Source organism: Mucilaginibacter psychrotolerans (genome assembly GCF_004519315.1).
GTDB lineage: Bacteria > Bacteroidota > Bacteroidia > Sphingobacteriales > Sphingobacteriaceae > Mucilaginibacter > Mucilaginibacter psychrotolerans.
In genome coordinates, this window is the sequence record NZ_SOZE01000011.1 from 57,672 (window position 1) to 114,099 (window position 56,428).

61 protein-coding genes and 1 tRNA gene (2 of these 62 only partly in view) are annotated in these 56,428 nt (G+C 44.6%); 32 read left to right on the forward strand and 30 right to left on the reverse strand.

All coding sequences use genetic code 11. The annotated features are described in order from the left end of the window. A protein-coding gene (locus E2R66_RS12550; RefSeq protein ID WP_133231314.1) for a clostripain-related cysteine peptidase crosses the window boundary here: on the forward strand, positions 1-432 show its 3' end. Its footprint begins 1,359 nt before the window's first position; only the last 432 of its 1,791 coding nucleotides appear in the window; its start codon lies off the left edge, out of view; its stop codon occupies positions 430-432. Here the strand turns inward: E2R66_RS12550 and E2R66_RS12555 are convergent. Next, the gene (locus E2R66_RS12555; protein WP_133231312.1) at positions 429-827 is read right to left on the reverse strand and encodes a hypothetical protein; all 399 of its coding nucleotides are present in this window, start codon (positions 825-827) and stop codon (positions 429-431) included. The two genes, E2R66_RS12550 and E2R66_RS12555, sit on opposite strands and share 4 nt — an antisense overlap. Before the next feature lie 83 nt (positions 828-910). Then, on the reverse strand, positions 911-1,549 hold the full coding sequence (locus E2R66_RS12560; RefSeq protein WP_133231310.1) for a response regulator transcription factor: 639 nt from the start codon (positions 1,547-1,549) through the stop codon (positions 911-913). A 344-nt stretch (positions 1,550-1,893) separates the two neighbouring features. Here E2R66_RS12560 and E2R66_RS12565 point away from each other — a divergent pair, with 344 nt between their 5' ends. The 5 genes from E2R66_RS12565 (at position 1,894) to E2R66_RS12585 (ending at position 6,859) form a co-directional block, all read left to right on the forward strand. Further along, positions 1,894-3,450 carry a M36 family metallopeptidase gene (locus E2R66_RS12565; protein WP_133231308.1) on the forward strand — a complete coding sequence of 519 codons (1,557 nt, stop codon included), beginning with the start codon at positions 1,894-1,896 and terminating at the stop codon, positions 3,448-3,450. Positions 3,451-3,632: 182 nt separating this feature from the next. Beyond that, the gene (locus E2R66_RS12570) at positions 3,633-3,911 is read left to right on the forward strand and encodes a hypothetical protein (protein ID WP_133231306.1); all 279 of its coding nucleotides are present in this window, start codon (positions 3,633-3,635) and stop codon (positions 3,909-3,911) included. A gap of 20 nt (positions 3,912-3,931) precedes the next feature. Beyond that, a complete protein-coding gene (locus tag E2R66_RS12575; protein ID WP_133231304.1) occupies positions 3,932-5,362 on the forward strand; it encodes a hypothetical protein in 1,431 nt (476 codons plus the stop codon). A 44-nt stretch (positions 5,363-5,406) separates the two neighbouring features. Next, positions 5,407-6,504, forward strand: coding sequence for a YEATS-associated helix-containing protein (locus tag E2R66_RS12580; protein WP_133231302.1), 1,098 nt, complete (start codon positions 5,407-5,409; stop codon positions 6,502-6,504). Positions 6,505-6,589: 85 nt separating this feature from the next. Further along, positions 6,590-6,859 (forward strand): hypothetical protein, encoded by a 270-nt coding sequence (locus tag E2R66_RS12585; protein WP_133231300.1) that lies wholly within the window; start codon positions 6,590-6,592, stop codon positions 6,857-6,859. Positions 6,860-6,977: 118 nt separating this feature from the next. Here the strand turns inward: E2R66_RS12585 and E2R66_RS12590 are convergent, their stop codons facing one another. The 5 genes from E2R66_RS12590 to E2R66_RS12610 are packed head-to-tail and all read right to left on the reverse strand — an operon-like array spanning position 6,978 to position 8,905. Next, entirely contained in the window at positions 6,978-7,577 is a 600-nt protein-coding gene (locus tag E2R66_RS12590) for an IS3 family transposase (protein ID WP_240049313.1), read from the reverse strand. Between the two features lie 2 nt (positions 7,578-7,579). After that, a complete protein-coding gene (locus E2R66_RS12595; RefSeq protein WP_133231296.1) occupies positions 7,580-7,891 on the reverse strand; it encodes a transposase in 312 nt (103 codons plus the stop codon). 48 nt (positions 7,892-7,939) lie between these two features. After that, on the reverse strand, positions 7,940-8,425 hold the full coding sequence (locus E2R66_RS12600; protein ID WP_133231294.1) for a hypothetical protein: 486 nt from the start codon (positions 8,423-8,425) through the stop codon (positions 7,940-7,942). Beyond that, positions 8,416-8,712, reverse strand: a complete 297-nt coding sequence (locus E2R66_RS12605; RefSeq protein WP_133231292.1) for a helix-turn-helix domain-containing protein — start codon at positions 8,710-8,712, stop codon at positions 8,416-8,418. Before E2R66_RS12605 ends, E2R66_RS12600 begins: the two co-directional genes overlap by 10 nt. After that, positions 8,702-8,905 (reverse strand): hypothetical protein, encoded by a 204-nt coding sequence (locus E2R66_RS12610; protein WP_133231290.1) that lies wholly within the window; start codon positions 8,903-8,905, stop codon positions 8,702-8,704. Before E2R66_RS12610 ends, E2R66_RS12605 begins: the two co-directional genes overlap by 11 nt. 72 nt (positions 8,906-8,977) lie before the next feature. Here E2R66_RS12610 and E2R66_RS12615 point away from each other — a divergent pair, with 72 nt between their 5' ends. The 3 genes from E2R66_RS12615 (at position 8,978) to E2R66_RS12625 (ending at position 10,585) form a co-directional block, all read left to right on the forward strand. Then, positions 8,978-9,325: a hypothetical protein gene (locus E2R66_RS12615; RefSeq protein WP_133231288.1), complete on the forward strand. Its 348-nt coding sequence runs from the start codon at positions 8,978-8,980 to the stop codon at positions 9,323-9,325. Positions 9,326-9,588: 263 nt separating this feature from the next. Then, entirely contained in the window at positions 9,589-9,990 is a 402-nt protein-coding gene (locus E2R66_RS12620; RefSeq protein ID WP_133231286.1) for a hypothetical protein, read from the forward strand. Beyond that, positions 9,977-10,585, forward strand: a complete 609-nt coding sequence (locus tag E2R66_RS12625) for a hypothetical protein (RefSeq protein ID WP_133231284.1) — start codon at positions 9,977-9,979, stop codon at positions 10,583-10,585. Before E2R66_RS12620 ends, E2R66_RS12625 begins: the two co-directional genes overlap by 14 nt. Before the next feature lie 429 nt (positions 10,586-11,014). On the opposite strand, the gene E2R66_RS12630 is transcribed toward E2R66_RS12625, so the two are convergent. After that, a tRNA-Ile gene (locus E2R66_RS12630) sits at positions 11,015-11,088 on the reverse strand. A gap of 342 nt (positions 11,089-11,430) precedes the next feature. Here E2R66_RS12630 and E2R66_RS12635 point away from each other — a divergent pair. Beyond that, positions 11,431-12,063 carry an HAD family hydrolase gene (locus E2R66_RS12635; protein ID WP_133231282.1) on the forward strand — a complete coding sequence of 211 codons (633 nt, stop codon included), beginning with the start codon at positions 11,431-11,433 and terminating at the stop codon, positions 12,061-12,063. A gap of 12 nt (positions 12,064-12,075) precedes the next feature. After that, entirely contained in the window at positions 12,076-12,552 is a 477-nt protein-coding gene (locus E2R66_RS12640; RefSeq protein ID WP_133231280.1) for a DinB family protein, read from the forward strand. A gap of 137 nt (positions 12,553-12,689) precedes the next feature. On the opposite strand, the gene E2R66_RS12645 is transcribed toward E2R66_RS12640, so the two are convergent. Beyond that, positions 12,690-13,859, reverse strand: a complete 1,170-nt coding sequence (locus tag E2R66_RS12645) for a proline dehydrogenase family protein (protein ID WP_133231278.1) — start codon at positions 13,857-13,859, stop codon at positions 12,690-12,692. A gap of 141 nt (positions 13,860-14,000) precedes the next feature. Here E2R66_RS12645 and E2R66_RS12650 point away from each other — a divergent pair, with 141 nt between their 5' ends. From E2R66_RS12650 to E2R66_RS12660, 3 genes are read left to right on the forward strand one after another with little or no spacing between them, the layout of a single operon-like run. Next, entirely contained in the window at positions 14,001-14,207 is a 207-nt protein-coding gene (locus E2R66_RS12650; RefSeq protein WP_133231276.1) for an RNA-binding S4 domain-containing protein, read from the forward strand. Between the two features lie 2 nt (positions 14,208-14,209). Further along, entirely contained in the window at positions 14,210-15,268 is a 1,059-nt protein-coding gene (gene aroB / locus E2R66_RS12655; protein ID WP_133231274.1) for a 3-dehydroquinate synthase, read from the forward strand. Between the two features lie 4 nt (positions 15,269-15,272). After that, on the forward strand, positions 15,273-16,166 hold the full coding sequence (locus E2R66_RS12660) for a sterol desaturase family protein (protein WP_133231273.1): 894 nt from the start codon (positions 15,273-15,275) through the stop codon (positions 16,164-16,166). Between the two features lie 3 nt (positions 16,167-16,169). Here E2R66_RS12660 and E2R66_RS28345 read toward each other — a convergent pair whose 3' ends face one another. Next, positions 16,170-16,325 carry a hypothetical protein gene (locus E2R66_RS28345; protein ID WP_158288405.1) on the reverse strand — a complete coding sequence of 52 codons (156 nt, stop codon included), beginning with the start codon at positions 16,323-16,325 and terminating at the stop codon, positions 16,170-16,172. A gap of 76 nt (positions 16,326-16,401) precedes the next feature. Between E2R66_RS28345 and E2R66_RS12665 the strand changes: the two genes are divergently transcribed. Beyond that, positions 16,402-16,680 carry a type II toxin-antitoxin system RelE/ParE family toxin gene (locus tag E2R66_RS12665; RefSeq protein ID WP_133231271.1) on the forward strand — a complete coding sequence of 93 codons (279 nt, stop codon included), beginning with the start codon at positions 16,402-16,404 and terminating at the stop codon, positions 16,678-16,680. Between the two features lie 13 nt (positions 16,681-16,693). Next, on the forward strand, positions 16,694-16,993 hold the full coding sequence (locus E2R66_RS12670; RefSeq protein ID WP_133231269.1) for a HigA family addiction module antitoxin: 300 nt from the start codon (positions 16,694-16,696) through the stop codon (positions 16,991-16,993). Positions 16,994-17,000: 7 nt separating this feature from the next. On the opposite strand, the gene E2R66_RS12675 is transcribed toward E2R66_RS12670, so the two are convergent. Beyond that, positions 17,001-17,393: a hypothetical protein gene (locus E2R66_RS12675; protein WP_133231267.1), complete on the reverse strand. Its 393-nt coding sequence runs from the start codon at positions 17,391-17,393 to the stop codon at positions 17,001-17,003. 599 nt (positions 17,394-17,992) lie between these two features. Here E2R66_RS12675 and E2R66_RS12680 point away from each other — a divergent pair. The 6 genes from E2R66_RS12680 to aroC all read left to right on the forward strand — a co-directional run bounded on the left by E2R66_RS12680 (position 17,993) and on the right by aroC (position 24,532). Continuing rightward, complete coding sequence (locus E2R66_RS12680) at positions 17,993-18,292, forward strand: hypothetical protein (RefSeq protein WP_133231265.1); 300 nt, start codon at positions 17,993-17,995, stop codon at positions 18,290-18,292. Positions 18,293-18,865: 573 nt separating this feature from the next. Beyond that, on the forward strand, positions 18,866-19,765 hold the full coding sequence (locus E2R66_RS12685; protein ID WP_133231263.1) for a prephenate dehydratase: 900 nt from the start codon (positions 18,866-18,868) through the stop codon (positions 19,763-19,765). Between the two features lie 136 nt (positions 19,766-19,901). Continuing rightward, positions 19,902-21,032 (forward strand): bifunctional 3-deoxy-7-phosphoheptulonate synthase/chorismate mutase type II, encoded by a 1,131-nt coding sequence (locus E2R66_RS12690; protein WP_133231261.1) that lies wholly within the window; start codon positions 19,902-19,904, stop codon positions 21,030-21,032. A 77-nt stretch (positions 21,033-21,109) separates the two neighbouring features. Next, positions 21,110-21,925 carry an ATP-grasp domain-containing protein gene (locus E2R66_RS12695; RefSeq protein ID WP_133231259.1) on the forward strand — a complete coding sequence of 272 codons (816 nt, stop codon included), beginning with the start codon at positions 21,110-21,112 and terminating at the stop codon, positions 21,923-21,925. Positions 21,926-21,929: 4 nt separating this feature from the next. Further along, entirely contained in the window at positions 21,930-23,297 is a 1,368-nt protein-coding gene (aroA, locus tag E2R66_RS12700) for a 3-phosphoshikimate 1-carboxyvinyltransferase (protein ID WP_133231257.1), read from the forward strand. A 143-nt stretch (positions 23,298-23,440) separates the two neighbouring features. Further along, positions 23,441-24,532: a chorismate synthase gene (gene aroC / locus E2R66_RS12705; RefSeq protein ID WP_133231255.1), complete on the forward strand. Its 1,092-nt coding sequence runs from the start codon at positions 23,441-23,443 to the stop codon at positions 24,530-24,532. A gap of 137 nt (positions 24,533-24,669) precedes the next feature. Here aroC and E2R66_RS12710 read toward each other — a convergent pair whose 3' ends face one another. Further along, positions 24,670-25,896, reverse strand: a complete 1,227-nt coding sequence (locus E2R66_RS12710; RefSeq protein ID WP_133231253.1) for a dicarboxylate/amino acid:cation symporter — start codon at positions 25,894-25,896, stop codon at positions 24,670-24,672. Between the two features lie 171 nt (positions 25,897-26,067). On the opposite strand from E2R66_RS12710, the gene E2R66_RS12715 reads away from it, so the two are divergent. After that, the gene (locus E2R66_RS12715) at positions 26,068-26,646 is read left to right on the forward strand and encodes a nitroreductase family protein (protein ID WP_133231251.1); all 579 of its coding nucleotides are present in this window, start codon (positions 26,068-26,070) and stop codon (positions 26,644-26,646) included. 177 nt (positions 26,647-26,823) lie between these two features. Then, positions 26,824-28,062 carry an MFS transporter gene (locus tag E2R66_RS12720; RefSeq protein WP_240049314.1) on the forward strand — a complete coding sequence of 413 codons (1,239 nt, stop codon included), beginning with the start codon at positions 26,824-26,826 and terminating at the stop codon, positions 28,060-28,062. Positions 28,063-28,067: 5 nt separating this feature from the next. Here the strand turns inward: E2R66_RS12720 and E2R66_RS28685 are convergent, their stop codons facing one another. Beyond that, positions 28,068-28,241, reverse strand: a complete 174-nt coding sequence (locus E2R66_RS28685; RefSeq protein ID WP_192901972.1) for a hypothetical protein — start codon at positions 28,239-28,241, stop codon at positions 28,068-28,070. Positions 28,242-28,379: 138 nt separating this feature from the next. Between E2R66_RS28685 and E2R66_RS12725 the strand changes: the two genes are divergently transcribed. Then, the gene (locus tag E2R66_RS12725; RefSeq protein WP_133231249.1) at positions 28,380-29,012 is read left to right on the forward strand and encodes an HAD family hydrolase; all 633 of its coding nucleotides are present in this window, start codon (positions 28,380-28,382) and stop codon (positions 29,010-29,012) included. Between the two features lie 130 nt (positions 29,013-29,142). On the opposite strand, the gene E2R66_RS12730 is transcribed toward E2R66_RS12725, so the two are convergent. Together E2R66_RS12730 and E2R66_RS12735 are read right to left on the reverse strand one after the other, a co-directional pair. Beyond that, a complete protein-coding gene (locus E2R66_RS12730; protein WP_133231247.1) occupies positions 29,143-29,652 on the reverse strand; it encodes a DinB family protein in 510 nt (169 codons plus the stop codon). 3 nt (positions 29,653-29,655) lie between these two features. Next, on the reverse strand, positions 29,656-30,672 hold the full coding sequence (locus E2R66_RS12735; RefSeq protein ID WP_134737926.1) for a glycosyl hydrolase: 1,017 nt from the start codon (positions 30,670-30,672) through the stop codon (positions 29,656-29,658). Between the two features lie 164 nt (positions 30,673-30,836). Here E2R66_RS12735 and E2R66_RS12740 point away from each other — a divergent pair, with 164 nt between their 5' ends. Further along, the gene (locus E2R66_RS12740) at positions 30,837-32,333 is read left to right on the forward strand and encodes a L,D-transpeptidase scaffold domain-containing protein (RefSeq protein WP_240049315.1); all 1,497 of its coding nucleotides are present in this window, start codon (positions 30,837-30,839) and stop codon (positions 32,331-32,333) included. Between the two features lie 182 nt (positions 32,334-32,515). Here the strand turns inward: E2R66_RS12740 and E2R66_RS12745 are convergent, their stop codons facing one another. The 4 genes from E2R66_RS12745 to E2R66_RS12760 all read right to left on the reverse strand — a co-directional run bounded on the left by E2R66_RS12745 (position 32,516) and on the right by E2R66_RS12760 (position 37,597). Beyond that, positions 32,516-33,319, reverse strand: a complete 804-nt coding sequence (locus E2R66_RS12745; protein ID WP_133231241.1) for a murein L,D-transpeptidase catalytic domain family protein — start codon at positions 33,317-33,319, stop codon at positions 32,516-32,518. 246 nt (positions 33,320-33,565) lie between these two features. After that, the gene (locus tag E2R66_RS12750; RefSeq protein WP_204985917.1) at positions 33,566-34,534 is read right to left on the reverse strand and encodes a glycoside hydrolase family 43 protein; all 969 of its coding nucleotides are present in this window, start codon (positions 34,532-34,534) and stop codon (positions 33,566-33,568) included. 302 nt (positions 34,535-34,836) lie between these two features. Then, positions 34,837-35,037, reverse strand: coding sequence for a DUF433 domain-containing protein (locus E2R66_RS12755; RefSeq protein WP_133231239.1), 201 nt, complete (start codon positions 35,035-35,037; stop codon positions 34,837-34,839). 124 nt (positions 35,038-35,161) lie between these two features. Next, positions 35,162-37,597, reverse strand: coding sequence for an alpha-ketoacid dehydrogenase subunit alpha/beta (locus E2R66_RS12760; protein WP_133231237.1), 2,436 nt, complete (start codon positions 37,595-37,597; stop codon positions 35,162-35,164). A gap of 137 nt (positions 37,598-37,734) precedes the next feature. On the opposite strand from E2R66_RS12760, the gene E2R66_RS12765 reads away from it, so the two are divergent. Further along, the gene (locus E2R66_RS12765; protein WP_133231235.1) at positions 37,735-38,145 is read left to right on the forward strand and encodes a DUF1573 domain-containing protein; all 411 of its coding nucleotides are present in this window, start codon (positions 37,735-37,737) and stop codon (positions 38,143-38,145) included. 191 nt (positions 38,146-38,336) lie between these two features. Further along, on the forward strand, positions 38,337-39,533 hold the full coding sequence (locus tag E2R66_RS12770) for a pyridoxal phosphate-dependent aminotransferase (protein ID WP_133231233.1): 1,197 nt from the start codon (positions 38,337-38,339) through the stop codon (positions 39,531-39,533). A 28-nt stretch (positions 39,534-39,561) separates the two neighbouring features. Here E2R66_RS12770 and E2R66_RS12775 read toward each other — a convergent pair whose 3' ends face one another. The 3 genes from E2R66_RS12775 to E2R66_RS12785 are packed head-to-tail and all read right to left on the reverse strand — an operon-like array spanning position 39,562 to position 42,157. Continuing rightward, positions 39,562-40,020, reverse strand: coding sequence for a DUF3592 domain-containing protein (locus E2R66_RS12775; RefSeq protein ID WP_133231231.1), 459 nt, complete (start codon positions 40,018-40,020; stop codon positions 39,562-39,564). A gap of 43 nt (positions 40,021-40,063) precedes the next feature. Further along, a complete protein-coding gene (locus tag E2R66_RS12780) occupies positions 40,064-40,525 on the reverse strand; it encodes a DUF3592 domain-containing protein (RefSeq protein WP_133231229.1) in 462 nt (153 codons plus the stop codon). Positions 40,526-40,528: 3 nt separating this feature from the next. Further along, positions 40,529-42,157 (reverse strand): acyl-CoA carboxylase subunit beta, encoded by a 1,629-nt coding sequence (locus tag E2R66_RS12785; RefSeq protein WP_133231227.1) that lies wholly within the window; start codon positions 42,155-42,157, stop codon positions 40,529-40,531. A 162-nt stretch (positions 42,158-42,319) separates the two neighbouring features. Here E2R66_RS12785 and E2R66_RS12790 point away from each other — a divergent pair, with 162 nt between their 5' ends. Further along, on the forward strand, positions 42,320-42,913 hold the full coding sequence (locus E2R66_RS12790) for a hypothetical protein (RefSeq protein ID WP_133231225.1): 594 nt from the start codon (positions 42,320-42,322) through the stop codon (positions 42,911-42,913). A gap of 77 nt (positions 42,914-42,990) precedes the next feature. Here the strand turns inward: E2R66_RS12790 and E2R66_RS12795 are convergent, their stop codons facing one another. Then, positions 42,991-43,575 carry an LOG family protein gene (locus tag E2R66_RS12795; RefSeq protein ID WP_133231223.1) on the reverse strand — a complete coding sequence of 195 codons (585 nt, stop codon included), beginning with the start codon at positions 43,573-43,575 and terminating at the stop codon, positions 42,991-42,993. A 102-nt stretch (positions 43,576-43,677) separates the two neighbouring features. Between E2R66_RS12795 and E2R66_RS12800 the strand changes: the two genes are divergently transcribed. Continuing rightward, positions 43,678-44,439 carry a hypothetical protein gene (locus E2R66_RS12800; RefSeq protein ID WP_133231221.1) on the forward strand — a complete coding sequence of 254 codons (762 nt, stop codon included), beginning with the start codon at positions 43,678-43,680 and terminating at the stop codon, positions 44,437-44,439. Positions 44,440-44,533: 94 nt separating this feature from the next. Here E2R66_RS12800 and guaB read toward each other — a convergent pair whose 3' ends face one another. Continuing rightward, positions 44,534-46,003, reverse strand: coding sequence for an IMP dehydrogenase (guaB, locus tag E2R66_RS12805; RefSeq protein WP_133231219.1), 1,470 nt, complete (start codon positions 46,001-46,003; stop codon positions 44,534-44,536). 162 nt (positions 46,004-46,165) lie between these two features. On the opposite strand from guaB, the gene E2R66_RS12810 reads away from it, so the two are divergent. Then, entirely contained in the window at positions 46,166-47,473 is a 1,308-nt protein-coding gene (locus E2R66_RS12810; protein WP_133231217.1) for a hypothetical protein, read from the forward strand. A 13-nt stretch (positions 47,474-47,486) separates the two neighbouring features. Here the strand turns inward: E2R66_RS12810 and E2R66_RS12815 are convergent, their stop codons facing one another. Together E2R66_RS12815 and E2R66_RS12820 are read right to left on the reverse strand one after the other, a co-directional pair. Then, positions 47,487-48,770, reverse strand: a complete 1,284-nt coding sequence (locus tag E2R66_RS12815) for a M16 family metallopeptidase (protein ID WP_133231215.1) — start codon at positions 48,768-48,770, stop codon at positions 47,487-47,489. Positions 48,771-48,840: 70 nt separating this feature from the next. Beyond that, a complete protein-coding gene (locus E2R66_RS12820) occupies positions 48,841-50,121 on the reverse strand; it encodes a M16 family metallopeptidase (RefSeq protein WP_133231213.1) in 1,281 nt (426 codons plus the stop codon). 419 nt (positions 50,122-50,540) lie between these two features. On the opposite strand from E2R66_RS12820, the gene E2R66_RS12825 reads away from it, so the two are divergent. After that, positions 50,541-51,101, forward strand: a complete 561-nt coding sequence (locus tag E2R66_RS12825) for a hypothetical protein (protein ID WP_133231211.1) — start codon at positions 50,541-50,543, stop codon at positions 51,099-51,101. Between the two features lie 116 nt (positions 51,102-51,217). Here E2R66_RS12825 and E2R66_RS12830 read toward each other — a convergent pair whose 3' ends face one another. From E2R66_RS12830 to E2R66_RS12845, 4 genes are all read right to left on the reverse strand, one after another. Then, positions 51,218-51,562 (reverse strand): phosphoribosylpyrophosphate synthetase, encoded by a 345-nt coding sequence (locus E2R66_RS12830; protein WP_133231209.1) that lies wholly within the window; start codon positions 51,560-51,562, stop codon positions 51,218-51,220. 201 nt (positions 51,563-51,763) lie between these two features. Further along, entirely contained in the window at positions 51,764-53,065 is a 1,302-nt protein-coding gene (locus tag E2R66_RS12835) for an HlyD family secretion protein (protein WP_133231207.1), read from the reverse strand. Positions 53,066-53,300: 235 nt separating this feature from the next. Beyond that, positions 53,301-55,478, reverse strand: coding sequence for a peptidase domain-containing ABC transporter (locus E2R66_RS12840; RefSeq protein ID WP_133231205.1), 2,178 nt, complete (start codon positions 55,476-55,478; stop codon positions 53,301-53,303). A gap of 81 nt (positions 55,479-55,559) precedes the next feature. Then, positions 55,560-56,428 carry the 3' portion of a TlpA family protein disulfide reductase gene (locus E2R66_RS12845; RefSeq protein WP_133231203.1) on the reverse strand. 301 nt of this gene lie beyond the right edge of the window, so only the last 869 of its 1,170 coding nucleotides appear in the window; its start codon lies beyond the right edge, outside the window — the gene reads right to left on this strand; its stop codon occupies positions 55,560-55,562.

Below are 56,428 nucleotides of genomic sequence, written 5' to 3' on the forward strand. Positions count from 1 at the left end.
TTAAAATACATCAGGGCTGTTTGTTTCGAATTCAGCGGGCGCACAACCATGATGATTGATATTGTAAACTGGGTGAAAAGCATCAATGACGCTACTTCTCAATACACCGGAAGGGAAAGTCGATTGACGGGTGTGTTCAGACCTCCAATTACTGATTTTCTGACCTCGGTTTCCGATGAAGATAAAACGTTGGTTTTAGCGTCAACAAGTGGAAAAAAAATATATGACATTGATGGTAGCTCAGAAATATCCTCTGTTATAGCCCTCCCCCCCACTGGCTATAGTATCTTTTTTCCAATTATTGACTGTAGCAATGTGGTAAACCTAAAAGACAACATATTATCAGATGATTTATTAAAAGATTTTCCAGACTGGAAAAAATTCTTAAATTTCATCAATCCTGAGATTTCCAATATTTTTGTTTCAAATTAAAGCATACTGTCCTCATCGGCGAGTTTTGCATTCTGACTTCCCTGACGGCCTTTGTCAGCCAAGGTGAGCAACTTAAAATCATTCTGCTCTGATTCTATAAAGACCTGATCGGAATCAGTTACTGTACTAAGTATAAGTGCCGATGCATTAGAGGCTTTATTAAAAGTGCCGGGCGAAGTTGTGTTAAACACACCTGAGTCGAATTTGATTTCCCCGGGCGTAGTCTTTAAATTACTGCCTGGATTTTCCAATGTGAAATTCATCGTTACGCTCACGGTTACTACCGCGGGACTAACTAGATTCATTGTTACTTTAGTGTCATTTGGGTCGAATATAAATTTAGCGCCTGACCGGACTGCAAACTCATTTGCGCCCAGATCTATTTTAAAAGCCATAATTTTAGGTATTAAAGGGTTAATATTTAAAAATTGTTTGTTGCTCCTTAGTCTCAGATGACCTCGGGTTTTATCTGTAAACGTTAAAAAGCTACCAAATTCTGCCTTATCGCTTCCAGCGCCATCCCTGTCCGGCTTTTAACATTTAATTTCTGAAACAACGATTCCCGGTAGCCATCAATCGTTTTTTCGGAAAGGAACATTTTTGACGCTATTTCTTTATAAGTGAAATCGCTGCAGGCCAGTTTTAAAAAAGTCTTTTCACGTTCCGTCAGTTTAATTTCGTCGTTTTCCTGCCTGCGTAATAACCGCCGGTAATTAACACCCGAAATATCGCTGTTATAGTAGCCTGTATTCCGTACCTCTATCAAGGCCCTTTCAAGCTCTCTTGGGTGTACATCTTTTAGCAAATAAGCCGAACACCCTGCTCTTAGCATGCTCAAAACCGAATGATCGTCCTCTTTCATCGACAGGGCAACTGTAGCCAATTCAGGGTGCTTCAGCGTAATTTCACGTACCGTTGTGGGCCCGTCCATAACCGGCATTTGCACATCGATTAATATAATATCAGGAAGCGTACTGAGCGCAGCAAGGTTTTTTAACAACTCCTGCCCGTTCAATGCTTCAACAACCACCTCAAAATCATTAAAAGAGCTTATTAAATTAGATAAAGACCGCAGGAACAATTGCTGATCGTCGGCAATACCAATTTTTATTTTCATCGAAGCGCAGGTGAATTTATCTGATAACGGTAAAGGATTATTGCTATCGATACATGAACCGATATGCCTTCTAATATCCAAATAAGTATCTGCAATTCAAAAAAATAAATAAGCTTATTAATTATCCTAAGCTGTTGCAAATTAAAGCATTAACATGCGGGCGCTATACCGGAAATTTCCGGTATTTTTTTCGGGATTATTCCTCTTTACGCGGGGCAGGCAAACGGAATAACTTTACATGTATTTGATACTGTTTTATGTGAGGAGCGCCTTCATAGGGCAAACCAGGCTTGAGCGCCCGGGGCGTTTCTAATTTATACTTACACAAAATTTAAATTTTTTTCATGAAAACATTAAAAGCAAAAATCGAAAAGCAAGTGATAAATGACGTGCCTCACCGTATTTACGACATTGAAGTTGAGGCAAGCGAAAAAGCGCCGAAAAATATTGCCGAAGATATGCTGCGGCAAATAGCACCCGACCTGGAGATAAGTCCTGATCTTTCCCAGTTGAAATTTGACCAGGTGAAAGATACAATACTGGGTTCCCATGTGTTATACCAACAACAGTTTCAGGGGAAACCAATATCGGGCGCCTGGATTAGAGTTGATATTGATCCTAAAGGAAAAGTATATAACATCCTCAACGACCTTGTACCGGAACCTGTGTTAAAAAAAACAGAGCGTATGCGGGCAAATAAGACGGTAAGCCAGCAAACAGCCGAAGCGCAGCTTACCGCCGATGATGTGCGGGCGCTTGCATTAAAGGCCGTTGAGCCATCATCGGCAACGGCTGAGCAAATCCTTTCTACAGAGCTGGTTTATTTTCCTAAAGACGGCATCCCGGTTTTGGCCTGGAAGGTTATTATAGATGTGAATAACCCCAAAGCCGAATGGAAAATATATTTCGACGCTGTTACCGGTGGCATAATTGATAAAATAAATATACTAGCATATGCTAACGGAGTAGGCAAAGTGTTTGACCCCAACCCGGTTGTTGCGCTGAATGATACCGGTTTAAAAGAAACCTCGGTTATTCCCGCTACGGCCTATAACGATATTGTCCTGAACGACATAGGTACTTCGGGGATGTTGGACGGGCCGTTTGTAAATACAAAAGCAACCAACGACCGAGTTAAAAGCCCCGCCCTTAAATTCAATTTTACCCGCAACGACCGCGCATTTAAAGAGGTGATGGTTTATTTTCACATAGACAGGGCACAACGTTATATACAGGCTCTGGGGTTTAATAACGTGCTGAATACTTCGATCAGTGTAAATATAGATGGCACTACTGATGACAACTCCTTTTATAGCCCGTCTTCAAAGTCGCTTACTTTCGGCACCGGGGGAGTGGATGATGCCGAAGACGCCGAAGTGATACTGCACGAATATGGGCATGCTATACAGGATAACCAGGTACCTGGCTTTGGAGCAAGCAAGGAGGCTAAAGCTATGGGCGAAGGATTTGGCGATTATATGTCTGCAAGTTTTTTTTCGGATAAAAAGTCCGCCGGCCTAAAACCAACCATAGCTAACTGGGATGCCGTGGCCTACAGTGGCGACGAGCCGCCATGCCTGCGCCGTATGGACAGCAATAAAAAATATCCAAGAGACATTGTAGGAGAAGAACACAGCGACGGCGAGATATGGTCGGCTTGCTTGTGGGAAATAAGGGCTGCAATTGGCCGGGCAGCTGCCGATAAACTGATCATCGCGCATCATTTCTTATTAAGCCCAAGGTCTGGCTTCCAGGATGCGGCAAACGCATTGATTACTACGGATGGTAACCTAAACCAAGGCCGAAATGAGCGTGTACTGCACGATATATTTATAAAAAGAGGGATTTTACCCAATCCTGGCAGGGGCAACAAGCGCGCCGGGGCAAGGTACAATGATTAAGCTTAATGGACTAAACCGGCCATTTGACGCACGCTTTGATCCGGGCAATTGAGATTCAGGCTTGTGCCATACCGGAAAATTCCGGTTTTATTATCAGGATTACTCCTCTTTACCTGCCCGCACCCGCCATCTAACTTTACATCGCAAAATTATTTATTTAATCACTTTTTAATTATTATAACATGGGAACTGTAAGATTTACCACTGCCTTTTCAGGAGGATTGGGCACACTGAAAATTCAAATCCCTGGACAGCCCGATATCGATTTCAGCGACGACGGCCACCAGGATGTAGACCTTCCCGAGGGGAATACGCAGTATGTCGCTTCAGGAGCTGCTGCGCCCGGCCCCGGGGGCGGGGTGGTACTGACCATTACCGGCGATGTAATTGCAGATTCCCCGCAGCAATACGGCCCCGGATTAATTCACCCCAACATCCATCCGTTGTTGGTAACCTTATAATATCTATTTGATTTTTTATCATGAAAAAAATATTAAGCCTAACATTAGGCATCGGGTTGCTGTTGGCAAACAGGACAATGGCGCAATCCGGGCAGGACACAATAACAGTAAACAGTGCAGTAAATAGTGCGATACAAGAGGGGCGAAAGGCAAGCACCGGAGCTTCGCAGGACGTACTTAGCAATTACCTCCAGGTGGTAGCTAAAAACCTTAAGTCAGACAACAGCAGTTTCCAATTAAAGTTAAACTGGTTTGCCTTGAACCCGATGGACTCAGCTTCAAAATACAAAAACGAGAACTTTCTTAAAACTGCCTGGCAACGCAATGGGGAATTTACCTTTTCAGGGGGATTAGATAAGAGCAATAAACTCAATTCATTTACGGCGGGGTTAACCTATAATTTTTTGAACCGCAGGGATGTGTCTATGCATCGTTATACCGCTGCTTACTACAGTTATTTTACCGAGGAGGGACTTATTTTGCCGGATGCCGTTGCTCATCTGCAACCCGTTGTAACAGAATTTATTGAACACAAAGTGGATTCGTTAATTTATACTATGTTTAGTGCCGGACAAAAAGTTAGTGAATTGAAAAAGGCAATTAACAACCGTTTGCCTGACGTTTTACGAGGCCTGTCGTCCGATGATGCCCAGGTGAAAAGATTGCAGGACCAGTTGAATGCGGATATTGCTGATAAAACATTAAGCCGGAGTTCCTTGAGTGCGTCCTTAACAACAAAGATTCATGAATTTTCGGTTTCTGAAGCCCAGGAAGCCATTGACGAGCCATTGAACGCCTACGTGGGCAGCCTTGGGAAAACGGCGCTAAACTTCCCCAAATTTATAACGCCAAAACAAACTGCCGACATCGTTAAATACATTGATGATAGAGTTAGAAATAGCAGCATACTACACGGAGGGTTAGGCGCCAATACGCTTATTGAAGTTAATACAAAGGTGCGCGATAAGTATGAGCAGCTGATAAAATATGTTTCCAGGCAGCCTTTGTTAACTTTCGGGTACCTCTATACTTATGGTACTGGTACGGCATTAAGCAGCCATGTTGGCGGGTTCACTTACTTGCAGGGTATAGGAAGCGTAGACGCAACAAAAACCGGCCAATTTAAGGCGTCGTTGACAGATACGTTGAGCGGCGACGATCTAACCGGTAAAACAAGAAATTTCGGCCGCAATATTGTAGCCTTTCAGGCAGGATACAACCAAGTGCTTGCTTTGCAAAAGAAAGTTTCGGTTATGGAGATAAATGTCGCCTTGGAAGAAGATTGGGCAACCAATGGCTATGTTGCTAAAACTGACAAAACCAAGTTCTATTTTAATGCTTATTTCCGAGCGCGGCTTCCGGCTACACCATGGATTAAACTTGATTTAAAATGGGCGCCGGGAGGCAATGTGCTTGGCCTTCTTGATTTTACCTATAACCTTGATAAATAATAAGGACAGTCTAAAAAATAACAGCGACCATTAAACCAATAAGCATGTCTCTTTACTTCATCCTCATCATTATGCTGTTTGCCGGCGTCATAGGCGGTTTGACAAACAGCGTATTATCGGCCAATATTAACCCGGATACCGGTAACCAGATACAAAGCACAGGGCGCTGCATCCTGATAGGAGTTGGCGCAACCATATTGGTTCCTCTGTTTCTGCAAATCGCTCAAAGTAATTTGCTCGATAATATACATGGTGACTGGCATGTGGCTGACACTCTGGCCCGCGTTGCTTCTAAAGCGCCTGTGGCTAAAGTTGCCAAACCGGAATCAGGAACTACAACTGATACCGTTAAAGATAGTAAAGGAAAGGATACATCCGGAAAGTCGGCGGTAGTTGATAAGCCAGACAGCAAAACCACTGTAACTATAAAAGACAACGGCCTGAAAGCCTACCTCATTTTTATGGGTTATTGTTTCCTTGCAGCCGCGGCAGGCCCAAGGTTTATCAACAACCTTATCGATGGTGTCATTAAAGACAAACAGATAGATAAATTAGCAAAAAAGAACGCCGAGGTAACAGCTCAAAAGGATCAGGTAGTTGCTGAAAAAGACAAAGTGGTAGAGCAAAAGAATGAAATAGAGAAAAAGCAGGAATTGCAAACAATTGAAAATCGGGTTCTTGCAGAAAGGGACGAGTCCTCGGCACTTCGTACTGTTTCACTTGAACCTGCAAGTAATAAAAACGCGGTAAAATATATAAAGCCACAGATTGGACCTGTTACAGTAAAAGAAGACCCTCAAAAAGGCAGGTTTGGGGGTAAAAGTGAAAACAATGGCAGAGCCTTAAAAGCCAGCGTTATAAAATCCAGTATACCCGAATTTTATAACGTTAGTATTTGGGTGGAAAGCACCGATGAAACCAGGCCGTTAGATACCGACGTGATGTTTTATTTGCACGATTCCTTCAGACCGGCAGTTTATACTATCAAGCCTAAGGAATTTAGAAATGATAAAGCAATGGACGCCGGTATATTATCTTACGGGGCCTTTACCGTAGGCGTGGTGACCGATAACGGCGAGACCTTGCTGGAGCTTGATCTGGCTGACGATGCGGGCTTCCCTCCAGAGTTCAGAAGGAGATAATAGTCCAACTGCAAACACAGTTTCCAATTAATCATTAAATCACCCCTCCATGCCCGACATAAAATGTATAACTCCCAATTGTGCAATGTGGATTTCGGACCCCTGCGTAAAAACAAGTGCGCTATTCCAAATCAGGGCCGACCTTATGGACCGGCTGGCAGAAGCACCTGCGGACAAGCAGATACCAGTCAGCATTAACCAGGTTGATTCGCTTATTGAAAGCGAATTAGGGATTCAGGATATTCCGGCCCGGCACCAGTTATTTAGAAAAACGACAGCCGTTTCAGGGGTATTCCACCTGTTTACCCTGGTTTGCGTGCTCGGTCATAAAAATCAATATAACTTAAAATGCTGAAGTCATGGCAATCAACGACACAAATGTAGTTTCGGATCCCTTTGGCTCAATATCGGGGCCGAGGAGGTTTATAATTCGGCACAAAACAGGAAGGATGCCGTTCAAAAATTGCAGGCTACTATTGTCCGCCACGGTCAGAATGAACGACTAGCCCAATAGAAGCATTACGATTGCTCCAAGACTTTTTAAACGCTTCCACGATCAGTCCTTCTTTCATGTGATTAAGTAATTGCCAGCCGGTTACCTTGCGGGAAAACAGGTCCATCCAAACTGCCAGAAAGCACCAGCCTCCACCTTTTAAAGGAATATAAGTGATGTCGCCAACCCACACCTGGTTGATTTTTACCGGGAACGCCTTTCCCTTTAACAGGTTGGGACTGATGGGATAAGGATGCCTGCTGTCGGTCGTACGGGGTACAAATGACTTCGGCTGGATAGCTTTCAAACCTTTCTCTCTCAATATCCGGCGCAGCTTGCACCGGCCTATCTTTAAGCCCTGATCCAATAGCTCCGGAACCAGCCTGCGGGTGCCATAACGACGTTTATGTAGCGTAAAAGCATCCACTACCTGCGCTTCGATCTTAGTGGCTACACGGTCTTCAACTACATCGCCCCTGTTGCGGAAAACGTAATAACAACTCCGGCTCACCGACAGAACATGGCACATCGTAATCACCGGAAAAATTAGTTCCTGGGATAAAATGAAAGCATACACCATCTTTAAATCCCCCGGCTGAAAATGCCCAATGCTTTTTTTAAAATATCTCTTTCCTGTTCTACTTCTCGCAGACGGGCTTTAACACGCTCATAATCCGCTCCCGATACATCCCCAATAGCTACATCCGGCAATGACTTTTTTGTTCCGCCAGCACCGGTTTGTTCGGCCTTCCATCTATGTACCATGTTCGAATTGATACCCAATGATTGCGACACATCCTGCACTGAACGGCCTGATGAAAGCATTTTAACTACATCGCGCTTAAATTCCTCATCGTATTTCCTACGGGGTGATTCTGTTTTTTTTCCTGACATTGATCTGCTAATTTAAGAGATTCCACTGTCCGGATAAACCGATCCATCTCACGGAGCATTCGTCCTTTCGTAATGGCCCAAGATGTGGCCATGTCCTTCCGCCAGCCGGTAACCGACATTAAATCCTTTCTGAAAATTTTGATCGTTCCTTAAATCCTTTTTTGGGGTTTTAGGCTCTTGTTTCATTTTCTCCTGTATGGACATCACCTGGTTTTCCTTACGCGCTGCTTCCAGACCTTTTTTATAGTCCTTGTGCAGTCCTTTACCCGTCAGCAGATTATCAATCATTTGAGGGCTGTGCTGTGCAAGTGTCCTGCCATTAAAAAATCCGTTTCTGAATTCTTTGCTCTGATCCTTGCGCGGCATATTCACATTAAAATGATGATAATCTCTGCCGACTCGCATCGCCAGGACAAAGTCATTATTCGGGTTGTTCCTGATGATCTGCTCTATAAGCCGAGGTTCATATATGCTAAGCATGTAACCTGCATTATAGCCTTTTACCATCCGCTTTTCTTCTTCTGTCAGCGCCATGATTTGAATGGTTTACGTGCGTGTTTCTCAATATACTCCTCGACAGATTCCCTGTCGTATAAAATCACCTTTTTAGACAGCTGGGAAATTCTGAAAGCTCCGGTATCGCGCAGCTTTTGTAATGTTGTAGGACTGCTGATGTTTAGCATGGACATTACAGATTCACCAGGAATCCACTTGTCTGGAGTCTCTCTGCCTTTCAGGCGTTCGTATAAGATGTCGATAAGCTCAAAAAATGCGGGCTCTTCCAAGCAATAGAACTGTGCGCCTACTTTATTATTTTCCATGCTCCTTTGGTTTGAAGTTTGATGTAGCGAATTTTAATTGCTGAATGAGGCTTATTAGAGTGACGCCAATTTTGTTAGCAATCTTTGAACTGTTCTTGCCCTGTAGCTTTTGTTCAAATATTTCGCCAGTTGCCATCAACCCATCAGTTAATGCAGCTGGCCCTCTGTCGATATTAATTTTTAAGCGTTCCATGTTTATTTTTCTTGACCGTACATACTATTTATGTTAATTAATTGCTTCCCCTAACGATTACTGAGCGTCCCCATGCCTCGACGACCTAAAGCCATTGAACAGCAAATAATCGACCCACCTGATTTTGAAGCGATTTTCAATCAATATGCGCAAGGACACGGTTCTGAAAACACTATTGCATTTCTCGATGGTGCCGTAACAATCTTCGGCATCATCGAAGAGATGCTTTACGCAAAGTTGAATGACGGCTCTCGATGGACGGAAGGGCGTGAAAAGGCATATTTTAAAATCAGTCATTTCATTAGAGAAAAAGGTGAATTATTTGATCGCATTGTTCCGGAGTTTGAAGAATTAAGGCAATCACTAAGCCTTCCTGGTCAAACGCCGTATACAAGTATCGTGGCAAAAAAGCCCAAATGATATCAGTTAAGATTTCTTAGAATTCTTATTTTTTATAAATCAGGAATTTTAAGAAGAGTTATCATATGCGCTTAAATGGATTGATATTCAGTCACTTTTATAATTTCGTTACTAACCATATCTACCGCAATGATCTGACAGAAGATCAGCGAAAAAAAATAACAGCTAATGGTTCAGAGATATGGAATGAACGTCAATTCAACAACGATCGTGGCCGATATATCTATGAGATATATCTTCCAAAAACAATCGGCAAGAAGTACATGACGAATAAAAAGAGCTCGCTTAAAAATGTAGACAAAGAAGAAAATGTAAACAACGCTTTGATCATACACATTCTTGAAAAAAAACTCGGCTATAAAATTCCAAAGAGCCTTTTAGAATACGATGGAATAAGCCTAATAAGGGCAAAAATTTTAATACAGTATTATTTAAAGAAAGAATATAGGAGTTACTACGATAAGAATATCTCCTATTATGAAGTATACGACGAGAATAATGATGTTATAATAAAAGAAAACTTGTATAGAAAGGAAAAAGAGAGGAGTATTAATGTAGATGTCTCTAAAAATGGAACAGGTGGTGAAAAATTTCTGTCTAAAGAGGCTAATAGAAAAAGTCCTGATACATCTTATAAAAATCAGTACAAATTTGCGAAGTTCTAAACTAGACGCTTTTTCAATCGAAGATAGGATAGCGAAAACTATCAACGTTTTTTTTGAAAATGTAGCTATTTCAAACTATAAAAAGGCAGAAAAATTACTTCACCTGAGTTTATCAAGAAAAGGCAGAAGTGAAGATGGGTTCATCTTTGAGAACTTTTACCCAACTCTAGCAATAAATGATATTAAGATTTTCGATTTGTTAGTGCAAACGAATTCAGCGGAATGTTATGTGTTTTTCAAAGAAACTGTTCGTTATAATGATTCTCAATTACTGGCGGAAATTAGAAAAGCGGATTTTAACCAATTAGAGCAATTCATTGAGAATTTAAGAATCTTTTACAACGAAAATATTAAAGACAGTAAGTATTTTGAAAAATCCATGAGAATAGGGTATCTGTTTGATATAGAATATTCTCAGGAAATTTCCCGATCAAGTAAATTCCTACGGTTTAGTGGTGACTTCCCTGAACGGAAAACTATGACTCTAAATCGCCTTTTTAAATTTAAATTAGTACATCAAAGTAACCGATGGTTGATAACGCTGTTTGAAAATGTTGATGTGCACTTTTGGCAGAAGTTGGGCAGAGTTTACTAGATGTCAATTTTCAATAGATGGTTCATAGAGCTATAATTTCTTATACTTTAGGATTCGGTTGTATCAAACTAGTCTAACGTCATCTATCTTAGTTAATGCGAAAATATTCTATATAAAAAGCGTTTGACAAACTTTGTAGCAACCCGAACGAACAGCTGATATTACTTTTCCCAATTGGTGTATTAACTAGCAGCAAAAAAAAACACAACGAGTTTTAACAAATTGTTTGATAAGGTGCACTCCGACAAAAATGTCCATTAGACAGCCACTATTAGGGGCGTTATGCAGTAAGTAATTGATTGCTTTTCGTTTTAATTACTGGTTCATACCATTAATCACCCTTACTTAAAACAATCCTCGTTTTTCGTACCTATTTCGTACCAAAACAAAAAAGCACTTAGATTTTCATCGTAAGTGCTTGATTTTCAGTGCGCCCACCTGGGCTCGAACCAGGGACCAAAAGATTATGAGTCTTCTACTCTAACCGACTGAGCTATAGGCGCGGTTATTTTCGAGGCTGCAAATATGGGGAAATGATGCGAAAATTGCAAAATTCATTTCCCTTTTTTAAAACGCACTTGTAACAGCCTGTTTTTTAGCAATTTTATTTTCCTAATACGGTCAAAGGAACCGGTTCAGGGCTTTCGTTATCCTCTTTAGGCGGTCGGCCATGCCACCCGTTTGATAGCGATGAACCCGATATATTCATCACCGGACCGAATATCACAGCTGCCCGGACCAATTTGCTCTTGTGCCGGGCATGTTATCAATTTTTAAATTTTAAGCCTTGCACAAAAGTATTTAATACCATTTGCACATATTTGCCATTAAATTACGCAATGTTTATGAAAAACATCAAAAACATCATATTCGATTACGGCAACGTTATCTTCCGTATCGATTTCCGCATAGCGCAGCAGGAATTTAAAAAGCTCGGCGTAGTTGATGCCGAAGGCTTCTTCGGCCACCGCCAGCAGGATCAGATATTCGACAAGTTCGACCGTGGCGAGGTCAGTGCCGATGAATTTCGGGCTTACGTAAAAGAAAAGATAGGAAACCCAGATATAACCGACCAGCAAATAACCAATGCATGGAACAGCCTGTTGTTAGGCATCGCGCCGGGCAACCATGATCTGCTTCTACAACTGAAAGATAAATACCGTACTTTTTTGCTCAGCAACATCAATGATATCCACTACAACTATATCATGAAGTACTTGAAAGATGAGTTCGGTTTTGATGATAATGAGCATCTCTTCGAGAAAACCTACTATTCGCACCTGGTGGGCAAGCGCAAGCCCGAACTGCATATTTTTGAACAAGTACTGCATGAGAACAACCTTATTGCAACCGAAACGTTATTTATAGATGATAGTCCTCAGCACCTGGAAGCCGCCAAAACGTTAGGCATACAAACGTTTTTGATGACTGCACCGGATACCCTGCAGGCCTTCGCCCAACGTGAACATTTAATTTAACCACTGCCAGTCATGCAACAGATCCTGCTTCAACAATATCGTTTAGTGCTTTCGGCCCGCAGCGCGCTTTTTGATTATTGCAAAACCCTTAAGCCTGAGGATTCGCTGAAGCCTTTGCCGGCATTCAATAACGAAAGCATACTAAGCCAGCTAATACACGTAGCCAATTGCTACTTGTTCTGGTTATCTAAAACAGCAATGCAGCAGCTACGGCCCTTTTTTAACAACGAAGAGCATCAGGATATACCTTCAGTAATACAAGTATTTGATAAGGTAGATATAATGATGCATGAATTTCTTCACTATTTTAGTGGGTCGTTGGAGCAGCAGCGGCTAATTACCCGTCCGGATGGAAGGCAGCTTACCCGCTCCCCTTTCGAAATTTTCACGCACGTCATCACCCACGAATTTCACCACAAGGGGCAGGTTGTTAGCATGAGCAGGCAACTGGGCTATACCCCGGTTGATACGGATGTGGTGAGGGAGTGAAATCCTAAAATCGAAAAGCTAAATTCTAAAGAAGAAATTCTAAAGTCTAATTATTAAACGCTAAAGCAAAATAAAGGCAAATCATCAAAAAAATCGCTCCCTTAATCTGCACATCTAAAATCTGCACATCCGCATATCTACCCCCTCCTCTTCTTCTCCTTAACAATCAAACTCAACTCCCGGCTCATTTGGCCGGCTATTGCTGTATTCTCCTGCGCACGGCGGAAAAGGTATGGCAGCACGGCCTTTATTGGCCCATAAGGCACGTACTTGGCTACGTTATACTTCGAATCGGCAAGATTGAAGCTCAGGTTATCGCTCATGCCCAGCAATTGCGAAAAATAAACGTGGGGGTTGTTATGGGCTATCTTCTTCTCGTCCAGCAGGTCGGCAAGCAGGCGGCAGCTATCTTCATTGTGGGTACCTGCAACAATGGCAATCTTATCTACATGGTCGGCGCAAAATACAAGGGCATCGTTGTAATCACGGTCGGTAGCGGCCTTATCCGGCTGTATGGGCGATGGGTAGCTGCGTTCTTCGGCGCGTTTGCGCTCTTTTTCCATATAAGCACCGCGTACTATTTTAGCTCCAAGGATAAACCCTTCATCTTCGGCCACGGTAAAATCAGTTATCAGCGATGCCAGTTTATCGTGGCGGTACATCTGATAAGTATTGTAAACAATGGCCTGCTCTTTGTTAAAAAAGCGCATCATGTTGATAGCGAGGTGGTCGATAGTTTTTTGGATCCAGCTTTCTTCGGCGTCAATCATTACCGGTATGCCTTCACTGTGCGCCATTTCGCATATCTCCAGCACGCGGTCCTGCACTTTTTGCCATTCTATCTGCTCGTCTATATTCAATTTCAGCCCTTCGTCCATCTTCTCTAATAGCGAGAGCCGGCCGACGCCGGTTACTTTGAACACGGTAAGCGGGATAGCTTTATCCTTAGATGCGCGCACCACGGTACGAATAATCTCGTCGCGCGTATTATCAAAAACAGTTTCGTCGTCCTCCCCTTCTATCGAATAATCCAGTATAGTACCCACGCCGCCATCGGCCAGGTTCTTGATGGTTTTGTCGCACTCGGAAATGGTTTCGCCGCCGCAAAAATGCTTAAATATGGTGGCCTTGATCAGGCTTTTAATCGGCATGCCTATCTTCATGAAAAAGTTGGTAACAGGCGGGCCAATCTTTACCAAAAAGTTCACGTTGATAACCCTGAACAGCCAATAGGCACGGTTAAGGTCGGTATTGCTGGAATGTTGAAAGGCGATCTGGGTATTTTCGAAAGATAGTTTTTCGTTCATGCTAGGATGTTCATAGTTCACGGTTGATAGTCACAGTAGCTGCGGGTGTTCCCATCAACTATAATCTATTAACTATGAACCAATGTGCAAAATTATAAAATGATAACCCATTATTGCACGAATAGTTTATTTTTGCCCTCCATGATCGAATTTAAAGTAATCGGCGATTTTATCCCCATGATACAACTGCTTAAAGCTGGGGGGCTGGTACAAACCGGCGGCGAAGCGCAAATAGCAGTACAATATGGCGAGGTAAGCTACAATGGCACCGTTGATTACCGCAAACGCCTCAAGGTAAAAGCAGGCGACCTGGTGGAATTCCGGGGCACGACCATCAAGGTTATTTAATTATGAACACGATACAAAGCGACGGTTACCAGATATTTTTTGAAGACAGCTTAAGCGAACTGGTTACGTTTATAAAGGAAGGCAAATACTCACGCAGTTTTGTTTTAACCGACGAGAACACGGCGGTACACTGCCTGCCCCTGTTACAGCAATACCTTGGCGAAGCGGATAATTTCGACGTTATCGAAATAAACGCCGGCGAGGAAAGCAAAAACCTCGATTTTTGCATCGGCGTGTGGAAAATGTTGATAGATTTTGGTGCCGACCGCAAAGCCCTGATGATAAATCTGGGCGGCGGCGTAGTTACCGATTTGGGCGGCTTTGTAGCCTCTACTTACAAACGCGGTATCGATTTCGTGCAGGTACCCACCACCCTGCTTTCGCAGGTAGATGCTTCTGTAGGCGGCAAAACCGGCGTAGATTTAGATAGCATCAAAAACATCATCGGCACCTTTACCCAGCCAAAGGCGGTATTTATGGTTGCAGAATTCTTCAAGACATTGCCCGAACGCCAAATCTTATCGGGCCTGGCCGAAATGCTGAAACATGGCCTCATTTGCGATGCAGCCTACTGGGACAAGCTAAAAACCAGCGATCTTAGTCTACCCGCCATAGAATTAGTACACCGTTCGGTAGAGATCAAAAACGAAGTGGTGATTGAGGATCCGCACGAAAAAGGCATCCGTAAGGCCCTTAACTTTGGCCACACTGTAGGCCATGCCGTTGAAACTTATTCCATGCTGAAGGATGCAAATCCTTTAACCCATGGCGAAGCGATTGCCGTTGGTATGGTATGCGAGGCATGGCTATCAAACAAAAAAATTGGCTTACCGGATGAACAGTTGCTTGAGGTCTCAGAAGTATTAACTAAACTTTACCCCAAACATTTTATAGCCGATGATTGTCATACTGCATTGTTTGAACTGATGCAGAAAGACAAGAAAAATCAAAACGGCCAAATAAATTGCACCTTGCTGACAAGCATCGGGCAGTTTAGTATTGATAATATCTGCACAGAGCAAGAACTTTGCGATAGTTTGAGATATTACGCTACCTTATAGAAAAATGCCCCCTTTAGATGCACGCCATGAAGCAGTAATGCTGCTGGTTGCTTTGCTGATAGGTTTAACCATCACCGAAATGTGGTTTAGCTATCGCGAAAACCGGCATTATTACGAAAAAAGAGATACACTTACTAATATCTACCTCACAGCGCTGGCTTTTTTGATGAACTTGCTGGTGAATGGCACCGGTTTCTTTCTATTGAACTTTGCCTACCAATACAGGTTTGTACAGCTAAGCAATCCATTTGTATACTGGTTCGTACTGGTGGTAGCGCAGGATTTTTTGTATTGGGTGCTACATTACACCGGGCATTATTGCCGCTTGTTTTGGGCCATGCATGTAACACACCATTCCAGCGAGCATTTTAACTTCAGCACGGGTTTCCGCTCTACGGTTTTTGAGCCCCTGTACCGCACCTTCTTTTACATGCCCTTAGCCCTGTTTGGCTTCAACGCGGTGGATATTTTATATGCCTACCTGCTTACGCAGCTTTATGGCAACCTGGTGCATACCCAGTTCCAAATACCGCTGCCCAAATGGTATGGCTTAATATTCGTAACGCCGGCGCACCACCGGGTGCACCATGCCAGCAATATCCCCTACCTGGATAAAAACATGGGCATGATGTTTATCCTGTGGGACCGGCTCTTCGGCACCTTCCACGATGAAGACCCCAACGAGCCCGTTAAATATGGCCTCACCCATCAACCCGAAAACATGGGCCCCGTAAACGTACTTTTCCATGAATGGAAAGATTTGCTGCGCGATGTAAAACGCGCGCCCGGCTTAAAAAATAAGTTGCTGTACTTCGTTAACCCTCCGGGTTGGAGCCATGATGGCAGTACGCAAACGGCAAGGGTGATGCAGCGGGAATATAGGAAGGATGCGGAGTAATCTCTAAATTTTGTCGACTTTCCGTGTTGAAATCCTTGCGTTTTTAAGTTCGATTATTAATTCATCGGCAGATTTCTCAGGGATGAAACCATCAAATACTTCTCTCAACGACTTCTTTTTTGGTTTTTGACCGCCTACGCGTTGCTTTAATTTTTTCACATCCTAAATTAGGATTAATCATTACAATCTTCAAAATCTATTTGTAACATGTATTACTACGTATTACATTTGTATTATGATTGAGACCATCCGTAGCAAAGCTTTAAAACTTTATTATGAAGATGGTAACGGCGCAAAGCTCCCACACGATCAGCTTTCTAAAATCGCGCGAATTTTAACCGCATTGGATGCCGTTACTTCTGACGATGATATTAAGCAACTTGGTTTAGGGATACATAAGTTAACCGGAAACATGAAAGATTTTTGGTCGATAAAGGTAAGCGCTAATTATCGCATCGTTTTCCGTTTTGAGGACGGTGATATATTCGACGTAGATTACGTGGACTATCATTAATAAAACCATTGCTATGCTAAAAAGAGGATTACCACCTACCCACCCGGGAGAAATATTAAAGGAAATGTTCATCACCGAGCGTGGCTTAACTATTACAGAAGTTGCTAAGGGTCTAAACATGGCAAGGGCAAACCTATCTTCCGTGATTAACGGGCATTTAGGTATTAGCCCTGAATTGGCTGTAAAACTATCTGAGGCTTTTGGGAATTCTACCCAATTCTGGATAAACCTACAAAACAACTACGAGGTGTGGCACGCCGAAAGGAAAATCAACAGGTCATCTATTCAACACTTCTATAAAGAGAGTGCCTAAATCAGCTCTACTTTTTCTTCCTGCTCGCTGACATTGCTACAATACTTATTGCGGCGCATTCGGCAAATAACTGCCCGGCAATATCCAGAGACATTTCCCTGGCATCGATAAAATTAATGCAGCCTTTCTGGAATTTGGCATCGGGCAGCAGCGGCGTATACTTGGCATGGAAAGCCGGGTTCATGTAGATGGGCATACAATGTATCGACATATAGTTCTTTACGCTCGCCAGGCCGTACTTCATGTAGGCACGCTCCTTGTATATAATCATCTCTTTACCCATCATCGGTTCTACAACCGGGGCTACCGTTTTGTCGTTGGCTAAGATAGCGTCGTGCAGGGCAGTCAGGATGGCTTGCCGTTCGGGCGCTTGCTGGCTGATGTATTCGGTTGGGGACATATGGGGTTTAAATTGATTTATGTAGCTTACAATATTCTGCCGTTAAAAACCTAAATTGGCTCTTAACTGTGTTTTTAAACATAGTCATCATGGCTTAGTTAAAATTAACAGACATTATTTTATATGGAAGTATGACTGACCGTTATAATTTACACCAATTTTACAGCCGCGAAGCGAGCAAGGTTAAATATATCCTTTTTGAAGAACCTACGCAGCACGTATATGATGCTGAACACCTAAGAATTGTCCGCCCTACAACGGCGATGCCTAAAAAAGCGCTCGAGAAAATTGAACGGGACTGGATAGAAACATTGCCAAAATTAAATAAGGCTAGGGGCCTATCTATCGTATCTCCCAAACAGGGTATTTTCGAGGCTGTTTGCTAGATGTCTCATCTGGAGAAGCTTTTTATCTCCAGTTCAAAAATCTACGACATATCAAATATTGTAAAGCTAAACAAGCTAAGGCGGTTACAATTCTCGAGCTGTACGCAATTAACTAATATTGAACCAATTACGTATTTAAATGACCTGGAGCTGCTGTCTTTCGAAAATTGTTTTAGGGTACTCAACTATGAGGTAATAGGTAAAATTTCTTCTTTGATAGGTTTAGAACTCTTCGGTGATGCCTTTGCACCTAAAAATCTTCAATTGACAAGCTTAAAGCCATTTACGGCTTTAAAAAAATTAACGCATCTGGATCTTGCAAGTGCATCAGTAATTGACAAATCGTACGAATACATTTTAGAGATGGAAAATTTAGAAAGGTTGGATCTTTTAGTAAAGATGCAGAAAGAACTAAGAGAACAAATCAAGTCGAATCATAAAAACCTCAGAGCTGGTTTTTTTATGGACTATGACTTTGAAAAAAATAAGTTTTTCGAGGGAAAAGAATGGTAAATAGACTCTCGATAGCTATTAAGTGCGTGACTCTTTAATCCTACAGCCATAACAATCCTATAAACTACATATCCACAAAATGAAATATTTACAATGTCCCAAAACCAAAGGCCAACTAACGCTGCCTTGTCTAAAGTTTTATAGCTACTCCATTTGTAATAGTCCGGCTCGGTGCCGTTATGCGAATCATCATATCCCATCAGCATTACACCTAACAAAGCATAAACCGTTAAGTCGACAACTACCGCTGCTGCGCTTAATACCCATAGTTTCCATGGTGTCATATATCTGTTGCAGTATTTAATAATGATTTAAATTGAAATTTGTCTTTTTTACCAAATAAAATTTTGTTCACCCACAAATATTCACAAAAAATAAAATTATCTCTTGACAAATTGTTTTTTACTTGTACATTTACGGCATAAGAACAAAAATGAACAACACACGTGCATATTTTTACGGTTTCTACTTTTACTTTAGCAGTAAAAGCCGGGACTGATATGTACTTAGAACACATACAAAACTGAAAAGTCCCGGCCCAAAAAGGCGGGACTTTTTGCTTTAACACGAATAATGAAAATCGAGAAACCAAGAGTTGCCATACAGGGGATACGCGCTTCCTTCCACGAGGAGGCCGCATTTAAATTTTTTGGCGAAAACATAATCACCGTAGAGTGCAACTCTTTTAAGCAAACCTTCGAGGCGCTAAAGAACGGCGAGGCCGATTACCTGGTAATGGCGATAGAAAACAGTATTGCCGGCAGCATATTGCCCAACTACTCGCTGCTGATGAGTTACAGTTTCCCGGTAGTGGGCGAGGTTTATGTGCCCATACAGCTGCATTTGATGGCGCTACCCGGCGTAAAGTTCGAGGATGTCAAATACGTCACCTCCCACCCCATCGCCATCCGTCAGTGCATTGATTTTTTTGACGAGTACCCGCACCTTCAAATGGTAGAGAGTAACGATACCGCCGCCTGTGCCAAACGCATCCGCGATGAGCAGCTAACTGATACCGTTGCCATTGCCAACGCCTTGGCCGCGCAGCTTTACGAGTTGGATGTGTTGGAACGCCGCATAGAATCGAACAAGAAGAATTTTACGCGCTTCCTCATCCTCACCACGCACGAAAACGCCAAAAAGAAACCCGGCAACAAAGCCTCGCTTTGTTTCCAGGTGAGCAACGAAGTGGGTTCGCTGGCCAAAGTGCTCAATATTTTTGCGCAGGAAAACGTAAACATGAGTAAGATACAAAGCATGCCGGTTTTGGGTAAGCGCAATGAATACAATTTTTATGTAGACATTGAATGGACGGAAACCAAGCACTACGATGCTTGCATCCGCCAGATACTCAAATACACCCACAACTTCAATATTTTGGGCGAGTACGAACGCTTTGAAGACGAAGTTGCACCACTGCTGCCAAAGGCGCAAAAACCAAAAAAGTATATCACGATCAAAAAAATAGAATAAAACTGCACCCTAACTTAATTTAAACAAACCCAAAAAAACAATCGGTGAAATCACTCTAAATCGGTGAAATCACAAAAACAAAAAAATCAACATTGAAATCACCTAAACAGGTGAAATCGAAAAATAAAACAAGACCATGAAACTGAATTTAAACATACAACCGCTAAATACCTGGATCAATAAAGCCGGTATCGAACCCCTATTAATTGCCGGCCCATGCAGCGCCGAAACAGAAGACCAATTAGTTGCCACCGCACACCTGTTAGCAAAAACCGGCAAGGTTAGCGCATTGCGTGCTGGTATTTGGAAACCACGTACCCGTCCGGGTGAATTTGAAGGTATTGGCAGCATTGGTTTAGAGTGGTTAAAACGTGCTAAGGCCGAAACAGGCTTGCCAACTGCAGTAGAAGTAGCTACCGGCAAACACGTAGAAGAAGCTTTGAAAGCAGGCGTAGACATCCTTTGGGTTGGCGCACGTTCTACTGTAAACCCTTTCACTGTACAGGAAATAGCTGACGCGTTGCGTGGCGTTGATATACCGGTGATGGTTAAAAACCCGGTTAACCCCGATCTTTCTCTATGGGTTGGCGCTTTAGAGCGTATAAACAATGCAGGCATCACCAAACTGGCGGCTATTCACCGTGGGTTCTCTTCATACGAAAAATCAGCTTTCCGCAACGAACCAATGTGGGATCTGGCTATCGGTCTTAAAACCCTTGCGCCGCACTTGCCTATCATTAACGATCCGAGCCACATCACCGGCAATCGCGATCTGATTGGCTACATCTCGCAGAAAGCGTTAGACCTGGATATGCAGGGCCTGATGATCGAATCGCACATTGACCCAAGCGTAGCCTGGACGGATGCCAAACAACAGGTTACCCCTGCTGCCCTTGCAGATATCATCAACAACCTGCACCTGCGTAAACCAGAAGTCCGCAACGCTGAGGTGAACGACAAACTGGCCGAACTGCGTAACCAGATCGACAAAATTGACGACCTGCTTATCCAGAAAATGGCTGAGCGTATGCAGATAGTGGAGAAAATTGGCAACTACAAAAAAGACAACGACATTACCATTTTGCAGGTAAACCGTTGGGACGAAATATTAAACAAACGTATAGGTTACGCCAAAGCGCTTAAGCTGAGCGGCGAGTTTACCGAGAAATTGCTGGAGCTGATGCACAGCGAATCTATCCGTAAGCAAACCGAGATCATGAACAAAAGCGAAGCAGGCCAGGCAGCAGAGAAATTAACGCACGCGTAAAGATTCTTAAATAAGTTTTTGCGCCAATTATTTACACGGCGCAAAAACAAAACATTTGCCCCGATACAAAGAAGGCAATGGAAAAGAAAAGAGTTTTAATAGTAGGATTAGAACCCGCAGATGTACAGTTGATTAGGCAAAGCGTTGGCTTTGATTACTTGATATTACATTATGATGTTTTGCCAAAAGTGCAGCTTGTTAGCGGGCAATTATTGGCAGAAAGCACAACAGTACCAGGTAAATTTTTACTGGTAGATGCAGTTATCTTCCACGGGATCTACGAAAACGACTTTGATTTGATCACCATGCTGGCTTTATGGAATGGGCCTTGTTTGCCCGGAGCCAGGGGGATGATGGATTTGCGGCAGCGGATACCAGGATTAGCAAGAGCTTTACAGGTCTCAAGGTTTACCGGTATCAAAAGAGGAATGGTTATCAATCAGGATAATTATTTCTCAGAAAAGGAAAGCGTTGCAAAATGGGGTGTATGGCATTGCGGGGAAGACAAAGCAAAGTTTACAGGCGATTGGGCGAGCAGTGAAACTTCTGTTATTGAAGAGTTTATAACAGGCGAAGCGGTGAGGATTATGATAATAGGCGATATCAGCTGGCAAATAAAACTCACCGGCGATACTTGGTTAAAGTCTATCCATAACGAAGGTTCGGGTCAAATGGATATCGATACGGAATTGCTGGCGGATGGGAAACGCATTGCCCGGCATTTTGGGCTGGAAATTGTGGGTATCGATTACATGGTAGGAAGCAACGGACAGAAGTATTTGCTGGAAGTGAACCATATCCCCAACGTAACGGTATTTAGCTTTGTAAACGAAGCGTTTATTGAATTTGCAAAAACATGGATAGCGGCAATTAAACTATCCGAGAACTATTAAGTAAATGAAGCATAACATCATACTTACCAAAACGGGCAAATCGGCCAGGGGCACTATACAGCTCACGGGTTCTAAAAGCGAGTGCAACCGCGCTTTGATCATAGAGGCGCTTAGCGGCGGTAAGGTAAAAGTTGAGAATATTTCTGATGCGGCAGATGCCGTGCTGTTGGCGGGTATTTTAAGGAAGTCGGCAGTTATCACTGAGCAGTTAGCAGTTGACAGCCCGAAGGTAGTTGTAGGGACGGATGAGGAACACGAAATTGAAGTAATAGATGAGCAGCTCGACACCCAGGAGCAACCACTCACCACTCCCCTTTCACCACTCACCAAAACCGTCAACATCGGTCCTGCCGGTACAGCAATGCGTTTTTTAACGGCGTATTATGCTATTGGTAACGAAGAAATAATATTAACAGGCAGTGAGCGGATGAAGCAGAGGCCGATTGGGATATTGGTTGATGCACTGCGGGAGTTGGGTGCCGAAATTGATTATGAAGAGCAAGAGGGGTATCCCCCTATCAAACTAAAAGGCAGCTTTGAGCAGCGAACTCGTAAGATCAGTATAAAAGGTAATATCAGCAGTCAGTATATCACTGCCCTATTACTCATCGCTGTCAAGCTGCCTTTTGGTTTGGAATTACATATCGAAGGCGAACTTACCTCGCGACCGTATGTTGAAATGACTTTAGCTATGCTTAAGGAAGCGAATATACTGCACACCTGGGAGGCGAATGTCATCTCTATACCAAATCAGGAGTTTGCAACTACATCGTTACACATAGAACCGGACTGGAGCGCAGCATCTTACTGGTATGCCATAGCCGCATTGAGCGACGAGGCGGAACTGTTCCTGCCCGGGCTGACATCATACAGTTTGCAGGGAGACAGCGTGATTACCGAGATCATGGCCAACTTCGGTATCACCTCACAGTTTAAGGATGGCGGCGTGCATTTAACCAAAGAGGTAAAGCCCATCTTCCGTAAGATATTCGACATGAAGGAATGTCCGGATCTGGCGCAAACCGTAATCGTAGTGTGTGCGGCCCTTGGCCACGAGGCAACCTTTACCGGGCTGGAAACTTTAAAAATTAAAGAGACAGATCGCGTACTGGCCCTGCAAAACGAACTGGCCAAAATTGGCGTTAAGCTGATTGAAAAAGGGCAGGTTTACAAACTAGACTGTAGCGAAAAACAATTACCGCAGCGCATGTATGTAAACACCTACGATGACCACCGCATGGCGATGGCTTTTGCACCGCTGGCGGTACTCATCCCCGAATTGGAAATTGAAGATGCCGACGTAGTAGAAAAATCGTACCCGGCGTTTTGGAAGGATTTGGCGAAGGTGGGGTTCGCGTATCGCAACGCTTAAATAAAACCACCGCGTCATTGCGAGGCACGAAGCAATCTCCCGATAAGCAGGGCGGATATGCAAAGCTTAGAGATTGGTTCGTTCCTCGCAATGACGTTGGGGAGAAAAAATCTAAAATCTAAAATCGTACATCTAAAATAAAAATGGCAGGTAACTCATTCGGGCAATTATTCAGAATAACAACATTTGGCGAATCGCATGGCGAGGCTATTGGCGTAATAGTAGACGGCTGCCCTGCCGGCTTAGCGGTAGATCTGGATTACATTCAGGGCGAACTGGATAAGCGCAAGCCCGGCCAAAGCAAAATAACCACACAGCGTAAAGAAGCGGATACCGTAAAGATCCTTTCGGGTACTTTCGAAGGTAAAACAACGGGGACGCCAATCGCTATGATCATCCCCAATGAAGATCAGCGTTCTAAGGATTACGGCCACAATGTGGATATTTTCCGCCCTTCACATGCCGACTACACTTACCAAACCAAATACGGCATCCGCGATCATCGCGGTGGAGGCAGATCATCGGCCCGCGAAACAGCTGCACGTGTAGCTGCCGGCGCGTTAGCAAAATTATTATTAAAAACACAAGGCATAGAAGTACTGGCACACGTAAGCAGCGTAGGCAAGATTGATGCGCCCAACGTGAGCATTACCAGCGCAGAAGAATTTTTAGCCGAAAGGGAGAAGAACATCGTCCGCTGTGCCGACCCCGCCACTGCCGAAGAAATGATTGAGTTTATCGACGGCATCCGCAAACAGGGCGATACTGTTGGTGGTAAAGTTAGCTGCCATATACAAAACTGCCCGGTTGGCCTTGGCGACCCGGTATTCGATAAGCTTCACGCGGACCTGGGCAAAGCGATGCTCAGCATCAACGCGGTACACGGTTTTGAATTTGGCTCGGGCTTTTCCGGCAGCGAGATGCGTGGATCTGAACATAACGATATTTTCATCACCAATGATGCCGGTAAGGTTAGCACCATCAGCAATTTCAGTGGCGGCATCCAGGGTGGTATCAGCAATGGTATGCCTATCGATTTTAAAGTGGCATTCAAACCCGTTGCCACCATTATGCACAACCAACAAACGGTAGATAGCGAAGGCAACGCCGCCGAAATATCGGGCAAGGGCCGACACGATCCTTGCGTTGTACCACGCGCCGTACCCATTGTAGAAGCTATGGCCGCATTGGTACTGGCCGATCATTGGCTAAGAAACCGCAATTCGAAACTGTAGCTGCGTCTTGCGTTTACGCTAAACCACAACAAAAGACCTTTTACCACAAAAGCCCCGTTTAATCTGCATTTAAATCAGAATGAACGGGGCTTTCAATTATATCGGAGCCACGTAAGGCAGGAGAAACATGTGGGTTTTTATCCCTCTTCAGGCACCAGTTTCCCCTCCGCAAACTTATTGATCATCATGGCCGCAACATTATCGCCGGTAGCGTTTAAAAGCGTTGCTACGGGGTCTATCAGGGTGCCGATGATTATTGCGGGAGGAAGCGCTTCTGGCGGGAAGCCGTAGGCCGAGATGAACAGCAATTCGCCGATATAGCCGCCGTTGGGTATGCCCCCTTCTACAATGCTCACCAAAACCGTCATGCCCAAGGCTACGGCAATAACACCCGCACTATCGAACCCCTTGCCAAACATGGCAAAAACAACCGCCATTTTCAGGATTGAGGATACACTTGAACCGTCTTTATGTAATGGCCCACCCAATGGAATAGTTATGCCCGCGATAACATCGCTTACACCCATTTTTTTGGCCGCATCAATATTGGCGGGTATAGTAGCAATACTGCTGCAGGTGGCCACCGCTGTGGCCGAAGGGATAATATTGTTTTTCCAAAATCTCCGGATGCCTTTTACGCCACCGGCGATAAAGGCATACAGACTGTAAAATACGGCATAGTAAAAGAGGCTCACGCCATAGCCGATGCCTAAGGTGTGTGCGTAAGTACCAAATAATGCAGGGCCAAATTCCGCCACCTGGTAGGCAAAATAGGCGCCAAGCCCCACCGGCCCAGCCTTCATGATGATGATGAAAACTTGTTTGAAGGCTTCGTTGCCGGCATTTAAAAAGTCGCTGAAGGCTCTGCCTTTTTCGCCCGCCCGTAGTGCGCCAAAACCCACTAAAATGGCAAAAATGATCATGGCCAGCATATTTTTACGCGACAGTAAATTAAAGAATTCGCTGGTGGTGAAAAGTTGCACGATAGAATCGCCCGAGAATTTTTTACCGGCATCCTTCGAAACATCGGCAGCAGCCTTAGCCATGCTATTATCTAACGGAAATATCCACAATGCCGTTATGGTTAAAATAGCTGCAACCAATATCATGCCCAGGAAAACGCCCGTCATGATACCCATAATTCGGCTGAGTTTCTGCGTGCCTTGCAGGTTGGCTATGGCTGATGATATCGCAAAGAACACCAGCGGAATTACTGCCACAAACAGCAGGTTGAGGAACAGGTCGCCAATCGGCTTCAACACCTCGGCATCTTTTTTCAGCACAATACCTGCTATAGTGCCCGCAATAATGCCTGCAAGCAGCCAGATAATGCTACTATAATTTTTAAACCAGTTATTATTCATAAGTAAGTTGAACCTGCCGCTATCGGGCAATGGTGAAAGGTAGAAAATTTATCGGATTAAATTCCTTCACTATTCAAAACATCCATGAAGATAAGATTTGTCAACTTTCAAAAAGTTGACAAATCTTGATGGCTTTTGCTACTTTTGCCCTTCAGCTATAAAGCATCACATATGGAGACTACTTTCGCAACTATCGCTCATATTATCAAAGGCCGCCGTACTATTAAGCCTTCTACCATGAACGGCAACAAGATACCTAACGGCCACGTGGCCTCTATTTTAGAGCTTGCAGACTGGGCGCCTACCCACGGTTTAACCGAGCCATGGCGTTTCATTGTTTTTGAAGAACCTTTACAATATTGCGCCCAGCACGCCGAAATATATAAGGCGAGCACTACCGAGGAAACTTTTAACCCAACCACTTTTGCCAATTTGAGCAGCCAGGGCAACAATACATCGCATGTAGTTATTGCCTACCAAAAACGCGGCGATTTGCCAAAGATACCCAAGTTTGAAGAAGTGATAGCAGCGTCATGCGCGGTACAGAACATGCTTTTGGGGGCCACGGCGCTCAACATCGGCGCGTTTTGGAGCACCGGTGGTATGGCCCTTAAGCCGGCCTTCGCCGAGCATTTTGGCCTGGGTGCAGAGGATAGCGTTTTAGGCGTAATTTACCTGGGCTATACAGAGACACAACCAGCGGGCGTGCGCAAAACACCAATTGAAGAAAAAATTACCTGGAATAAATAAAAGCCAGCAGGACGGAATATAAATGACACCCTCCCGGCTTTAGCTGGTGAGGGTGTTCTGCTTTTAGGGCCATTGCCAATTGTCCTGTGATAAACAAAGAGGTCCATATAAAAAATAAAACCACCAGCGAATAGCCATGCAGTTAAATCCTGTTAAATTCGCCTTAATACTAAAGCCGTGTTACAACTTTACAAAAACGCTTACAGCGGGTTAGCCCGCAACAATTGGTACCTAAGCATCGTGATGCTTATAAACCGCAGCGGTACCATGGTTGTGCCGTTCCTCACCATTTATTGTATCAACCAGCTGCATTTTACGGTGGCGCAGGCAGGCACCGTAATGGCGCTGTTCGGCATGGGCTCCATCATTGGCGCGTATTGCGGCGGGTTGCTATCTGATAAGATTGGCTTTTACGATATGCAGGTGGGTGCCTTACTCACCGGCGGGTTGATGTTTATATTGCTGGGCTTTGCCCACACCTTTGTTACGCTGGGGGCAGGCACATTCGTGCTCAGTTTTTGCAACGAATCTTTCCGCCCGGCTAACTCCATGGCTATTGCTTATTACAGCAAGCCCGAAAACAAAACGCGTTCGTACTCGCTGCACCGCCTTGCGGTAAACCTGGGCTGGACGGTGGGCGCGGCAACCGGCGGTTTCCTGGCATCGTTCAATTATCATTTATTATTTTGGGTAGATGGCTGCACCAACATATTGGCCGCGTTGATGTTGCTGTGGCTGATGCCGCGCTCGGGCTATAAAAGGCCGGTTAAAGTTTTGGGCAAGGTTGCAGCCACGTCCTCGGCTTACAAGGATAAAACGTACCTGCTGTTTATCGGGCTAACTACGCTTTTCAACATCTGCTTCTTCCAGTTTTTTGTGATGGAGCCAGTTTTCTATAAACTGGTGTGGCATTTTAACGAGCGGTTTATTGGCTTCCTGCTGGCGCTTAACGGTATGATTATCGTGGTGGTAGAGATGGTAATGATCAACTACCTGGAGGGCAAACGGCACCCTTTGATATTCATTGCAAGTGGCATAGTGGTTACAGGCATCGGCTTCCTGCTGCTCAACTATCTCCCCCCCACTGCCGTGGCAGGTTTGTTGGTGGTTATCATTGTTACTTTCGGGGAGATGCTGAGCATGCCTTTTGGCACCTCATTTTGGGTTACACGCTCATCTGAACATAACCGCGGGCAGTACGCCGCTTTGTACACCATGTCCTGGTCGGCAGCGCAGGTTGTAGCACCTGCATTGGGTGCACAGGTGATACAGCACGGTGGCTTTAAGGTGCTGTGGAGCCTGCTCGGCGGCATTTGCGCGGCAGTAACCGTGGGCATATTGCTGATGTATAAATTCAATGCCGAAAACAAAGTAGTGGCCGATATTAAGCAGGCGGAAACCGAAATGCAAGAGTAAGGTGCTTAAAACCCGCGGAAGGTTGTGCCGACTGCAAGCACTACAAAACCAATCAACACCAGGGTAAAACTGTAGAGCGTTAAATAAGGCACGGGTATTAAATGGCCGATGATGCCGGCAATGCCGCAGGCTAAGCCAATAATCCAGGTAATTCTTTTGGGTGAGGATGGGTTTGTCATGATGTTTTGGTAAAGATTTAATTGTGAATATGTTATGCAGGCAACGCAGGGTTGAGCAAAAGGTTTCACTCATAATTAAAAGTAATTTTTAAGTTTTCGAAACTTTCAGTTTCAAACCTCCTCCATATATTTACCTCCATGAAACGTGTACTCATTCTAGATCTTGATAATACCATCTACCCGGTAAATTCTATCGCCAACCACCTATTCGGTCAGCTATTTAAACTGATAGACGAGCATCTGGAGCCTACCGACAGCGAAATGGTAAACAAAGCCAAAGACGAGCTTACGCGTCGTCCCTACCAGCATGTGGCCGACGAATTCGGTTTCAGTGCCGAACTGAAAGCTATGGGCATGGAAATGCTGAACAATATTGAGCTGGATGTACCCATGCGCGCGTTTGAGCAGTATGCACAAATACAAAATATCGCCATAGATAAATACCTGGTAACAACCGGCTTTACCAAGCTACAGATGAGCAAAGTGAAAATGCTGGGTATCGAAGCTGATTTTAAAGGTATTTATATCGTAGACCCCGAAAAATCATCTCAAACAAAAAAAGATGTTTTTGCCAATATAATGGCCGAAAATGGCTACACGGCAAAGGAAGTTTTGGTAATAGGCGACGACCCTAAATCAGAAATAAAAGCCGCCGTAGAGTTAGGCATCGATACCTTCCTATTCGACCCGGGCGACCGCTATACCGATGCTACCGTTACCTACAGGGGCAAAGATTATACGGATGTAGTGAAGATAGTTAGAGGAAGCTAAACACCATAACGTCATGTTGAACTCGTTTCAACACCCCATCATAAAAGTAGCCACTGTGCTTAACCGCTTTGCATGGTCGCCACCTTGCAGATGGGGTGCCGAAATAAATTCGGCATGACGGGTAGATTATTTAGGTAAGGCTCACCACCCGCACCGTCACAATCAACTGCCCCAAATGCCTCATCGTATGCTCCGCCGCGTGCGTGTAAAGCCCGATAACCGTTGACGGCAACTTCCCTCTGCCCACCGGGCGAAACTCTGCTAGCGAGGCCGGATCAGCTTTGCTGAGTTGGGAAAGTGATTCATCAACTTGCCGGTTAAACGCAGCAACTAAATCCTGTGTAGTGTAGGCTTTATTAGCCGTATTACCCTCTTGGCTCAAATACTCCAGTTGCTGTTCGGTCAACGATTCGTTGTTTGCATAAGTAAAAAGCCTGTCGAGCACGCCGGTTAAATGCTGTAAATGGAAATCCGGCGATGCCATGCCGGCAACTTTATCCCACAATTTATCATCGGGGAAACCGGCCATCAATTCGTTAAGTTCTTCTCTTGCTTGTAACAGCGCATGTGCTACGGGTTGCAGCAAAGCGGGTATGCCGGGCAGCGGGCCACGCAGCCATACTTCGGGTTGAGTGCTCATAACTTATGGTTTTGTGGCCAGCCTGTCCTTCACATCATCGTGGTTGAGGGTGCCGGGCAGGTCGTATATCTCTTTGGCGCGGCCCTTAGGATTATCGGTCCACAGCCAGCTGGTCCAGGTCATAAACCAAAGCCATTTGGGCTGCGCCTTAAGCACCTGCGGGTTGGGTATCTCGCCGTTCTCGGTAAGCGCTATGGGTTTACCTGCAGCCAGTGCTAGCAATTCGTTATAGTCGCTTTGTTCATAATCAAAGTGATAAACATCGGCACCCAAAATATCTACGTAGTTGGCGCCGGGATAATAATCTTTATAATGATAGGCTTCGTCTTCTGGAATATCGCGCAGGCCGTTGGCGCCCCACACCCAAATCAGGTTATTCAGATGGTGGTAATTAGTGTACCTGTCGTACATCATTTTATACAGTTTTATAATACCATCAGGCCCTTTTTTATTTCCCCACCAAAACCATACGCCATTCATTTCGTGATAGGGCCTCCACAGCACCGGCACATGCGCGTCCTGTAGTTGTTTCAGGTAACCGGCAATAACATCTATCTGCGCAACCCATTTTTTGTTGAGGGCAGTGCCGGGGGTGGTTAGTTCCGTCCATTGTGCTGGGGTAAGTTTGCCCTGCACGCTTTCTTTCCAGCCGTAAGGCGGCTCATCTGTTGGGCGGCCCTGATGCCACATCAGACTAACCAGGTAACCCTCGCGCGATTTTTTTATCGATTCGTTTACAATATTCTGCCCCAGGTCTTTATCGCCCCATAAAATAAAATCGGTACCCCAAAGTGCCGGGTATTTGCCGGCAATGGCCTTTGCCGAATCGGAGAAAACGTTTAAATCGCTATTGTAATTATGCTGGCCTGATAGAATGTGCTTGCCGTTTATCTCATACAGGTAAGCCAGTAGGTCGGTTGCTTCTTTACCGGCGTTCTTATTTACGGGCTTAAAGGTTTGCGCCATAGGGCTGCAGGCCACCAACAATAGTAAAGGGATAAATAATAATATTTTCTTCATCGGGCCAAAAGCTTTTTGTATATTATACTGGGCATTTAAATAAATGCGGTATTGTGGTATAGCTATTGCTATTGCTACCAAAGCTAAATATATAATTCTATCCAATGATAAAGTTTAATCTAAAAAAAGTTTCCCTAACAAGCGCCATACTGGTCTTCGCACTTATGATGCTAACGTTACCAAGTTGTAAGAAAAGCCGATCGGACCTGGGTAAGGTGCTATACCAAAAAACCAAGAATAAGGTATTTAAAGATGCCACTCCCGAGGGCCTCGCCGAGGTATTTAAAACCGTTTTGGCCGAAGAGAAAACCAAGGTGAGTAACCCTAAGCTCATCAGTGCCTTTTATGAAGAGAATGACTACGACCCCATTTTTGTGATGGATCACATCTTCAACGGCGATGTAGACCTGACGGCAAACTACTTCGAGAAAGTGAACCAGCACGGCCTGGACCCAAAGATGTTCAACGCAGATAAAATAACCGCGTTGGTGGCCAAATTTAAGGATAAGCGTGCCATCAAAAACATCGACGAGGCTTACCGCGATATTGCGCTGCTGGAGATCACCACAGCTAACTCGCTCATTAATTATTCCAACGCTTTGCAATACGGTATTTTAAGTCCGCGCAAAATTTACCAGAGATATTATACCGAAACCAAACGCCCTGATAGTGCCGGAATGTCGAATATCCTTCATGTTACCAATATGAAAGCATACCTGGATAGCATACAACCTAAAGACCCACAATATCTTGCTCTGCAAAAGGCCCTAATGGATGGTAGTGTTGCCCCGGGTATGAGCAAAGAGGAAACCACCCGCTATCTCGTGGCTAATATGGAGCGCCTTCGCTGGAAAAACAAACCCAGTCAGACCCGTTATGTAATCGTTAACATACCGGATTATCGCCTTGATGTGATGGACAACGGCCGCTCGGTACTGAATATGAAGGTGTGTGTAGGCGAGGGTCGTAACAAGGACAAGGAGAATACATTGGTTGATTATGACGAAAGCGACAAGATTGACCGCCCCTTCAGCCGTGAAACGCCGCAGCTAAACAGCCTGATACACAGCGTGCAGGTAAACCCGGTTTGGAACATACCGCAAAGCATAGCCAGTAAAGAGATTATGGTAGAAGCCGCCAAAGACCGCTACTACTTATCTAACAAAAATATCGACGTGTACGAGAATGGCAAAAAGGTGGATGACCCCGAAACTATTGATTTTGCCAACGCACCTAAAGATAAATATGAGTTTAAGCAACGCCCCGGCGATGATAATTCTTTGGGCAAGATAAAATTCCTTTTCAATAACAAAAGCAGCGTATACCTGCACGATACTCCAGCCAAAGAGCCTTTTAACTGGCCCATGCGCGCTGTAAGCCATGGCTGTATACGTTTAGGTAATCCGCAAGGCCTTGCGGAACAACTATTTGGCCCGGGTGCCACTTACGACAAAATTGCCAAAGCCATGGGCGAGGATAACCCCGAGCCGACTACCATAGGGCTGCCAACCAAAATGCCGGTGTACATAACCTACGTTACTTGCTGGGTAGATGATAAGGGCGTTATGCAGTTCCGCCCGGATGTTTACGGCTTAGATATCGTGCTGTACGGACATCTGCAACGTTTTTTGGCAAGCAATGATCAGTTAGCGCAATTGTAACTTCTGCACACCTTCTCCATCGCGTCATTGCGAGGCACGAAGCAATCTCTACGCAAGCAGAGCGATTTGCAAATCCGACCTTCGAATTGGGAGATTGCTTCGTTCCTCGCAATGACGCGGGGTAATAATAAAGCCCGGTACCATCGCTGATACCGGGCTTGCTATTTTGTTTACTTATCAGGTTAAAGAGACGCTACTCGCGACGAATCTGCAGAGATAGTAGCCGGCGCGTTAGGCATCAGGTAATTTAAGGGAGCAGTTGGGTCTAATAGTTTAGACGTGTAATTACTACTGCTTCCATTGATGAATAACATAGATCTGCCTTTAATCGTATTGATTACCAAATCAGAAACAGCAGGGCTTACCGCCGGGCAGCCAAAGCTGCGGCCAAGGCGGCCAATTTGGTTTATGGTATTCTGGCAAACGTAATCGGCAGCATGTATTACAATGCCACGCGCCAGTGCTGCGTTGTTAACGCCAGCATCCAGCCCATCTAAACGCAGCGAACGACCATGCTTACCAATGTACACATCCTGGGTTAAATAAAAACCAAGGCTGCTTTGGTGCGATTCGTTGTTGTTAGAGAATGCGGTTGCCATATCGTTGCCGCTTCCTTGCCCGTGGGCAACCCACGTGTTTAGCAGCAAACTTTTCTTAACCACATCTATAATCCACATGCGTTTTTCACGGCTGGATTTGTTGAAATCTACAACCGTAATCACTTCGCTATTCTGCAAAAGCTTATTTGAAAGCTTAAGGTTCAAATAGCCGGTTATGGCTTTCTGGAATACGGTAATATCCATACCAGTTTGCTGCAACTGCGCAGTTTGGTAAATATCATTCACGTACTGCGTAAAGTATTCTTTTGCATTTATCGGAGTAGATTTTACTTCGATATTTTTTGATGCGTTCGATGGTTTCCAACTGATAACAGAAACGGAAATCAACATCAAAACGCAAATAGCCCACCAAAAATGTTTTCTCATAACTTATACGGTTTAATCCAATAATTTAATCAATACAGGGAACGCGGGAACAGGATTTGTTGGTTTACAAATTGTGATTTGTTATAACAAATATACGCAAGTTAGTTAAAAATATTGTCAGGACAAAGCAATTGTGTACTTAAATGATAAATATTTTCCATTTGGTTAACATCGATTGAATCAACGATCATCGCCCTGGGCCAAGTAAAATCATGCATGGACACGTTCTATTGCCGGGCTTATCCCCTACTGCGGCAGCGCTTCAACCTTCAAATAACGGAAAGTATCCGGTACTACCGAAAACACACCTGGTTTGCCTGCGGAGAACGATAACCGGATAATGGCAGAAAGCCGGTCATGAACCTTATCGTTGGCGTTGTGCGTATGGAAAACATACCAAAGCTTGCCATCGGCAGCTGTAAATATATCGCCATGGCCTGAACCGTTATGACCTGTATTTGTACGGCTAAGGATCGGGTTAACGCTGTATTTCGTCCATGGCCCGGTTGGCGATGCCGAGGTGGCATAGCCTACTGCATAATCGATGTTCCTGAAATCGTTTGCAGAATAAAGCAGATAGTATAACTTACCCATTTTAATTACCGTTGGCCCTTCGGAAACCGGCCAGTTCGTTTTTGCGGTATTTTCCCAACCGCGCTCTGCGTGCAAGCATTCCACAGCGGTCGACTCATCCATCGCCGTAAAGTCCTCGTTTAGCCGGGCTACGAAAATGCGGTTGCCGTTTTGCAGGCGCACATGGTAAATGTATAATTCGTCGCGTTTATCCTTGAAGATAAAGGGGTCTATTTGTTTACCCTCTTCAGATAATGGCTTGATGATGCTTTGCTTAAAAGGGCCTAGAGGACTATCGCTTTGGGCAATGGCAATGTGCTCATTGGCGGTATAAGCCATATAATACTTGCCTTTGTGCTTGAATACCTGCGGTGCCCAAAAGCCTTTGGTGCCGTAGCTATCGCCCATAAGCAAGGCATTGTTTTTATGCCGCTCCCATTTAACCAAATCGGTTGATGTGTACACCGCAAAGCCGTCGGGCCGGCCGGTGCCGTATAGGTAATACACGCCTTTTTCCTGAAAGATGGTAGGGTCAGCGAGGCGGATAGCTTCGGTTTGTGCTTGTGCGTGACTGCTGAGTGAGAGAAAAATGAATAGTACGGCGAAGAGTTTGTAGCGCATGTGGATGGAATTTGTACTCATGATACTCTTTTTTTATAATGGAAGTATCCTTATGCGTTTCTTATCTTCGTCAATTACAAGCAGTGCACCTTTTCCAGCAGTTTGCTATAAAGTTGCATAGATGGAATCACAAGTTTTGTGAGACGGTCAACAGTTACATTCTAGGTCGAACTTGTACGACGCTTGGCTTTTCTGCGTTGGTGTGTGCAAGAGCTGTACCAAAATCAAGATCGCGGGTAAAAATTACATGGTTATTCGTTTTAGCCTATTGCATTATTGCACTCTCTAGATTTTCATGCGCCCGTGAGCGGAACTTCAATTTCTTACGAACGCCAGGCGACGTATGACAAAGTCTGCATTATGTCTTCCTGTTGCAGGTAAGGATACATTTGCAATATTTCTGAATTGCTGATGCCAGACGCCAACAAACCAATTATAGTACCCACAGTCATCCGTAGCCCCTTTATACAGGGCTTGCCACCCATAATTTCCGGGTTAAGTACTATCCTGTCTAAAGTTTTCATCGCATGCAGTTCTTTACTAACAAAAGTACAATAAATTAGCCTAAACTTCTTCTGTCGAGAGTCGCGTAGTCGCATCGAAATAAGCTTTGACAACTTTCAGAAAGTTGTCAAAGCTTAAAACATCTTAATATATCGCCGGAAATTTACCGGGGTTGGCTTCGTTCATCATGCTGTAAACCACTTCTACCACATCATCCAAAGATGGTTTGCTGAAATAGTCGCCGTCGGTGCCGTAGGGTGGCCTGTGTTCGGCACCGCTAAGGGTACGGGGCTGCGAGTCGAGCGAGTAATAGCCTTTTTGCTTCTCTATCACTTTTTGCAGGATATATGCCGAACCTCCTCCCGGCAAATCCTCATCAACCACCAGCAGTTTATTGGTTTTGCGCAGCGAATTCGCACATACGTTATCGGTATCGAAAGGATATAAGGTTTGCGGGTCGATCACTTCGATATGGATGCCCATTTTCTCGAGTTCTACAGCAGCCTCCAGTACAATGCGCAGGGTTGAGCCGTAGCTTACCACGGTAATATCTCCACCCTCTTTCAAAACCTCGGCTTTGCCCAGCGGCACCGTAAATTCGCCTACGTTTGCAGGCAATTTTTCCTTTAAACGATAACCATTGAGGCATTCAATCACCAACGCCGGCTCATCGCCGCGCAGCAGAGTATTGTACATGCCTGCAGCCTGCGTCATATCCCTCGGCACGCAGATGTGCATACCACGCATGGAATTGAGGATGGTGCCTAGTGGCGACCCGGAATGCCATATCCCCTCTAAGCGGTGCCCGCGCGATCGTACGATAAGCGGTGCCTTTTGCCCGCCCATGGTGCGGTAGCTTAGGCTGGCCACATCGTCGCTTAAAACAGTAAGGGCGTAAATCAGGTAATCGAGGTATTGTATCTCGGCGATGGGGCGCAGACCGCGCATGGCGAGGCCAAGGCCCTGCCCTATGATGGTAGATTCGCGGATACCGGTATCGGTAATGCGCAGATCAGAATACTTGGCCTGCAAACCGGCAAAGCCCTGGTTTACATCACCAATGGCACCTACGTCTTCGCCAAAAGCTACGATACTTTTATCGCGCTCAAAATTGGCATCGAAGCAAGCGTTAAGTACCTCGCGGCCATCCAAAAGACGGGCATCATCGGCGTACTCGGCTTTTACAACCGGCACCAGCAAGGGCGAGTGCGGCGTATTGCTGAATAATTTAGAATTGTAGCGTTCCTTATTTTTTTCCAGTTCGGTACGCAGATAATCTACCAATACCTTGCGTTCGTAAGAAGTACTTTCGGCCACGGTGAGGCGCAGGGTCTTGCGTATGGCCGAAATGGTATCCCGGCGGCCGGGATCAATGCTGCTTTGCAGACCGCGTGTTATATCCAATAATTCGGCATGTAGCGGCGAGTACTCGGCAACATTCTCTATCAATTCTACTACCTCGTCTATCTCTGCTTTTATCTCGTCCTCCAGTTCGGCCCAGGCCTCTTTCTGGCATTCGCGTACGTGCTTTTTGGCAGCAGCTTCCAGTTCGTCAATTTCTTCGGTGGTAATAATAGCCGATGCTATCATCCATTTGCGCATCTGCAACAGGCAGTCGTGCTCCTCTTCCCAGGCAAGCCTGTCTTTACTTTTATAGCGTTCGTGCGATCCAGAGGTTGAGTGGCCCTGCGGCTGGGTCATCTCTATTACGTGTATCATCACGGGTACATGTTCCTCGCGGCATATTTTGATGGCGCGCTCGTAAGTTTCGCAAAGGGCTACGTAATCCCAGCCACGCACTTTAAATATTTCGTATCCTGCGCCACGGGCATCGCGCTGGAAACCACGCAACACTTCCGAGATATCTTCTTTTGTAGTTTGCAGTCTTGCAGGTACGGATATAGCATAGGCGTCGTCCCAAATAGAGATAGCCATAGGCACCTGCAGTACGCCTGCGGCGTTGAATGCTTCGAAGAACAAACCCTCGGAGGTTGCACCATTGCCGATGGTGCCGAATGCTACTTCGTTACCGTTTACCGAAAATTGCTTCAGGTATTCCAGCTCTTTATTCTGGCGGTATAGTTTAGATGCATAAGCCAGACCCAACAGGCGTGGCATGTGCCCGCCCGTAGTAGACAAGTCCGACCCTGTATTTTTGGTTTCTACCTGGTTTGTAAAGTTCCCTTCTTTATCAACAAAACGCGTAGCGTAGTGGCAGTTCATTTGGCGGCCGCCCGATGCAGGATCTTTCTCAATATCAGGGTGAGCATATAGCTGGGCAAAAAACTCCTTAAGGTTGCTCATGCCGGTGGCAAACATAAAAGTTTGGTCGCGGTAGTAACCGGCGCGCCAGTCGCCCTTGCGGAACGCCTTGGCCATAGCCAACTGGGCCACTTCCTTACCATCGCCAAAGATGCCGAACTTGGCCTTGCCTGTAAGTACTTCGCGGCGGCCCAATAAACTTGCCTGCCGGCTTTCGTAACCCACGCGGTAATCGCCGATCACGATATTCTTGAAATCGTCAAAACTGAGTTCGGCAGCATTTAGCTCGTTGCCTGGGTGTATTACAGTTTCGGGCATACAAAATTTTGTTTAGGCGGTAAAATTATAAAATTCTATTCTGTTTTTATTATTGGTAGTTGTAAAACATATAGTTTGTGCAATAGTTTTTAAATTAGGTTAAACCATTTATATTTGTAACAATCAAACAGGTAATTATGAAAAAAATAATGATGATATGCGCAGTTTTTTTAGGCCTGGCCTTCACTGCAAATACTGCCATGGCGCAGGACGACACCAAAGCGGAGTTTAAATTTACCGAAGAAAAACACGATTTCGGCAAGATACCGCAAGGTACACCGGTTACAACCGTATTCGAGTTCATGAATGTTGGGCAAGAGCCACTGATTCTGACTGATGTGCGCCCTACCTGTGGCTGCACCATTGCCGACTATACCAAAACACCGGTATTGAAAGGCGCAAAAGGCAGCATCAAAATTACTTATAACGCACTAAACGCTTCGGCATTCAACAAAACCATCGTGGTTACTTCTAACGCAAAAACACCTACCAAATATTTAACCATTGTAGGCGAAGTGATTGCGAAACCGGCTGCAAGCAGCAAGTAAAGGCCCTACCCAAACCCTCACCGGAAGGGAGGATTGAACAAAATATGTAAGGCATCGCTGTTAGCGGTGCCTTTTTTTGTTGATTTAGGGTGTTCCACTTTATGGGAAAAAATTGTATTTTGATGCCTGCGGAAGCCGTGCAAGATAAAAGGAGCGCGATTGGGCTATGATTTTTTTACTAATTTTGCCCCATGCCAAAAATTTCGCAAAAAGGGCAGCGCATGCCTGCCTCACCAATACGTAAGCTAACCCCCTTTGCCGATAAAGCAAAACTGGAGGGTAAGAAAGTATATCATCTGAACATAGGCCAGCCGGATATTGAAACGCCTGAAGGCATGCTAAACGCTATCAAAAACATCGATTTCAAAGTATGGGCCTACACCCCATCTGAAGGTACGCTGAGCTACCGCAAAAAACTTACAGAATACTACAATAAACTGGGTTATGATATAGCGCCCGAAAATATCATTGTAACGACAGGAGGCTCAGAGGCCATCACCATAGCCATGCTCAGCTGCCTGGATGATGGCGACGAGGTAATTATCCCCGAGCCATTCTACGCCAATTACAACGGCTTTGCCAACCAAACCGATGTGGTGGTGAAACCGATATTATCCTACATCGATAATGGCTTTGCCCTGCCCCCAATCAGCGAATTCGAGAAACTGATAACCGACAGAACGAAGGCCATCATTATTTGCAATCCCAATAACCCAACCGGTTACCTGTATTCCCAAGAGGAACTGGAGGCCTTAAAAGAGCTGGCACTTAAATACGACCTGTACTTATTCAGCGACGAAGCCTACCGCGAGTTCTGCTACGATGGCCGCACCTTCACCTCTCCTATTCACCTGAGCGGACTGGACGAGAATGTGATCGTAATGGATACCGTAAGCAAGCGTTACAGCGCATGTGGTGCGCGCCTAGGCTGCCTGATCACCAAAAACAAGGCTGTAATAGCTACTGGGCTGAAATTCGCCCAGGCACGCTTATCGGCCGGGATGGTTGAACAAATTGCGGGCGAAGCCGCCGTAGATACGCCCGACGAATACTTTACCGCCGTAAACACCGAATACACCAAACGCCGCGATACGTTGGTAAGTGCGTTGAACAAAATAGATGGCGTGTACTGCCCCAACCCGGGCGGTGCGTTCTACGTGGTAGCAAGGTTCCCGATAGATAACGCGGATAAATTTTGTCAGTGGATGCTCGAAAGCTTTAGCTACGAGAACCAAACAGTAATGATGGCCCCCGCAACAGGCTTTTACAGCACACCCGGCGCAGGCGCAAACGAGGTACGCATGGCCTACGTAATTAACAATGATGATTTGAATAAAGCAATGGTTGTATTAGCCGAAGGCTTGAAAGCGTACCCGGGGAGGGTGTAATAAAGACGCAAAGCTTAGCAACAAAGCACTAAAAACGTATATAACTATCCGGATCGAGGATATAAAAAATTACCGAAGCGAAAAGAACGGCGGCCCCCGCCAACAATAGCAGCGGGGCCACCATTTTTGAGCTTAAATTATCCACCATAAAGTTTCTAGGGTTGGTAGGATCGTAAACGACCTCAACCTTTTCCCCGAGGCTGTAGGCAGACGGGTTACTTGCGAAAAGATCGTAATCTGCCGAGATAGGCCCGGAGTCGATCGTTTTAAAATATATCACCGGATAAAACGTTGCTTGCCTGTTGTTGGTGATCCAACTCCAGCGCTTTATTTTTATCTCTTCAACCTTCCCTTGTACACGAATGCCGTTTTTGAGCAATTTATTGAACTGCACTCGTTTACCGTTTCCATAAACCAGCACAAACAGCCCGGCAATCGCGCCAAATAATTCGCAGTAGGTGCGGTCTGATATATCTAAGTTGATCATTTTAAGCCTGCTGAATGATTATAGCATGGGTATTTTTTCCTATCTATAGAAATGTACGGAGAATCATACATCCATATAACAACATAAGTAAACCAAAAACAGCCAAAACCCAGCCCAACTTTTCGCCTGATCCGTCATTGATGATTATCTCCCGTTTGTCTTTCGGGTCGTATATAACAATTACCTTGTCATTCACTGAATATAGGCTTGGCCTGCGATGTACAGCATCGTAATGTGTAGTAATAATTTCATTTTCTAATGTAGTATAAGTTATTACCGGGTAATAAACCGGCTGATTATCCGTACCAGCAAGCTCGACGATTTTTGTCACTTCGCCCTCTACCCAAACACCCTTTTTCCTGAATATCGCACGCCTAACAAGCCTGCCAATACCGCCATAAGTAACCAATAAACCTATTGCAATAACAAGGGCACAATTAAAATAACTATTATGAACAACTGTTTGTGTATAAGAATAATTTGCCGCAGCAACAAAATCGATCATGGGTTAGGTTTGTATTATACCTACGTTAAAGGCTTTTTCTATCGGCGCATGGTTGGCCGCTTCGATACCCAAAGATATAACTTTTCTTGTTTCCAGCGGGTCGATAATGCCATCTACCCAAAGCCTGGCAGCTGCATAGTAAGGCGTAGTTTGGGCGTTGTAACGGTCGGTGGTTTGCTTTAGCAGTTCGGCTTCTTTGGCCTCGTCTACCTCTTCGCCTTTTGCTTTTAAGCCTGCTGCCTGCATCTGTACCAGTACCTTTGCTGCCTGCGCCCCGCCCATCACGGCTATTTTGGCCGATGGCCAGGCGTAAATAAGCCTGGGATCGTAGGCTTTGCCGCACATGGCGTAGTTGCCTGCGCCGTAAGAATTGCCTATTACGATAGTGAACTTGGGTACTACGGAATTAGCCACGGCATTCACCATTTTGGCACCATCTTTTATGATGCCGCCGTGCTCGCTGCGGCTGCCTACCATAAAGCCGGTAACATCCTGCAAAAACACTAACGGTATCTTTTTCTGGTTGCAGTTCATGATAAACCGTGTAGCCTTATCGGCACTGTCGGAGTAAATCACCCCGCCGAATTGCATCTCCCCTTTTTTAGATTTGATAACCTTACGCTGATTGGCCACGATGCCCACCGCCCAACCATCTACCCTGCCAAGGCCGCAAATAATAGACTGACCATAACCCGCCTTGTATTCCTCAAAGGCTGAATCATCTATCAGGCGAAAGATAATTTCGCGCATATCGTAAGCTTTCTCCCGGATATCGGGTAGGATGCCGTAGATGTCTTTTTCGTTCAATTTCGGAGCAGAGGGCTTGATACGGTCGAAACCGGATTTGGTGTAATCGCCCACTTTGTTCATGATATTGCGGATAGAATTTAGGCAGGCCTTATCGTTGGGGTGCTTATAATCAGTTACGCCGCTTATCTCGCATTGGGTGGTGGCACCGCCCAGGGTTTCGTTATCCACCTCCTCACCTATAGCCGATTTTACCAGGTACGATCCCGCCAAAAAAACTGAACCAGTGCCTTCAACAATCATCGCCTCATCGCTCATGATGGGTAGGTACGCCCCGCCAGCCACGCAGGAACCCATAATTGCCGCTATTTGGATGATTCCCATGCTGCTCATCTGCGCGTTGTTGCGGAAGATACGGCCGAAGTGCTCTTTATCGGGGAAAATCTCGTCCTGCAAAGGCAAATACACTCCTGCCGAATCTACGAGGTAGATGATAGGCAGGCGGTTCTCCATGGCTATTTCCTGCGCACGCAGGTTCTTCTTAGCCGTAATGGGGAACCATGCCCCGGCCTTTACGGTAGCATCATTAGCCACAACGACGCACTGCCTTCCGCTTACGTAGCCAATGCCGCAAACCACGCCGCCGCTGGGGCAGCCACCGTGCTCGGCATACATGCCGTCTGCGGTAAAGGCACCAACCTCCAGCCAGGGCTTATCATCATCCAGCAAGTAGGCTATACGTTCGCGGGCAAGCATTTTGCCTTTTTCTTTTTGTTTGGCGGCGGCTTTTTCACCACCGCCGAGATATATTTTTTTTAGCCGGGTGTTAAATTCGTAAACGAGTTGTTTATTAACGTCCTCATTCTTATTAAATTCCAGATCCATATAATGGTTATAATAGGTATGGTAATGTTAGGAAAATAAAAGCAAAAACCTATGCATGCATAATAAATTAATGAGTACAAATTGCGTAATTGGCACTAATTACATTAATTTTGAGTTGCCAATTGTCCCAAATAAACCCAATCGATGAAATTCTGGTTGATTATGAAGAGAACCGCTCTATTGATATTCCTTTTAATTTGTTCCGCCGCCAGTTCCTACGCCCAATACACATTCGATATCAAAGAAAAAACTTTGGCGTATGCCCGCGGCTTTGAAGAAGCGGCAGACGGCATCCCTACCGAATTAACAACCACCTTTCTGAGTGGCCCCCACATAGGTCAACCAGAGGTATATCGGCGCAAACAACAATCAATGCCTGATTTGCTGGTGTATTATTTCCCTAATGGATCAGATTCTACGCTCAACCAGGTTTTATACGAATGGGATGATACTAATTTCGCCAATAATCAGGATGCGATAAAACAGCCTTTAACTGCCTTACAACCCTATATTGATCATTATTTATCCATCCAAAAGCAGGTTGAGGCAATTTTCGGCAAGCCGGAAACAACAGGCTCGCTTGATGATAAAGCGTTGATAGAAACAGGCAGGTTTCAGCGTAAAGATAATTTCACTAAGGATGGCGTGTCTGTTGAGATGTATATCGTGCTATCCAACAAGCAGGAAACCAACGGCATCGTAAGCATTATGCCCACGCATAGGGTGAGGATGTATGTAAAGACGGTTACGCAGTAAGCAGTTGCCGGTTTGCAGCTGGCAGTTGGCAGTTTTTATTTAACTGCAAACTGCCCATTGACAACTGCCAACTGACCTTACGTCAAATTCCTGTCTCTAAACCACACTTCATCGGGCGCTATGTCAATTGCATCCATCAGGTTAATGAGTTCTACAGGATCGGCAGAGCTGAGCACCAACGCGCGGTTTGCAGGTTTTAAATAGCGTTGCTCAACCATTACGTCCATTTGCTGCAATAAGCTATCATAGAAACCATTTGTATTCAGGATGCCTACCGGATGATTGTGCAACCCTAATTGCAACCAGGTAAGCACCTCGAAAAATTCTTCCAAAGTGCCGAAGCCTCCAGGCAGCATCAGGATGGCATCGCAAAGGTCATTCATCAATTGCTTGCGCTGGTGCATATTCTTTACGATGCGCAGTTCGGTAATTCCCTTGTGCCCAACCTCTTTATCCATCAAAAACTGCGGAATAATGCCGATAACCCTGCCTCCCCTGGCCATTACCGCATCGGCCAGCAGGCCCATCACGCCAACGTTGCCGCCGCCATATATCAGTTCTATACCGCGGCCAACCATAACGTCCGCTAGTTGCCCGATGGATTGCTTCAAAACAGGGTCGCCGTTGAAGTTGGCGCCGCAAAATACGCAGAGGGATTTCATGCCGTAAATATAAAAGTAAAATGCATGCCAAATAATGATTTCGGTTGCGCTTGTAACTCTTTTAACCTATTTTTATCTTGTTTCTAAACCAATATTTCACACATGAAAAAAGCCCTTATTTTATCTGTAGTTTTTTCTATAAGCTGCCTGGTATCGTTTGCCCAAAGCATCCTTAACCCGCAAGTTGGGACGCAAGACGATGGTGCCTGCAAAATAACCAAAATAGAAACCGACAAGTTGTATACCGCCGTAACCTTCGAGGCAGTAGCCGGCAGCGATAGTGCGTGGGTGCAATTGAACAAAGAGATTTATATCCAAACCGACGTAGGTAATGCACATTATAACTATGTAAAATCGGAGAATATCCCTATGGTTCCTCAACCCAAGCATTTGTTTAAAAAAGCGGGAGATAAACTTGAGTTTAAAGTCTATTTTCAGAAGATCCCGCCGGCATCTAAAACGATAGACGTAATTGAAAGGGCCGGCAATGGATACGACGGCAGTGCTTATTTTAACTTTTACAACGTAAGCCTAACTGAATCTGAAATAACGCCTAAGACAATAGACGGGAAAATTATAGGCCCAGGTGGGGGCTTTGGCATGCCTTTGCCCGACGGCGGCGGAACCGGTAGCGACCCTTTTGGGGGCATGGGTGGCATAGGCGGAATGTATAAAAATATGATGAAAGGTATAATGGACGCGCAGATAAGCTATTATAAAGAACCTGGAAAAATGGCCGAACTTGCAAAGCTGAACAAACAATACTTTGATGCCCTTGTAAAAGAAGGCTTCACCGAAGACCAGGCGCTAAAACTGGTCGCCGCATCGGGGCTAGGCCCAAAATCGGGCATGGGCGATAAATAATGTACTATTTGCCTTAAGCAAAAAGGGGAGCAAAATTGCATCCCCTTTTTGTTTGATAATAATAAACTAACCTCCATGCTCCACCACTTAACCACTATCGGGTGTAATTCGGTGCTTCCTTAGTGATGGTAATATCGTGCGGATGGCTTTCGCGCATACCGGCTGCGGTTATGCGCACGAATTTAGCCCGTTGCAGGTCCTCAATATTGGCAGCACCGCAGTAATGCATACCGGCACGTAAACCGCCAATGTACTGGAATATCACCTCGGCCATATTGCCTTTGAACGGCACACGACCTACGATACCTTCAGGTACCAATTTGGTTACCACATCGGTTTCGTCCTGGAAATAACGGTCTTTAGAACCCTTTGCCATCGCTTCTACCGAACCCATACCTCGGTATGATTTAAATTTACGGCCTTCATATATAATGGTTTCACCGGGTGATTCTTCCACACCTGCGAATAATGAACCTGCCATAATTGAGCTTGCACCTGCGGCGATTGCTTTTACGATATCGCCCGTTTGCTTAATACCGCCATCTGCAATAACAGGCACACCGCGGCCTTCGAGTGCTTTGGCGCATTCATAAACAGCATATAACTGCGGAACACCTACACCCGCGATAATACGCGTGGTACAGATTGAACCCGGACCAATACCAACTTTAACAGCATCAGCACCAGCATCGGCAAGGGCAATGGCAGCATCGGCGGTAGCAATGTTACCCGCAATTACCTGTAACGTTGGATAAAGCGCTTTAACAGCCTTCACCATTTCAATAACGCCTTTTGAGTGACCATGGGCTGTATCAACTGTTATCACGTCCACACCGGCGTTGTATAAAGCCGTTACACGGTCGATATTATCAGAAGCTACACCGACAGCTGCTCCAACGCGTAAACGACCGTACTGGTCTTTACAAGCATTAGGAAAGTTCTTGACTTTTTGGATGTCTTTATAAGTAATGAGGCCAACAAGCGTACCGTGAGCGTTTACAACCGGTAACTTTTCAATTTTATTGGCTTGAAGTATATTAGCGGCTTGAGCAAGGTCGGTACCTTCAGGAGCGGTAATCAAATTAGTTTTAGTCATTACCTGGCTAACCGGAACCGTCAAATCCTTTTGGAAGCGCAGATCGCGATTGGTGATAATGCCTTTTAGCTTGTGCTCGGCATCGATAACGGGGATACCGCCGATGCTGTATTCACGCATCATATTAACGGCATCTGATAAGATTGCATCTTCCAGCAAAGTAACAGGGTCCTGTATCATCCCGCTTTCAGACCGCTTTACCTTACGTACCTCATCGGCCTGCTGCTGTATGGTCATGTTTTTGTGCAGCATGCCTATACCACCTGCCTGAGCAATGGCAATGGCCAGGCCTGCTTCGGTAACGGTATCCATCGCTGCCGAAATGATGGGGATGTTTAAACGGATAGTCTTTGTTAAAAAAGTACTCGTGTTAACTTCGCGCGGTAATACTTCTGAATAAGCGGGGAGTAGTAAAACGTCGTCGTAAGTTAATCCTTCGGCAACAAATTTAGATGGGTCTAACTGCATAGCAAATAATTATTTTGGAGTTATTATTTGCCGGGCAAAGGTATATTTTTATTTCGGAATTTGGAATTTACATTTTCAATTTAATTAAACCTTACAATAAACTGATTATTGAGCCCGCTGTGAAGGCATTTGATAAATAACCCGATCACTGCTTTTTAGTTCATGTTAAATATTTATATTTACACTAAACCTTATCTAGTGATCATGAAAAAAAGTAGTCTATTTTGTTTATTTCTGCTGCCCCTCGTTTCATTTGCCCAATCAAATTTCAAAAGCGGCTATATTCTTAATTTAAAAGGAGATACATTACATGGCTTTGTCAATTACAAGGAATGGGGGCATAACCCGAAGGATTTAGATTTCAAAGATGAAATTGGTGGCAAGTCGAAATCATACGGATTGGAAGATATAAGCCACTTCGCCATTGATGGCTACGTTAGTTACTATCGGTACACTGTGCGTATTAGTTTAAATAAAATCGATATAGCTTCGCCTCCCGCACTTTCAGATACCAGCTCCACCATAGAGACCGTATTTTTAAAAACTATTCAAAAGGGAGATAAAATTACGCTGTTTGCCTATCGGGATGATTTAAAGGAGCGGTTTTATATAAAAGAAAACAACACGCTTGTACCAACGGAATTATTTTATGGCGTTTACCAGGACCCGAATGGCTCCAACAGCGTAATTGACAAAAACACTTTTAGAGTACAGTTAGCCCTTTTTGCTCAAAAGTATATGGTAGATGCAGTAAAAGTAATTTCGCAAACGCAACAAGCGGCCTATAAAGAAAGCGACCTGGCAAACCTATCGGCAAAAATAAATGGTAACGCAGAATCAAAACCTGTAGGTATGGCTAATAAGTCACCAGTTCGATTTTTTGTAGGAGCAGCCTTTATTTCAAGTACACTAAATTATTCAGCTAACGGACCGTATTATGATCCACAACCCGCCAAGGCGAGTTCGCCAAAAATAATTGCTGGGTTAGATGTTCTGACCAATCCCGATATAGGCCATTTAATTTTCAGACTGGAGATGGGCTATTCGGTAAACAATTTTGATATTATTGATAAACCAAACCCTATTTACAATGTAGCCGCCTACGATGAAAATATCATCAAGCTTAAACAGAATGTAATTTCAATTACACCGCAAATAATTTACAATGTTTACAATGCCGAAACACTAAAGTTGTTTGTTGACCTGGGCTACGGAGTTAATGTAGTATCATACAACACCACCAAAGTTACGGTAGTTGTGCAGGGCAAACCAACAAGTAGTACGTCAAAAATAAAAAACAGCTCAGATTTGAACGGCAGTTATACCACATTTCAATTTAAGGTTGGTGGCGTAATTAATAAGCACCTGGAAGTTTATGGCAGCTATTTTCCAAATGCCGAAATAACTAAATCTGCAAACTATAGTACGAGTTTAAACTCGTATCAACTCGGTTTAAATTATTGTTTTTGAACCAGATAAACTATTAGTATTTGCCTACTACCACCTTATAAAAATTGTCAAAATCCCAGTACTTGTTGGCCAGCGCTTTCAGTTCTTCAGATGTGGCACTTTTGACTGCCGCAGTGTAGCGGTCGTAATAATCATAATCCAAACCTGCGAAATAGAGATTTTTAAATTTATCGGCATGCGAAAACACATTCTCCAGGCTACCTAAGAGCGAGCCGAGCATAAAGTTTCGCACCAGCGATAGCTCTTCGTGAGGTATTAAATCCTTTTTAAGTAGGTTTACCTCTTTTTCTATTTCATTAACGGCAGAGTGGGAAACATCTGCCCCTACTTCTGAAGCAATAAAGAACGAGCCGCTTTGCTTAAATGAACTTATACCCGAGCCAATGCCGTAGGTATAACCCTTATCTTCGCGGATGTTGGCCATCAGCCTCGATCCAAAGTAGCCGCCTAAGACCGTATTAAGCACCTGCATAGCGGGAAAATCGGGATGTGTGCGGTTGATGAAAGGCGTACCAATACGTATGGCAGATTGTAATGCGCCTGGCTTCTCGGTATAAAAAAATCTTTCTGATGATGGCTCCAATACGGGCTGCATAATATCTGCTATCGCTGGTTGGTTCTCCCAACCGGTTTCAAAAGTATCTGTAAGCAGGGCCATTGCCTCTTTGCTTACCTTGCCGGCCACAACCATAGTACAATTGGCGGGCTGATACATTTCTTTAAAATGCGCCTGCAAATCCTCCTGCGTAAGGCTTTGAAAATCTTCCGGTTGAGCAGCCAGCCCGTAAATGGTATCGCCGTTGAGTGCTTTATTAAAAATACGACGGGCCACAAAATCGTTCTTTTGAAGGCTAACCTGCAGTTTTTGCTGCTGGTTGCGTACAAAAGTATCCAGTTCCTTTTGTGGGAAAACTGAATTGGTGATGATATCCTTAATCACCGGCAAGGTGCTTCCCAAATACTTGGTAAGCGTATAAAGGGTAACCTGCGAATGATCGTAGCTATAATCAACCTGCAAAAATGCACCATAAAAGTCTATATGGTCAGCTATCTGAGCGGCCGTCGTGATGGTGGTACCATCGGTAAGCATGGTATTAGTGGCCACATTTAACAAGGGCTTAGCCACGTTAAAACGTAAGTTGTTGAATATCCACTCAATGCGCAGCAAATCCTGTCCGCCCGAATTAAAGGAATAAACATCACAGCCGTTGGCAAGCTTGATGTGCTCGGGCTTTATTAAAGTTATATTTTCCACCCCATTGAATTGAGGCGCTTGTTTTCTGTTTAAGACTGTCATTGAGTCGTTTATCTGAATCAGAATTTTCAGGATTTGAGAATTTTCAAAATCCTGCCAAACTCATCATCTGTTAATTCTTTAATTCTGAAAATTCCGTTTCGAGCACCTCTTCGGCTTTGTCCGCCAGGTACACCAACGTTGAAGAATTGTCTTTCCTGAACAACTTGTTAGCCTGCTCTTTGATATCGGCCGAAGTTACGGCCAGATACTTATCCGTCTCGTAATTTAGGTTATCGGCATCGCCCATCAGCTCATAAAAGGCCAGGTTCATGGCGTTATCCAAAAGCGACATCTCCGAAAAAGCCTTTATCGATTCGGTTTTATTTTTCACCTTAGTTAGCTCATCTACAGGCACTTCCTCCTGTTTCAATATCTCCAATTCCTGCCAAAGAGCGGCCTCTGCATCTGCTATCGCAACGCCTTCGATTGGTTTTCCCTGCATTACAAACATGCCTTTATCCAGGCTTTCGGTAATATAGGCATGCACCTCGCTGAACAATTGTTTATCCTTTACCAGCCTTTTATACAACCTGGACGAGTTGCCGCGCGACAGGATATCCGACATCAGATCCACCGCATGGAAGCTACTATCCAGCCTACCCTCCATCTGGAAAGCGATATATAGGTCATTTAAAGGCACTTTGGCCGTAACCGCTTCCCTGCGTTCTTCGTGTTGCGGGGCCTCAACAGGCAAGTTTCGCACGTACTTCTCCCCCGCAGGTATCGGGCCGAACCATTTCTCGGCCAGCTGTTTTACCTGTTCGGTTTTTACATCGCCGCCTACTACCATAATGGCGTTTTGCGGATTGTAATGCTTTTTGAAGAAGGCTTTAACATCCTCTATACGAGCATCTTCGATATGTTTTATTGTTTTACCTATCGTAGCCCAACGATACGGGTGCTGCTTATATACCAGAGGGCGTAGCTTCAGCCATACGTCGCCGTAGGGCTGGTTAAGATAGCGTTGTTTAAACTCTTCTATCACCACATTGCGCTGTACTTCAAGGCTTTTTTTGCTGAAAGCGAGGCTCAGCATACGGTCACTTTCCAGCCAAAATGCGGTCTCTATATTAGCCGATGGTAACGTGATATAATAGTTGGTGATATCGTTGCTGGTGAACGCATTGTTCTCACCACCAACACGTTGCAGTGGCCCATCATAGTTGGGGATGTTTACCGAACCGCCGAACATCAGGTGCTCAAACAGGTGTGCGAAGCCGGTTTGTTCGGGGTCTTCGTCGCGCGCGCCTACATCGTAAAGGATGTTGAGCACCGCCATGGGGGTGGTACTATCTTCGTGAACGATAACCCGAAGGCCATTATCCAGCGTGAACCGGTTGAATTTAACCATGTAATAACAAATATTTAACCCGACAAATGTATAGTTTTTGTTGAGGTTGTTGCAAGGTTGGAAGGTTGAAATGTTGTAAAGTTTTCGTTTTTTGACCGGAGCGAAAACTGATTTAAACGGGCTTGATGCAACTCCATAGTTGTCAAAGTGACCTATTGATCGCTAAAAAAAACATTGATTTCCGGAGTTTTTTCGGTGCTTTTCTGTGGTTTTCTGCGATTTTCGTTAAAAAAAGCGTCCATTTTGGTCTCGTTTTGCCCATCTTAAAAAAACAACCATCAAATGGTGATTTTTAATAAGATTGTCTATAATACCAGTTTTCGGCGACAATCATTTTTTTGCGGCGATCAAACAGATTTACAAAAAAAGCACCGGGCATCGTCCAATATTTATAAATTACATTTTCTAATATCAACCCAATGCTGAGCCAGGACCAACTGATACAGGAACTTTATAAAACATTCGGCAAAACCAAAATTGCCAAACTAACGGCTATCATCAATGAACAGTCTTTGGATGTAAACACCCTTATCGACCTCACCTTCCACGCGGATAAAACACTTGGCTTCCGCGCCATGTGGTTGCTGGATAGTGTGATGCTGAGCGATATTACGCGTTACTCTGCCAAGCTTCAATATTTGCTATCGCGCATCAAAGATGTGCGTAACGAAAGCTGCAAGCGCCACTATGCCCGTATCATGATGCACATGACTATGGCAGATGCCCCGGAGGTGGTTAAGGCCGCGCTACAGGATATTAATCTGGAAGATACGGTAGAGCAATTCTTCGACTGGATAATAGACCCCAACGTAAAAGTGGCCGTAAAGATATTCGCCGCAGATACCCTTTTTAACCTGCGCCACCGTTACGATTGGATCACCGATGAACTGGCCAACCAGGTTGCCTTTATGCTGCGCGATGGCGGACCGGCTATTCAATCCCGGGGCAGGAAGCTGCTGGCTGCACTGGGGAAAAAGTAAGCAGTTGACAGTTTGCAGTGGGCAGCAAGATAAAGTTCCCAGCAGGCAGTTGACGGTTTGCAAATTTTTAAAATGCAAACTGCCCACTGCTCACTGCTCACTGCAAACTAAAAAAACTACTCCACAGGTCTGTCGCTGCCGTGCAGGTTGGTGCTTACCTGGTTATGGTGCAATTTAGCTGCTATGGCCGATGAACTGTCGTTTGCGTACGTACCATAGGCGTTTATCAAAATACCCTTCAGGTTATATTTGGCCGAACTGATGGCGTAAACGATGGACATATCCGACGGGTTGCTCTGCCCCTCGAACCTGTAGAACTCGTCTATCTCGAATTCATCGACCGCCATGTGTATGTTTTTATCTTTATCGTCAATAGTGTCGCCTTCAAGGCTAAGGTTAGCTTCGTATCCGCGTTTGGTGAGGTCATTAGTGGCATCCACTAAGGTTTCGAAATTTTTCATACGATGGTAGTTTGTTGTTGGTGTGATGTTGTACCACTTAAACCCAAAACCGTGCCGCAATGTTTTGCCGCGGCATTTAAAGCTTCTATCGTGGCCATCTCTACAACTTACCTCTAAGAAAAAATATATTGACCCGCCAGGCGGCGGGAGTCCCTTTGTTTTGGGCAGGGCTGCATTTGTAAATACAATTCGAGGTAGTGATCAATTACTATTCATCGCCTTGATCACGTTACGGGTAAGCCGTTGCAGCAATGTAGCGTCCTCGGTAATTATCTCGGCATCGGCCATCATACCCTGTTTGATCTGGACCGGCTTTTTTAGATCGGATGCCGTATGCGATTTTAAAACAACTTTGGCGGTAAATATACTATCCTTAAAAGGCACATCATTAATATAGCTGATGGTGCCTTTCAACATACCATACTCTTCAAAGGGGTAGCTTTTTAACTTTATTAATACCGCTTGCCCTTGTTTTACTTTGCCAAGATTGTTTTGCGGGATGTTCATTTCGCCAAAAAAATGAACATTATGGGAGTTGATGTAGAATACCTCCTGTGAGGGCGAAACCATCTGGTTCTCCTGGATGGTTCCTGCAAAAGAAACTTTACCCGCCTGCGATGCCGTTAAAATATATTTATACTTCCAGTCTTCGGCCTGGCTTATCAAACTATTTAATGCCTGCAAAAATTTGGACTTATCTTCTAATACCTCATTATTCAGCTCTAATATCTCTTTTTGTTTGTTTAAATAATTGGTATTGGCAGCAATGAGAGAAGCGTCTGTTTGCAATAGCGGCGCTTTGCGGCTGAGGTATTTACTTTCCTGCTGCCTTAATTCGGCGGGTGTTTCAACTCTTTGCTGGGCCAGCTTTTTATGCATACTGTAATCCTCTTCGGCAATGTTTAAATCTCTTTGCTGCAGGGCCTTTTCGGCTTCCAACTGGGTTATTTGTTTTTTTAAGCCAATCATGTCTTTTTGCAGATAAACCCGCTTTTTTAACAGGAAGCCATTGTTTACAGATGCCGTATAGGTGAGGTAAGCCTGGGTAAACGTTTGGTACGATGCTTGTAACTCGCCAAGCCCCCCGTTGCCGGCAACGCTAAAGCCGACGAAGGCGGTGATGGTGCCCGCTGAAATTTGCCCCTGCATTGTTTTTAGCTGTGCTAAAAGCGCAATTACTTTCTTATGGTCGGCTGTGCTTTCCAGGTAGGCCAAGGGCTGCCCGGCGGTAACCATTTCATCGTTTACCACCAAAAGCTTCATTAGTCTGCCGGTAATTTTGGGTACCACGGGTTTTGCCACATCGGGCGAGCTTAGTTTCAATTGCGTTTTAACAATATCGGGATATTTTATAAACGCAGATAAACTTATCAGCAATACTATAATACAAAAAAACAAGGTAATGCCCCAGCGCAAAATCCACGATGGTACCGCTGTGATAATATCCTGCATATCATCGGTATGGCGCTGGTTATCTGCTGTTTGGTTAATGGTAAAAGGCATAATTATGAAATTCTAAATCCGAAGGGCTAAATGCTAAATTCTAAATCCTAAAACCTAAATCCGAAACGCTAAACTCGAAATACTAAAACCGAAATCCTAAATACTAAATCCTAAACGCTAAATACTAAATCCTAAACGCTAAATCCTAAACGCTAAATCCTAAACGCTAAATCCTAAAATCGAAATACTAAAGGCTAAATCCGAAATCAAAAATCCGAAATCCGAAATCTTGTTATCAATTCCCCAGTTCCAATTGGTTCTTTACCAGGTTATAATACTCTCCTTTAAGTGCCGTAAGCTGCGCATGCGTACCCTGCTCCACAATGCGGCCTTTGTGCAAAAAAATGATGTTATCGGCATGGCTCACCGTGCTTAAGCGGTGCGCTACTATCACTACGGTACGTCCTTTAAAAAACGCCTTCATGTTATCCATTATCACGCGCTCGTTATTGGCATCGAGTGCGTTGGTGGCTTCATCAAAAAACAGGTAATGCGGGTTTTTATAAACGGCCCGCGCAATCAGCAGCCGCTGCCTTTGCCCCTGGCTTATACCGTTGCCCTCTGCCCCTATTTTAGTTTTTAAACCCAGCGGCAGGCTGCTTATCAAATCTTGTATGTTGGCTACCTTTATGGCATGCTGTAGTTTTGTGGCATCGGGGTAATCATCGCCCACGGCTATATTGCGTTCTATCGAATCTGAAAATATAAAGCCATCCTGCATCACCACGCCGCACTGGCTTCGCCATATTTTAAAACCGATATGGTTTAGCAATTGCCCGCCAACGTTCAGTTCGCCTTTTTGAGGCAGGTAAAACCTCAGCAGCAGTTTGATGATGGTGGTTTTACCGCTGCCGCTCATACCCACAATAGCGGTGGTTTTACCCTGCGGGATAACCAGGTTGATATCCTGAAGTACCGGCTCGTTGCCTGCGCCGGGGTAACTGAACGATACATCGTTTAAACTTAGCGTGCGGTCTTCCGGCAGGGCATGATTGAATTCTTTTTCAACAGGTTCTTCATCACCCATCTGGTGTATCTCGTTCAACCGCTCCAGGCTTATCTTCGCATCCTGAAAGCCCTGTATAAAACCTAAAAATTGCTGTATAGGGCTATTCAACTGGCCAATAATATATTGCACGGCCATCATGGCACCCAAAGTAAACTGCCCATCTATAACCGCCTTTGCGCTTAAAAAGGTAATGAGCAGGTTGGTAGATTCGTTGATAAAGGTAGAGCCCCCCTGCTGGTACTGGTTCAAAGCCAGGTTTTTTACATTGAACTTAAACAGCCTGGCCTGCAAATGCTCCCATTCCCAGCGTTTTTGCTGCTCGCTGTTGTTGAGCTTAATTTCCTGCATGCCGTTTACCAGCTGTACTATACTGCTTTGGTTTTTGGAGGCTATCTCGAAGCTTTTGTAATTGAGTTGCCGCCTGCGTTTTAAAAAGGCCAGTATCCAGCCGATATACAGGGTACTGCTAATGAGGTAAACAAAAAATATCAGCGGGTTATAATAAGCCAACACTACCGAAAATACCACGAGGTTAAACAGCGAAAACAGGGTACTTAAGGTAGAGCCTGTTAAAAAGCTTTCTATTCGGCGCTGATCATTCATACGCTGCATAATATCGCCCGTCATTTTGGTATCGAAGAAGCTGATGGGCAGTTTCATGAGTTTGATCAAAAAATCGGTAAGGATAGAGATATTGATACGGGTGCTGATATGCAGCAGTATCCAGCTGCGGATAAACTCCACGCTTACCCTGCCGATAATGAGCATAGCCTGCGCGATAATAACGATGTAGATAAAATTAAGGTTGCGGGTATTGATGCCGATATCAACCACCGACTGCGTTAAAAACGGGGCGGCTAATTGCAGCAGCGTACCTATACCCAGCCCAAACAATAATTGTATAACCAATTGGCGGTAGGCTATTAAATACCGGAGCAGGAAACCCCATTTAACTTCGGTGCCTTGTTCGTCGCCCTCCTGGTAAAAATGTGGCGTGGGGCTTAACAGCAAGGCAATGCCCTCGCTTTTTTCGGTATCTGATAGCCAGTTGTTTGCAAATTCGGGTTCGGTAAGTTTAATCAGGCCCGCAGCCGGGTCGGCAATAAAGTAATGCCCGTTTTTAATTTTGTACAGCACCACAAAATGGTTCTGCCGCCAATGCAAAATACAAGGCAGCTCTGCCTCCTTTAATTCGGAAAGATTCAGCTTTGCGCCAAGCGACCTAAAACCAACCTTCTCCGCCGCATCGCTGATGCCTAAAAGCGATACCCCCTCGCGGTTGATCTCACAAAGTTGCCTTAGTGTTTGCAGTTTGATATTGCGCCCAAAATGCTTAGCCACCATGCGCAGGCAGGTAGGGCCGCAGTCCATTTGATCGGGTTGTTTGTAGTGAGGGAAACGCATATTGGCTTGCTTAGCGTGTGTAAAACTGCCCGATTTAGTTATTTATATTTCATATCCATTTACCAGGCATTTCGGAGCTTGTCAGATCTCAGCGTTTAAAACCCGGGAAAGTTCAATCGTGTCGTCTTTAATATAATCCGATTTATAGATAATTTTTCCCTCCTTATTTAGTAAAATCAGTGTCGGAAACACATTAATTCCATACAGCCTGCTTATATTCATGTCCTTGTCAAAAAAATGGCTCCAGTTCAACTTCTCGCGGCTTATTGCGTTTGTCAAATTTGTCTCATTAATATCCCGGCTTATGCCAATAACGGCGAATTTCTCCGGTGAATATTTATCTCTTATTGACTTTAGAAATGGAATTTCTTTCATACACGGAATACACCAGGTAGCCCAGAAATTCAGCAGTACATATTTGCCCTTCAAATCGTTTAAGCTGATGGTCTTTCCTTCAATAGATTGAACAGTAAATAGTGGTGCCTGTTCTTTTAATTTCATGGGGGTTATCACTTTTTCAAAGGCTTGTGCCATAGCCTTGCCTTCGAAGCTTTGACGGAACTTTTGCGGAAACACCGTTTTAAAATAATGAAATTTCATTTTTAAATCAGCTGTATCCGGTTTATAAACACCTATGTTATTGGCAATTTGGTGCTGGAAATACCAAAACGAAAAATACGAACCGGCGTGTTTTTTCAAAAAACCCATCGTTCGATTTTGAAGCGATTTTACCTTTTGTTGATATACTTTCTTAAGAGAGTCGCTACTATTAAACTGCGTTTTATACTTTTGATAAAAAAGATAGTTAGCCATATTATCCCGTTTATTGTAAATATTCATCTCCCTATACACTTTGTTTGTGTTGATGTTATATACATCCTGTGCGTTCACCATCCGCTTATGACGCAGCAACTGATCGGCATTTGGCTCGTAAGTGAGCTCTATTATAG

Excerpts from the sequence above, each read along its gene's own strand:
- E2R66_RS12555 (WP_133231312.1), bottom strand. The coding sequence starts at position 827 with ATGGCTTTTAAAATAGATCTGGGCGCAAATGAGTTTGCAGTCCGGTCA.
- E2R66_RS12560 (WP_133231310.1), bottom strand. The coding sequence starts at position 1,549 with ATGAAAATAAAAATTGGTATTGCCGACGATCAGCAATTGTTCCTGCGG.
- E2R66_RS12565 (WP_133231308.1), top strand. The coding sequence starts at position 1,894 with ATGAAAACATTAAAAGCAAAAATCGAAAAGCAAGTGATAAATGACGTG.
- E2R66_RS12570 (WP_133231306.1), top strand. The coding sequence starts at position 3,633 with ATGGGAACTGTAAGATTTACCACTGCCTTTTCAGGAGGATTGGGCACA.
- E2R66_RS12575 (WP_133231304.1), top strand. The coding sequence starts at position 3,932 with ATGAAAAAAATATTAAGCCTAACATTAGGCATCGGGTTGCTGTTGGCA.
- E2R66_RS12580 (WP_133231302.1), top strand. The coding sequence starts at position 5,407 with ATGTCTCTTTACTTCATCCTCATCATTATGCTGTTTGCCGGCGTCATA.
- E2R66_RS12585 (WP_133231300.1), top strand. The coding sequence starts at position 6,590 with ATGTGGATTTCGGACCCCTGCGTAAAAACAAGTGCGCTATTCCAAATC.
- E2R66_RS12590 (WP_240049313.1), bottom strand. The coding sequence starts at position 7,577 with ATGGTGTATGCTTTCATTTTATCCCAGGAACTAATTTTTCCGGTGATT.
- E2R66_RS12595 (WP_133231296.1), bottom strand. The coding sequence starts at position 7,891 with ATGTCAGGAAAAAAAACAGAATCACCCCGTAGGAAATACGATGAGGAA.
- E2R66_RS12600 (WP_133231294.1), bottom strand. The coding sequence starts at position 8,425 with ATGGCGCTGACAGAAGAAGAAAAGCGGATGGTAAAAGGCTATAATGCA.
- E2R66_RS12605 (WP_133231292.1), bottom strand. The coding sequence starts at position 8,712 with ATGGAAAATAATAAAGTAGGCGCACAGTTCTATTGCTTGGAAGAGCCC.
- E2R66_RS12610 (WP_133231290.1), bottom strand. The coding sequence starts at position 8,905 with ATGGAACGCTTAAAAATTAATATCGACAGAGGGCCAGCTGCATTAACT.
- E2R66_RS12615 (WP_133231288.1), top strand. The coding sequence starts at position 8,978 with ATGCCTCGACGACCTAAAGCCATTGAACAGCAAATAATCGACCCACCT.
- E2R66_RS12620 (WP_133231286.1), top strand. The coding sequence starts at position 9,589 with ATGACGAATAAAAAGAGCTCGCTTAAAAATGTAGACAAAGAAGAAAAT.
- E2R66_RS12635 (WP_133231282.1), top strand. The coding sequence starts at position 11,431 with ATGAAAAACATCAAAAACATCATATTCGATTACGGCAACGTTATCTTC.
- E2R66_RS12640 (WP_133231280.1), top strand. The coding sequence starts at position 12,076 with ATGCAACAGATCCTGCTTCAACAATATCGTTTAGTGCTTTCGGCCCGC.
- E2R66_RS12645 (WP_133231278.1), bottom strand. The coding sequence starts at position 13,859 with ATGAACGAAAAACTATCTTTCGAAAATACCCAGATCGCCTTTCAACAT.
- E2R66_RS12650 (WP_133231276.1), top strand. The coding sequence starts at position 14,001 with ATGATCGAATTTAAAGTAATCGGCGATTTTATCCCCATGATACAACTG.
- aroB (WP_133231274.1), top strand. The coding sequence starts at position 14,210 with ATGAACACGATACAAAGCGACGGTTACCAGATATTTTTTGAAGACAGC.
- E2R66_RS12660 (WP_133231273.1), top strand. The coding sequence starts at position 15,273 with ATGCCCCCTTTAGATGCACGCCATGAAGCAGTAATGCTGCTGGTTGCT.
- E2R66_RS12665 (WP_133231271.1), top strand. The coding sequence starts at position 16,402 with ATGATTGAGACCATCCGTAGCAAAGCTTTAAAACTTTATTATGAAGAT.
- E2R66_RS12670 (WP_133231269.1), top strand. The coding sequence starts at position 16,694 with ATGCTAAAAAGAGGATTACCACCTACCCACCCGGGAGAAATATTAAAG.
- E2R66_RS12675 (WP_133231267.1), bottom strand. The coding sequence starts at position 17,393 with ATGTCCCCAACCGAATACATCAGCCAGCAAGCGCCCGAACGGCAAGCC.
- E2R66_RS12685 (WP_133231263.1), top strand. The coding sequence starts at position 18,866 with ATGAAAATCGAGAAACCAAGAGTTGCCATACAGGGGATACGCGCTTCC.
- E2R66_RS12690 (WP_133231261.1), top strand. The coding sequence starts at position 19,902 with ATGAAACTGAATTTAAACATACAACCGCTAAATACCTGGATCAATAAA.
- E2R66_RS12695 (WP_133231259.1), top strand. The coding sequence starts at position 21,110 with ATGGAAAAGAAAAGAGTTTTAATAGTAGGATTAGAACCCGCAGATGTA.
- aroA (WP_133231257.1), top strand. The coding sequence starts at position 21,930 with ATGAAGCATAACATCATACTTACCAAAACGGGCAAATCGGCCAGGGGC.
- aroC (WP_133231255.1), top strand. The coding sequence starts at position 23,441 with ATGGCAGGTAACTCATTCGGGCAATTATTCAGAATAACAACATTTGGC.
- E2R66_RS12710 (WP_133231253.1), bottom strand. The coding sequence starts at position 25,896 with ATGAATAATAACTGGTTTAAAAATTATAGTAGCATTATCTGGCTGCTT.
- E2R66_RS12715 (WP_133231251.1), top strand. The coding sequence starts at position 26,068 with ATGGAGACTACTTTCGCAACTATCGCTCATATTATCAAAGGCCGCCGT.
- E2R66_RS28685 (WP_192901972.1), bottom strand. The coding sequence starts at position 28,241 with ATGACAAACCCATCCTCACCCAAAAGAATTACCTGGATTATTGGCTTA.
- E2R66_RS12725 (WP_133231249.1), top strand. The coding sequence starts at position 28,380 with ATGAAACGTGTACTCATTCTAGATCTTGATAATACCATCTACCCGGTA.
- E2R66_RS12730 (WP_133231247.1), bottom strand. The coding sequence starts at position 29,652 with ATGAGCACTCAACCCGAAGTATGGCTGCGTGGCCCGCTGCCCGGCATA.
- E2R66_RS12735 (WP_134737926.1), bottom strand. The coding sequence starts at position 30,672 with ATGAAGAAAATATTATTATTTATCCCTTTACTATTGTTGGTGGCCTGC.
- E2R66_RS12740 (WP_240049315.1), top strand. The coding sequence starts at position 30,837 with ATGATGCTAACGTTACCAAGTTGTAAGAAAAGCCGATCGGACCTGGGT.
- E2R66_RS12745 (WP_133231241.1), bottom strand. The coding sequence starts at position 33,319 with ATGAGAAAACATTTTTGGTGGGCTATTTGCGTTTTGATGTTGATTTCC.
- E2R66_RS12750 (WP_204985917.1), bottom strand. The coding sequence starts at position 34,534 with ATGAGTACAAATTCCATCCACATGCGCTACAAACTCTTCGCCGTACTA.
- E2R66_RS12755 (WP_133231239.1), bottom strand. The coding sequence starts at position 35,037 with ATGAAAACTTTAGACAGGATAGTACTTAACCCGGAAATTATGGGTGGC.
- E2R66_RS12760 (WP_133231237.1), bottom strand. The coding sequence starts at position 37,597 with ATGCCCGAAACTGTAATACACCCAGGCAACGAGCTAAATGCTGCCGAA.
- E2R66_RS12765 (WP_133231235.1), top strand. The coding sequence starts at position 37,735 with ATGAAAAAAATAATGATGATATGCGCAGTTTTTTTAGGCCTGGCCTTC.
- E2R66_RS12770 (WP_133231233.1), top strand. The coding sequence starts at position 38,337 with ATGCCAAAAATTTCGCAAAAAGGGCAGCGCATGCCTGCCTCACCAATA.
- E2R66_RS12775 (WP_133231231.1), bottom strand. The coding sequence starts at position 40,020 with ATGATCAACTTAGATATATCAGACCGCACCTACTGCGAATTATTTGGC.
- E2R66_RS12780 (WP_133231229.1), bottom strand. The coding sequence starts at position 40,525 with ATGATCGATTTTGTTGCTGCGGCAAATTATTCTTATACACAAACAGTT.
- E2R66_RS12785 (WP_133231227.1), bottom strand. The coding sequence starts at position 42,157 with ATGGATCTGGAATTTAATAAGAATGAGGACGTTAATAAACAACTCGTT.
- E2R66_RS12790 (WP_133231225.1), top strand. The coding sequence starts at position 42,320 with ATGAAGAGAACCGCTCTATTGATATTCCTTTTAATTTGTTCCGCCGCC.
- E2R66_RS12795 (WP_133231223.1), bottom strand. The coding sequence starts at position 43,575 with ATGAAATCCCTCTGCGTATTTTGCGGCGCCAACTTCAACGGCGACCCT.
- E2R66_RS12800 (WP_133231221.1), top strand. The coding sequence starts at position 43,678 with ATGAAAAAAGCCCTTATTTTATCTGTAGTTTTTTCTATAAGCTGCCTG.
- guaB (WP_133231219.1), bottom strand. The coding sequence starts at position 46,003 with ATGCAGTTAGACCCATCTAAATTTGTTGCCGAAGGATTAACTTACGAC.
- E2R66_RS12810 (WP_133231217.1), top strand. The coding sequence starts at position 46,166 with ATGTTAAATATTTATATTTACACTAAACCTTATCTAGTGATCATGAAA.
- E2R66_RS12815 (WP_133231215.1), bottom strand. The coding sequence starts at position 48,770 with ATGACAGTCTTAAACAGAAAACAAGCGCCTCAATTCAATGGGGTGGAA.
- E2R66_RS12820 (WP_133231213.1), bottom strand. The coding sequence starts at position 50,121 with ATGGTTAAATTCAACCGGTTCACGCTGGATAATGGCCTTCGGGTTATC.
- E2R66_RS12825 (WP_133231211.1), top strand. The coding sequence starts at position 50,541 with ATGCTGAGCCAGGACCAACTGATACAGGAACTTTATAAAACATTCGGC.
- E2R66_RS12830 (WP_133231209.1), bottom strand. The coding sequence starts at position 51,562 with ATGAAAAATTTCGAAACCTTAGTGGATGCCACTAATGACCTCACCAAA.
- E2R66_RS12835 (WP_133231207.1), bottom strand. The coding sequence starts at position 53,065 with ATGCCTTTTACCATTAACCAAACAGCAGATAACCAGCGCCATACCGAT.
- E2R66_RS12840 (WP_133231205.1), bottom strand. The coding sequence starts at position 55,478 with ATGCGTTTCCCTCACTACAAACAACCCGATCAAATGGACTGCGGCCCT.